Here is a 55,844-nt window from a genome sequence, read left to right on the forward strand (position 1 = left end):
CTGATTATTCAAGGGCTGGATGGCAACCTGCTGGTGCCGGTGCTGTTCTCCGAAGCGGTTAACCTGCATCCGCTGGTGATTATTCTGTCGGTGGTTATCTTTGGCGGGCTGTGGGGATTCTGGGGCGTATTCTTTGCCATCCCGCTGGCGACCTTAATCAAGGCGGTGGTGCACGCCTGGCCGGACGGACTGGTGGTAGAAGACGATAAGTAGCGCGACGGCTTGACGAACGAAAGTGCTAAAACGGACGCCGGGTCAGTGAAATGCCCCGGCGTCCCGCGTTCAATAAAACGTTAACCGTTTTCTTTCAGCCAGTTCAGCACCACGTCGTGGTGATTGCTGGTTTTGAAGTTATCAAACACGTGTTCAACTTTGCCATCTGTATCAATCAGGAAACTAATACGGTGAATACCGTCGTAGGTTTTCCCCATAAACGATTTTTCGCCCCAGATACCAAACTGCTCGCAGACCTGATGGTTTTCATCAGACAGCAGCGTGAAGTTCAGCAGCTCTTTTTCGGCGAAACGGGAGAGTTTTTCTGGTTTATCCGTACTGATGCCCAGTACCTCAACGCCCGCTTTCTTTAAGTCATCCATATTATCGCGCAGGCCGCAGGCCTGAACGGTACAGCCCGGGGTCATGGCTTTCGGGTAAAAATAAACCAGAACACGCTGTCCCTGGAAGTCGGTCAAATTTACTTCCTCGCCGTCCTGGTCTGGTAAGCTAAATTTCGGTGCAATATCACCGGCTTTCAGTGGATTCATTACTCAAACTCCATCCTGTTCATCATGCTGTGAATAATTAACGATGTTAATACTGCCTTGTGCGTTCAGTTCTGTACATAGGGCTTTGAACGCTTGTTCGATATTTGATGCATTTTGCGTAGCGGGACTGTGCGCCGATATCTGGATGAAGAGTTGGGCTGAATCGTCATCGCCGCCGATCTGGGTACGAGAAACCAGTTCGGCGATATTCATATTCCACGCGTCAAACAGGGCGGTGAAGCGCTCGATAATATGCGGCGAGTCCGGTACCTCAACCTGGACCCAGACGGTGTTTGGCATGGCCTGAGGCGGCCGAGCGGTTGTCCGTTTCATCACGATCAGCAGATCCAGCTCGGCACCTTTCAGCGGTAGGGTCGATTCAATCAGGTTAATCGCATTCCACGTACCAGAAAGCAGCATGATAAACGTAAATTCGTCACCGAGCATGGCCAGCCGGCTGTCTTCGATATTACAGCCGCAGCTGCTGACGTGGCGGGTGATCGTATTCACGATGCCGGGACGGTCAGCGCCCAAAGCGGTAATAACCAGATAGTGTTGTAATGAGGCGGTCAAACCTGTTCTTCCTTTAAAAAGGTGAGGTAACATTAGGAAAGCATAAAAAAAACCGGCATACAACATCCCTGAAGGCATCGGGTCTCTTGCTTTTATTACGGCACCAAACGTAACATTGAGAATCTTGTCGCACTTCTGCTCTGAGGATGGCCCATGTTCACGGGAAGTATTGTAGCGCTTGTCACGCCGATGGATGAAAACGGTAACGTCTGCCGGACAAGCCTGAAAAAACTGATTGATTACCATGTCGCCAGCGGAACCTCGGCGATCGTTTCGGTAGGGACTACCGGTGAGTCCGCGACGTTGAGCCATGAAGAGCATGGCGACGTTGTGATGATGACGCTTGAGCTGGCCGACGGGCGTATCCCGGTTATCGCGGGGACCGGTGCAAATGCAACCGCAGAGGCGATCAGCCTGACCCAGCGTTTCAACGACAGCGGAGTAGTTGGCTGCCTGACGGTAACCCCTTATTACAACCGCCCGACCCAGGAAGGCCTGTTCCAACACTTTAAAGCCATCGCAGAACACACCGACCTGCCGCAAATCCTGTATAATGTGCCGTCCCGTACCGGCTGCGATATGCTGCCGGAAACCGTCGGCCGCCTGGCGGAAGTAAAAAATATTATCGGTATTAAGGAAGCGACGGGGAACTTAAGTCGCGTTCATCAGATCAAAGAGCTGGTTTCAGACGACTTTATTCTGCTGAGCGGCGATGACGCGACCGGAATGGACTTTATGCAGCTGGGTGGTCATGGCGTGATTTCCGTCACCGCAAACGCTGCGGCGCGTGAAATGGCGGACATGTGCCGACTGGCTCTGGCGGGTCAATTTGCCGAAGCGCGGGCGATTAACCAGCGTCTGATGCCATTGCATACAAAATTATTTGTCGAACCCAACCCTATCCCCGTGAAATGGGCATGTAAGGCGTTGGGTCTTGTGGCGACCGATACGCTGCGCCTGCCGATGACGCCGATTACCGAAGAAGGTAAGAAGGCGGTAACCGCAGCGCTGAAGCATGCCGGTCTGCTGTAAAGTTTAGGGAGATTTGATGGCTTACTCAGTACAGAAGTCGCGCCTGGCGAAGGTTGCGGGTGTTTCATTGGTCCTGCTTCTCGCGGCCTGTAGTTCGGATTCGCGCTACAAGCGTCAGGTTAGCGGCGACGAGGTTTACCTGCAAGCTACGCCGCTCAGCGAGCTTCACGCGCCTGCGGGGATGATCCTGCCGGTTCAGGTTGGCGATTATAATATTCCGGTTGCGACCAGCGCCGGCGCGGTGGGTAAAGCTCTGGACATTCGTCCACCGGCCCAGCCTTTGGCCCTGGTAAACGGCGCACGCACTCAGTTTAATGGCGACACTTCGACGCTGATGGTGGAAAACAGCCGCAGCGGTTCGCTGTGGGCGCAGGTCACCAGCATCCTGCAGTCAAAAAACTACGTCATCACCAAACGTGACGATGCCAGCCAGACGCTGAACACCGACTGGGTGGAGTGGAGTCGCCTCGATGAAGACCAGCAGTACCGTGGTCGCTATCAAATCTCAGTTAAACCGCAGGGCTATCAGCAGGCGGTGGTGGTGAAGCTGGTTAACCTCGAGCAGGCCGGGAAACCGGTATCCGATCCGGCATCGCTGCAGCGCTACAGCACCTCTATGCTGAACGTCATTTCCGAAGGTCTGGACATGAACGCCACCAGCGCTCAGAACGCGGCGCAGAAAAACGCCGGCGCGACCTTCGACGTGCAGAGCGCTGCCGATGATACCGGTCTGCCGATGCTGGTTGTCCGCGCACCGTTTAACCTCGTGTGGCAACGTCTGCCGGGCGCGCTGGAAAAAGCGGGCATGAAGGTGACCGACAGCACGCGCTCTCAGGGCAGCATGGCGCTGACCTACAAGCCGCTGTCTGACAGCAGCTGGCAGGAGCTGGGTGCCCACGATCCGCAGCTGGTTTCAGGTGACTACAAACTGCAGGTCGGCGATCTTGATAACCGCAGCAGCCTGCAGTTCATCGACCCGAAAGGTCATACGCTGACCCAGTCGCAGAATGATGCGCTGGTTGCCGTATTCCAGGCCGCATTCGGTAAGTAATAAACAGGGCTGGAGCAATCCGGCCCTTTTTTCTGTATAGTGACGCAAACGTGTGCGTCGGCAGAAAAACGCAATTTTTATCGTCTATATCTTCACTGGAGTGACAAAGATGAACAAGCAAGCTGAGTTGTATCGTGGTAAAGCGAAAACCGTTTACAGCACCGAGAACCCGGACCTGCTGATACTCGAGTTCCGTAACGATACTTCAGCAGGGGATGGCGCGCGCATTGAACAGTTCGATCGTAAGGGGATGGTGAATAACAAGTTTAACCATTTCATTATGAGCAAGCTGGAAGAAGCCGGCATCCCGACCCAGATGGAAGCGCTACTTTCTGACACCGAGTGCCTGGTGAAAAAGCTGGAGATGGTTCCGGTTGAGTGCGTAGTCCGCAACCGTGCGGCCGGCTCTCTGGTTAAGCGTCTGGGCATCGAAGAAGGTATTGAGCTGAACCCGCCGCTGTTTGACCTGTTCCTGAAAAATGACGCGATGCACGACCCGATGGTCAACGAGTCCTACTGCGAAACGTTCGGCTGGGTGAATAAAAAGAACCTGGCCCGCATGCAGGAGCTGACCTTCAAAGCTAACGATGTGCTGAAAAAGCTGTTTGACGACGCGGGCCTGATCCTCGTCGACTTCAAGCTGGAGTTTGGCCTGTTTAAAGGCGAAGTGGTGCTGGGCGATGAGTTCTCGCCGGATGGCAGCCGCCTGTGGGATAAAAATACCCTCGATAAAATGGACAAAGACCGCTTCCGCCAGAGCCTCGGCGGCCTGATTGAAGCCTACGAAGAAGTGGCCCATCGCCTTGGCGTTAAGCTCGACTAAACCTCCCTTCGCCAGAAGGTAGCTCTACCTTCTGGCGCTCTTCTTGTTGTTTCCAGTGGTAATCCTGCGCCGAACCGCCTACGATCTCTCATATTCGACAACTTGATGGATTGAGGTGCCTATGCGCTGGCAAGGACGTCGCGAAAGCGACAATGTAGAAGATCGACGTAATGATTCCGGCTCGCCCCTGGGCGGAGGCGGCGGTGGCTTCCGTCTTCCCAGCGGGAAGGGCGGTATCGTCCTGCTGATTATCGTGCTGGTTGCGGGCTATTACGGCGTGGATTTGACCGGCATGCTGACCGGAGAGCCCGTTTCACAGCAGCAAACCACCACCCAACGCTCTGTCAGCCCGCAGGAAGAGCAGGCCGCGAAGTTTACCAAGGTGATTCTTGCGGATACCGAAGATACCTGGGGCGCTATCTTCCAAAAGATGGGCCGTCAGTACCCGCAGCCGAAGCTGGTGCTCTATCGCGGGGCGACGCGGACCGGTTGCGGTACCGGCCAGTCCGTTATGGGGCCGTTCTACTGCCCGGCTGATAGCACGGTCTACATCGATCTCTCGTTCTACGATGAGATGAAAAACAAGCTCGGCGCGGACGGCGATTTTGCTCAGGCCTACGTGATTGCTCACGAGGTCGGGCATCACGTGCAGAAGCTGCTGGGCATTGAATCCAAAGTGCGTCAGCTGCAGCAGCACGCGTCGCAGGCTGAAGTTAACCGCCTGTCGGTGAAAATGGAGCTGCAGGCCGACTGCTTTGCCGGCGTCTGGGGTCACAGCATGCAGAATCAGGACGTTATGGAAACCGGCGATCTGCAGGAAGCGCTGAATGCCGCAGAGGCCATTGGTGACGACCGTCTGCAGCAGCAAAGCCAGGGGCGCATCGTCCCGGACAGCTTTACCCACGGTACTTCGCAGCAGCGCTATACCTGGTTTAAGCGCGGTTTTGACAGCGGAGACCCGGCGCAGTGCAATACGTTTGGTAATGCGCTCTGATCGCCGCTGTAAATGGATGAATTACTTAACCTGACGGCCCGGATGGCGCAGCAGGGCATTCGTCGCCTGCTGGTGCTCAGCGGCGACGAAGCGTGGTGCCTGCAGCAGGCGCTGGCGCTGCGTGAACGGCTGGCCGGGGACGGTCTGTGGATCTCCCCCCAGCCGATGCCGGCGCCCTCGGGTTCTCCCGGCGCCCTGAAGTCTCTGCTCGGACGCGAATACCAGCACGCTTTCTTTGACGCCCGCAGCGGCTTCGACGTGGCGGCGTTTGCCGCTCTGTGCGGCACGCTGCGCGCCGGAAGCTGGCTGGTGCTGCTGACCCCTCCTTTTGCACGCTGGCCGACGCAGCCGGACGCGGACTCGCTGCGCTGGAGCGATGCGCCGGACCCCATCCCAACCCCCAACTTTGTGCAGCGCTTTTGCCGGCTGGCCGCAGCGGCTAAAGAGGCGCTGGTCTGGCGGCAGGGCGAGGCGCCGCGCCTGCCGGATGCCGCGCCTCGCCCTCTGTGGCATCCAGCCGATGGCCGGCCCCAGGCCGAACAGGCGGCCGTCCTTGCCGACCTGGCCGCTCTCCCTCCCGGCATTGCCGCGGTAACCGCCGAGCGCGGGCGGGGGAAATCGGCGCTGGCGGGAATGCTGATTCGACAGCTGGGAGGCGATGCGATCGTGACCGCCCCCGCGCGCGGCGCCACGGACGTTATCGCGGCGTTTGCCGGGGAGCATTTCCGTTTTATGGCCCCCGACGCGCTGCTGGCGTCCGAGGTTAACGCCTCGTGGCTGATCGTTGACGAAGCGGCCGCCATTCCCGGGCCGCTGCTGCGCCGGCTGGTGGCGCGCTTCCCGCGTACTCTGCTGACCACAACCGTACAGGGGTATGAAGGAACCGGTCGCGGTTTTTTGCTTAAATTTTGTTCTGGCTTCACGCAGCTGCGCCAGTTTAGCCTCTCTGCGCCCGTTCGCTGGGCGCCCGGCTGCCCGCTGGAGGCGCTGGTGAGCGAACTGCTGCTATTTGGTGATGAGTCCTTTATGCATCCACCGCAGGGCCAGGCGGTGCTGGAAACGGTACATCAGGCCAGCTGGCGGCTGCGGCCGTCCCTGCCGGAGGCGATGTATCAGCTCCTTTCCGGCGCACACTATCGTACGTCGCCGCTGGATTTACGCCGGATGATGGACGCTCCCGGGCAGCGGTTTATCTGCGCGCGTGCCGGGAGCCACGTTGCCGGAGCGCTGTGGCTGGTAGAGGAGGGCGCTCTTGCCCCCGCTCTCAGTCAGGCGGTGTGGGCGGGATACCGCCGCCCGCGCGGTAATCTGGTGGCCCAGTCGCTGGCGGCGCACGGCGGCACTCCGCTGGCCGCTACGCTGGTGGCGCGACGGATCGGCCGCATTGCCGTACATCCGTCGCGCCAGCGCGAAGGGTTAGGCCAGGCGCTGGTGGCGAAGGCCGTGGCCGAGGCGGATGGGCTTGACTACCTCTCGGTGAGCTTTGGCTATACCGCTGAGCTCTGGCGCTTCTGGCAGCGCTGCGGCTTTACGCTGGTGCGTCTCGGTACGCACCGTGAAGCGAGCAGCGGCTGCTATACGGCGATGGCGCTCTATCCGTTAACGCCTGCGGGCCACCGCTTACGCCAGCAGGAGCTGGCGCGGCTGCGGCGCGATGAGTATTGGCTGCGCGCATGGCGGGAAGAGGCGCTGCCGCTGCCGGTTGCCGAGGCTGCTATGCTGACGGAAGAGGACTGGATCGAGGCCGCCGGGTTTGCTTTTGCCCACCGCCCGCTGCTGGCGACGATTGGCTGCCTGAACCGCCTGCTGCTGCGGGTCGATCTGCCGCTTCCGGCTCTGCGCGCCCGCCTGCGACGACAGGATGAGGCCGAACTCTGCGCTTCTCTGCAGCTTGCCGGACGCAAAGCGCTGCTGGCAAGGTTACGCGAGGAGGTGGGGCAGGCGCTGTTCAGCCTGGATGCGGCCCGCGCCGATGAGCTGCGTCAGCGGGTTGAGCAACTGCAATTTTTTTAACTAACTCATTCAGTTAAATGTCATGGTCATATTTTATCTGCGGCGTAAACTGCCCGCGTAGACAAAGGAGAAAGCCATGAAACACGATCATTTTATTGTTCAAAGCCCTGTGACACCTGCTCAGCAGCTGCTGTTGCTGTTTCATGGCGTCGGTGATAATCCGGTTGCAATGGGGCAAATCGGCAGCCTGTTCGCGCCGCAGTTCCCGGATGCGTTAATCGTCAGTATCGGCGGCGCCGAGCCGTGCGGCCCGGCACCCGGCCGTCAGTGGTTCTCCGTGCAGGGGGTGACCGAGGACAACCGGCAGGCGCGTATTGACGCCATCATGCCGACCTTTATTGAGACGGTGCGCTACTGGCAGAAGCAAAGCGGCGTGCCTGCGCAGGCAACGGCGCTGATTGGCTTCTCGCAGGGGGCGATTATGTCGCTGGAAAGCATCAAGGCCGAACCGGGACTGGCTTCGCGGGTGATCGCCTTTAACGGGCGCTACGGCACGCTGCCGCAGTCGGCGACAACGGCGACCACCGTGCACCTGATCCACGGCGGCGAGGATCGGGTTATCGATCTGGCGTGGGCCGTCGCGGCGCAGGAGGCGCTGGTGCAGGCCGGTGGCGACGTGACGCTGGATATCGTTGAGGATTTGGGACACGCGATTGACGATCGCAGCATGCAGTTTGCGCTCGAGCGTCTGCGCTATACCGTACCGAAGCACTATTTCGACGAAGCGTTAAGCGGCAGCACGCCGAAAGATGACGATATTATCGAGCTGCTGTGATTGGGCGATAGCTGGCCCGGATAAGGCGTATGACGCCGTTATCCGGGAGATCCCCCGGCGAGGTGACGTTCACCGGGGAGACCGCGCGTCGAACCTACTTCTTCGACGAGTCGTTCTTCGGCCAGTCGTCGTCATCATCCCACTTATCGTTGCAATCACGATGGGGGGGAAGGTCCGGCTTGTTGGCGAGAAATTTTTTGTGGTCGACGCGATTAAGGTCCTTAATCACGTTAATCATGACGCCCACTAAAAAAACTAACACCAGGACCCACCAGTATTTACTTAGCCATTCCATGCTGCTTCCTCTTTTATACCCGTCATCGTTCAGGGTATCTGTCGATGTTGTCAGGCGACCAGCTGTTCCATGATCCGTTGATACATCCGCGCCAGCAGCTGCAGGTCGGCGGCGTTCACGCACTCGTTAATTTTGTGGATCGTGGCATTCACCGGCCCCAGCTCAACCACCTGTGCTCCCATGCGAGCGATAAACCGCCCGTCGGAGGTACCGCCGTTGGTCAACAGCTGCGGCTTGATCTCATTATAGTGCTCAATGGCATTCACCACCGCTTCAACCAGCTTACCGCGGCCGGTCAGGAACGGCTGGCCGGAGAGCCACCAGTCGAGGGTGTAGCGCAGCTGGTATTTTTCCAGCAGCTCTACAACCCGGGCTTTGATCATCTCGTCGGTCAGCTCGGTGCTGAAGCGGAAGTTGAACTGAACGAACATGTCGCCCGGAATCACGTTATTGCTGCCGGTTCCCGCCTTGACGTTGGCAATCTGCATGCTGGTCGGCGGGAAGAACTCGTTGCCTTTGTCCCATTCGATTCCCACCAGCTCGGTGAGCATCGGCGCGGCGCGGTGCACCGGATTATCCGCCAGATGGGGGTAGGCGACGTGGCCCTGCACGCCGTGGATGGTTAAATTGCAGGTTAGCGAGCCGCGGCGGCCGTTCTTCACCACGTCCCCGACCACTTCGGTGCTGGAGGGTTCGCCCACCAGGCAGTAATCGAGGCGCTCTTTGCGGGCCATCAGGGCTTCGACGACTTTCACCGTGCCGTTGTGGGCGCTGGCTTCTTCATCTGAGGTGATCAAAAAGGCCAGCCGACCTTTATGGTTCGGGTACTGGGCGACAAAACGCTCGGCGGCGACCACCATCGCGGCCAGCGAGCCTTTCATGTCCGCCGCACCGCGGCCAAACAGCATGCCGTCGCGAATAGTCGGTTCAAACGGTGGGTTAATCCACCGGTCAGCGTCGCCCGCCGGGACAACATCGGTATGACCGGCGAAGGCCAGGGTTTCGCCGCGTCCGCGCCAGGCCCAGAAATTTTGGGTATCGCCGAAATCCATCGGTTCAACGGTAAAACCAATCGCACGCAGACGTTCAATCATTAACGCCTGGCATCCCGCATCATCGGGGCTGAGGGAAGGGCGGCGAATAAGCTGCTGAGCCAGCTCAATGACCGGGCAAGACATAGACTATACCTCGTTAACAAGCTTCTTATAAGTGAGTTCACTGAAGCCCAGCAGCATAGGCTGACCGGGCGCGCAGAGCAATGGGCGTTTGATGATCGCCGGCATTTCGAGCATCAGCCCGGCGGCGGCATCGGCGTTATCGATGCGGGAGCGGACCGATTCATCCAGCTTACGCCACGTAGTGCCGCGGGTGTTGAGCAGGGCTTCCCAACCCAGTTCAGCAATAAACGTATCTAATAATTCACGCTCCAGCCCATCGACGCGATAATCATGGACGCGGTATTCAACCTGGTTAGCCTCCAGCCAGCGGCGGGCCTTTTTAACGGTGTCGCAGTTTTTTATCCCGTACATGGTCAGCATAATGAAACCTTTTTCATTGAATTAAGCGCGGAACGCAGATTTTTCCGAATATACTCACGCCGTACCCGGCGGCCTGTCCGTTAGCATCCTGAAACTTGAGTTATTTCGGGTATATATAAGCCGATAGGGAATAATACGTGAATCGCTTTAATAAATGTAATTTTTTGCCGGCAATATATAACCATGCTTATAGGTTGGTTAAATATTCATCTCTTGCGCAGGATTGTGACGACGCTCGCGCGCTGAAATTCTGGCCTCTTCCGCCGTAGACGGTCAATGCCTGAGGACGAGTCTGATATTGCAAAATATTGCTATGTATCACATTAAATTTACCCTGGCAGGGTCATAGTAGCTGCAAATCAGCGATAGCTATCCTGACAGTGGCCATCAAGCAATCAAAGCGATAGTGGCAAACAACTTCCCATAACCGATGAATTTACATAAAATCACCCATAATAATAAGAGAGGCTATTATGATTGAACATGAACTAGGGAACTGGAAAGATTTTATCGAAGGCATGCTTCGTAAATAAATTCCGCAATGTGAGCAGGGTATTCCAACTGCTAAAATAACGATGCAGTGGATCTGAACACATAAAAAAGGCGACGCTTCTGGTCGCCTTTTTTGTTATTCCAGCGCGACGATACGGCCTCGCGCCGGCCGCAGGTTATTGCGGGCGTTCTTTTAGCGGGAAGCGGCGCCGCACCAGCACAAAGAACAGCGGCACGAAGAAGATGGCGAGAACGGTGGCGGAGATCATGCCGCCCATCACCCCGGTGCCGACCGCATGTTGACTACCTGAACCTGCGCCGGTGCTGGTCGCCATCGGCAGCACGCCGAAAATAAAGGCCAGCGAGGTCATCAGAATCGGCCGCAGGCGCTGACGACAGGCTGAGAGCGTCGCAGCCAGTAAGTCTTCTCCTTTCTCATTGAGCTCATTGGCAAACTCGACGATCAGAATGGCGTTCTTCGCCGACAGGCCGATAACCGTCAGCAGCCCTACCTGGAAGTAAACATCGTTCTCAAGACCGCGCATCCAGGTTGCCAGCAGGGCGCCGATGACCCCCAGCGGCACCACCAGCATCACGGAGAACGGTACCGACCAGCTCTCATACAGCGCCGCCAGGCACAGGAAGACCACCAGCAGCGAGATGGCGTACAGCGCCGGGGCCTGGGCACCGGATAAGCGCTCCTGATACGACATCGCCGTCCACTCGAGGCCGAAGCCGTTCGGCAGCTGCTGCGCCAGCTCTTCCATAATCGTCATCGCCGTACCGGTACTGACGCCCGGCGCGGCTTCGCCGACGATTTCGACCGCCGAGTAGCCGTTATAGCGCTCCAGCCGCGGCGAGCCGGTTTCCCAGCGCGAGCTGGCAAACGCCGAGAAGGGCACCATCGTGCCGCTGCTGTTGCGCACGTACCACAGATTAATATCGTTCGGCAGCATGCGATATTTTGCCTCCGCCTGGACGTAGACTTTTTTCACCCGGCCGCGGTCCATAAAGTCGTTCACGTAGCTCGAACCCCAGGCGGTTTGCAGCGTATCGTTGATGTCATCAATCGATATGCCCAGCGCCTGCGCTTTGCGCTGATCGATATCAATCTGCAGCTGCGGGCTATCGTCAAGGCCGTTGTGGCGCACGCGGGTCAGCTGAGAATTGTTGGCGGCCAGCTCCAGCAGGGAGTCGCGGGCGGCCATCAGCGCATCGTGTCCGTTGCCGGCGTGGTCTTCGAGCTCCATATCGAAGCCGGCAGAGCTGCCCAGCCCGCTGATGGCCGGCGGGCTGCTGGCAAAGACGCGCGCCTCTTTAATTTTGTTAAACGCTTTAGTCGCCCGTTCGATAATGGCGAAGGCAGAACCGCTGGTGGGGTCCCTGTGGTCCCAATCCTTCAGGCGCACGAACATTCGCGCCACGTTCTGGCCGTTTCCGCCCGGGCCGGAGCCGATGGTGGCGAACACCGATTCGACGTTGGCCTTCTCGTTATTGAGGAAGTAGTCTTCGGCTTTCTGCACCACCTTCAGCGTCTGCTGCTGCGTAGCGCCGGCGGGAAGCTGCACCGAGGTGGTGAACATCCCGCGATCTTCCTGCGGCAGGAACGAGGTCGGTAGGTGCATAAACAGAAACACCATCCCCCCCAGCAGCAGGACGTAGATCATTATCCAGCGCAGCGAACGGTGCAGAATTTTACCGACCGAAGATTCGTAGCGGCTGGCGTTACGATCAAACATGCGGTTAAACCAGCCAAAGAAGCCTTTCTGCCCGTGCAGTTCGCCTTTATGAATTGGTTTGAGCAGGGTGGCGCACAGCGCCGGGGTGAGGATCATCGCCACCAGCACCGACAGCACCATCGCGGAAACAATGGTGATTGAGAACTGGCGGTAAATGGCGCCGGTGGTGCCGCCGAAGAAGGCCATCGGTATGAACACCGCCGACAGCACCATAGCGATGCCCACCAGCGCGCCCTGGATCTGCCCCATCGATTTGCGGGTCGCTTCCCGGGGCGAGAGCCCCTCCTCGCTCATGATACGTTCGACGTTCTCCACCACCACGATGGCGTCATCCACCAGCAGGCCGATCGCCAGCACCATAGCAAACATCGTCAGGGTGTTGATGCTGTAGCCGCAGGTATAGAGCACCGCGAAGGTGCCCATTAAAACGACCGGGACGGCAATGGTTGGGATCAGCGTGGCGCGGAAGTTTTGCAGGAACAGGTACATCACCAGGAATACCAGCGCGATCGCTTCAATCAGCGTTTTCACCACATCGGTAATCGATGCCTTAACGAACGAGGTGGTCTCGTAGGCGATTTTGTACTCCAGGCCATGCGGAAAATACTGCGAAAGCTCGTCCAGGCGGGTAATTACCCGTTCGGCTGTTGCCATTTCGTTGGCGCCGGAGGCGAGCTTAATGCCCAGCCCCGATGCCGCCTGGCGGTTATAGCGGCTGAGGTAATCGTATTTTTCGGCCCCCATCTCAACGCTGGCAACGTCACCGAGCGTTACTTCCGAGCCATCCTGATTAACGCGCAGCGTAATATCGCGGAACTGCTCCGGCGTCTGCAGCAGCGACTGGGCGTTGATGGTGGCGTTAAGCGCCTGCTTATCAACCGACGGCGTGCCGCCCAGCTGGCCTACGGCAATCTGGGCATTCTGCGATTCGATGGCGTCGGTGACGTCTTTCGCCGTCATCTGGTAGCTGTTGAGCTTCGCCGGATCGAGCCAGATACGCATTGAGTACTGGGAGCCATAGGCATCGATATCGCCGACGCCGTTGACGCGGCTTAGGGGGTCCTGGACGTTACTGGCGACGTAGTCGGCAATATCCTGCTTATCCATGCTGCCGTCGGTGGAGACGAAAGCGAGGGTCAGTATGTTGGTATCGCCGGTTTTACGCACCGTGACGCCCTGATTTTGCACCGCCTGCGGCAGTTTACGCATCGCCGACTGCAGCTGGTTTTGCACCTGCTGCACCGCTTCATCGGGGTCGGTTCCGGCGGTAAAGCTCAGGGTGACCGTCGCCTGGCCGGTGGCGCTGCTCTGCGATGACATGTACATCAGGTTATCGAGGCCGGTCATATTCTGCTCGATAACCTGGGTGACGGTATTCTCCAGCGTTTGCGCGGAGGCGCCGGGGTAGTTGGCGGTGATCCGCACGTTCGGCGGCGCCAGCTCGGGATATTGCTCAACGGGAAGTGATAAAATCGCGAGCGTTCCGGTCAGGCACAAAAGAATTGCCAGTACCCACGCAAAAATGGGGCGATCGATAAAGAAATTCGCCATCAGGATTAGGACCTCATTTTGTACATTTTTTGTTATTGCACAGCCTGTGACACTCTAGCGGTAAGCCTGCAGGCAATCGTGGAGAAATTAAGGAGATAGTGTAATTTATCGTGTGCCTTTTACGGCACGGTAAAGAAGTGTTCTGCCTCTTTACCCAAGGCCTGCTCATGGCGCTACCCTTTCGCAATTGATGCCGGAAGTAAACACGTTTTATCGCTTTTGCGCCCTGATTGATTATCGCCTGAATAAGTAAAACGTTATTTCATTTAAGTCAAAAAATTTGATCCAAAACGGATTATCGCCAGATAAGCGCTATCCTGGGCAAATGAACATTGTTTCCGTCCCACCTTGTCGGGTAATTAATAGCTATGCTAACCGCATGGTTATTTACCGGGAAGACGGAAGGATGCCATGAACCACTTTATTTTGAGCGATAGCCACAAATGCATCGGATGCCAGGCCTGCGAAGTGGCCTGCGTCATGGCGCATAACGATGAGCAGCACGTCCTGACCGCACGCCGCTTTTTGCCACGAATTGTCGTCATCAAAGGCGAGAAAAAATGTAACGCCATAACGTGTCACCATTGTGAAGGCGCGCCCTGCGCCCGCAGCTGTCCGAACGGTGCGATAAGCCGGGTTGACGGCAGCGTACAGGTGCGCCAGGAAAAATGTATCGGCTGTAAATCCTGCATGGTGGCCTGCCCGTTTGGGGTCATGCAAATCGTGCTTACGCCGCTGCCGGCGGGAAAAGTGAAGGCGACCGCGCACAAGTGCGATCTGTGCCGCGATCGCGAAGTGGGGCCGGCCTGCGTGCAAAACTGTCCGGCGCAGGCGCTGCAGCTGGCAGGGGAAGAGACGCTGCTCAGCCTGGCGAAACGACGACGCCTGCGGGCCGCCTGCTTGGACGCCCGGCCGTGGCATCGCCATTCCGCAGACCTCAGGCTGTCTGAACCTGGCGATAAGGTCGAGCAGATGGCGGCGACGCCGCCGCGCGCGGAAGCCGACAAGCTCGCGGCAGCGCAGCGTAAAACGCATTTCTCTGAAATCTATCTGCCGCTTCGCGCAGCCCAGGCGCAGCAGGAGGCGCGGCGCTGCCTGAAGTGCGGCGAGCACAGCATCTGCGAATGGACCTGCCCGCTGCACAACCACATCCCGCAGTGGATTGAACGGGTCAAGGCCGGCGATCTGACCGCCGCCGTTGAGCTTTCCCACCAGACCAACTGCCTGCCGGAAATCACCGGCCGCGTCTGCCCGCAGGATCGCCTGTGCGAGGGAGCCTGCACGCTGCGTGATGAACATGGCGCGGTCACTATCGGCAACATCGAACGCTATATTTCGGACCAGGCGCTGGCTGGCGGCTGGCGGCCGGATCTTTCGCAGGTCGTTGCCAGCGGGAAAAAGGTGGCGATTGTCGGCGCCGGCCCTGCCGGGCTCGCCTGCGCAGATCTGCTGGTGCGTAACGGCGTGCAGCCGGTGGTGTTTGACCGTCACCCGGAAATCGGCGGCCTGCTCACCTTCGGTATTCCCGCCTTTAAGCTGGATAAATCGCTGCTCTCCCGACGGCGGGAGATCTTTAGCGCAATGGGCGTGCGCTTTGAGCTGAACTGCGAGGTGGGCAAAGATCTTCCCCTCGACGCGCTGCTGGACGACTACGACGCGGTGTTTATCGGCGCCGGGACCTATCGCTCGATGAAAGCGGGTTTGCCGAATGAGGAGGCCCCCGGGGTGTACGACGCGCTGCCGTTTCTGATTGCCAATACTAAACAGGTGATGGGGCTGAGCGAGCTGGCGGCGGAGCCCTATATCGATACCCACGGACTGAATGTGGTGGTGCTGGGCGGCGGCGATACGGCGATGGACTGCGTGCGCACCGCGTTGCGTCACGGCGCGAAGCAGGTTACCTGCGCCTACCGCCGGGACGAAGCCAATATGCCGGGGTCGAAAAAAGAGGTCAAAAATGCCCGGGAAGAGGGGGCGGTATTTGAATTCAACGTTCAGCCTGTGACCCTGGAGCTGGATGCCAACGGGCGGGTCAACGGGGTGCGCTTCCTGCGAACCCGGCTCGGCGAACCGGACGCGCAGGGGCGCCGCACTCCGTCGCCGATTGCGGGCAGCGAATTCGTTATGCCGGCGGATGCGGTGATTATGGCCTTTGGTTTTCACCCGCACGGGATGCCGTGGCTGGAGTCCGCCGGCGTACAGCTGGACAGCCGCGGGCGGATCCGCGCTCACGTTGAAAGCCGCTACCGCTATCAGACCAGCCATCCGCAGATTTTTGCCGGCGGGGATGCGGTTCGCGGAGCCGACCTGGTGGTGACGGCGATGGCGGAGGGCCGCCATGCGGCGCAGGGGATCATCGATTTCCTCGGCCTAAAATCGATTCCTCCCTGCTAACGACAAAGCGGACTCCGCAGCGTAGTATGACAGCGTCATTCTCTGCTGCGGGGTCGTATGTCACTCAATATCAACGTCATTAAAGATAAAATCCTCTCCGAAAACTGGTTCGTTTTGCGCAATATGACCTACGAGCTGACGCGCGGCGACGGCAGCGTGGTTCGCCATAAGCGCGAGGTTTACGATCGCGGCAACGGCGCAACGGTTCTGCTCTACAACCGGCGTAAGCAAAGCGTGGTGCTGGTGCGCCAGTTCCGCGTCGCCACCTGGGTGAACGGTAACGAAGACGGGATGCTCATTGAGACCTGCGCCGGGCTGCTGGATAACGACGAGCCGGAAGCCTGCATTCGCAAAGAGGCGATCGAGGAGACCGGCTACGAGGTGGGAGAGGTTCGCAAGCTGTTCGAACTGTATATGTCCCCCGGCGGCGTCACCGAGCTTATCCATTTCTTTATCGCCGAATACAGCGATGCTCAGCGTAAAAACGGCGGCGGCGGGGTGGATGATGAAGAGATTGAGGTGCTGGAGCTGCCTTTCAGCGAGGCGCTTGCGATGGTGGCTGGCGGCGAGATTCGCGATGGGAAAGCGGTTATCCTGCTGCAATATTTGCACGCTTCGGGGCTGATGGCCGGGGATATCTGATAAATCCGATTGAGTAAAGGCGTATCGCTGGGGAAGATAGCGGCTGTTTTTCGCGCTATCTTCCGGGGTTGTACCACGCATGTTTTATCGGCTTATCTTGGTTCTGCTTTTCGGCCTGTTACCCACGTCGCTGGCGTGGGCGGCACCGGTGCAGCAGACTTTCAGCGACTGGCTGGTGACCTGTAATAATCAAAACTTCTGCGTAACCCGCAACGTCGGGCTGCACTATGGCCTGGTGATGACCCTCAGCCGCAGCGCCGGAGCGGCAACCGATGCCAGCCTGCGCATTGAGCTGGGCGGGGTCGGCAATCCGGTGGCGGCGCTGGCGCCGATCGGCCCTCGTCTTCTGCTTGATGGTAAACCGCTGGCGCTGGTGGATACGCGCTGGCAGGTTGCCGATAAGCTGCTCAAAACCGGCGATAGCGCCGCCATCGACGCTTTTCTCCAGCAGGTGCAGGAAGGGCAGGCGATTAGCCTGGTGGACGGCCTGCAGACCATTTCCTTGCAGGGCCTGAAGGCGGCGCTGCTGTTTATCGACAGCCGTCAGAAGCGGGTAGGCAGCGAAACGGCCTGGATTGGCAAAGGCGAAGAGCCGCCGCTCAGCGTCCCTCCGGCGCCAGCGCTGCGTACGGTGGCGAAAGTCGACGTATCGCAATCGCCGCTGAGCCGCGATGAGCTGAATGACCTGATGGACTATGGCAACGAGCGCATGAGCAACAGCTCATGCTCGCTGGACCCCTCCCTGCGTGAGGTGCGGGTCACCGCGCTAACCGATGAGAAGGTGCTGCTGATGTTCAGCTGTGAAGCGGGGGCTTACAACACCGTATGGCTGGCGTGGCTGGTTTCGCGCCAGCAGCCGTACGTCGCTCGTCCGCTGAGCCTGACGCTGCCTTTCCAGCCGCCCGGCGGCGCAGAGCGCGAAATTGAGCTGATGAATGCCAGCATCGACGAGCAGCGCCACGAGCTGGTAACCCTTGAGAAGGGGCGCGGCCCGGGGGATTGCGGCACCCAGACCCGCTGGCGTTATGACGGCCAGCGGTTTAGCCTGGTACGCTTTGCTCAGCAGCCGCAGTGCGATAACTGGCAGAGGCCAGACGCCTGGCCTACGCTGTGGATCACCCGTTAAGCAGCCCTTCAGCCGTGCTGACGATATTCTCGACGGTAAAGCCAAAGAACGGGAACAGTTTATCCGCCGGCGCCGATTCGCCGTAGCTTCTCATGCCGACAATGGCGCCCTTGAGGCCGACGTATTTATACCAGTAGTCGGCAATCCCGGCCTCAACGGCAATGCGGGCGCTGACGTCAGACGGCAGCACGGATTCCCGGTATGCCGCATCCTGGGCATCAAACACGTCGGTTGACGGCAGCGAAACCACCCGCACATTGACGCCTTTCGCCAGCAGCTTTTCCGCCGCCAGCGCGGTAATTTCTATCTCAGAGCCGGTGGCGATCAGGATCAGATCCGGCTTACCGCCGGCATCTTTCAGCACGTAACCCCCGCGCGCAATATCGTCCACCTGCTGCGGCGTGCGCGCCATCTGCGCCAGATTTTGTCGCGACAGGATCAGCGCGGTCGGGCCGCTCTGCCGCTCGATGGCCGCCCGCCAGGCGACCGCGGTTTCCACCTGGTCGCAGGGGCGCCAGGTGCTGAAGTTGGGCGTCAGCCGCAGGCTGGCCAGCTGCTCAACCGCCTGGTGCGTTGGGCCATCTTCCCCCAGACCAATGGAATCATGGGTGTAAACCATGATCTGCCTGGCCTTCATCAGCGCGGCCATGCGCGCCGCGTTGCGCGCGTATTCCACGAACATCAGGAAGGTCGAGGTGTAGGGGATGAATCCGCCGTGCAGGGCAATCCCGTTAGCGATGGCGGTCATACCAAACTCGCGCACCCCGTAGTGGATATAGTTGCCGGCCGGATCGTCTTTAATTGAGGTCGAGCCCGACCAGATGGTCAGGTTGCTGGGCGCCAGATCCGCCGAGCCGCCGAGCAGCTCCGGCAGCGCGGGCCCGTAGGCATTAAGCGCATTCTGTGAGGCCTTGCGGCTGGCGATTTTCTCCGGGCTGGCCTGCAGCTTCGCGATGTAGCCGCGGACGATCTCGGTCCAGCTTTCAGGCAGATCGCCGTTCATCCGGCGCGTAAGTTCGTCCGCCAGCTCGGGGTACGCCTGCCGATAGGCGGCGAATTTGTCGTTCCACGCGTGTTCGGCTTTTTCACCGTGCGGCCGGGCATCCCACTTGTCATAAATCTCTTTGGGGATCTCGAACGGGGGATATTTCCAGCCCAGCTTCTCGCGGGCTAAGGCCACCTCTTTTTCCCCGAGCGCCGCGCCGTGCGCCTCTTCGGAGCCGGCTTTATTGGGGGAGCCGAAGCCGATGACGGTGCGGCAGATAATCAGCGACGGCTTATCTTTGACGCTTTGCGCCTCGCGAATCGCCTGCTCAATCGCCTGCGGGTCGTGGCCGTCGATATCGCCGATCACGTGCCAGTGATAGGCCCTGAAGCGCTCGGCGGTATCGTCGGTGAACCAGCCCTCGGTTTTACCGTCGATAGAAATGCCGTTATGGTCATAGAACCCGATAAGCTTACCCAGCCCCAGGGTCCCCGCCAGCGAGCTGGCCTCATGAGAAATCCCCTCCATCAGGCAGCCATCGCCCATAAAAACATAGGTATGGTGATCGACTATCTCATGTCCCGGGCGGTTGAACTGCGCCGCCAGCGTACGTTCCGCAATCGCCATCCCGACCGCGTTCGCCAGGCCCTGGCCGAGCGGGCCGGTGGTGGTCTCGACGCCTGGAGTGTAGCCATGCTCCGGGTGGCCGGGCGTTTTAGAGTGCAGCTGGCGGAAGTTTTTTAACTCTTCCATCGGCAGGTCGTAGCCGGTCAGATGCAGCAGGCTATAGAGCAGCATTGAGGCGTGACCGTTGGACAGCACAAAGCGGTCGCGATCGTACCAGTGCGGATTCTCCGGGTTGTGCTGGAGGAAGTCATTCCACAGGACTTCGGCGATATCCGCCATGCCCATCGGGGCGCCGGGATGGCCGGAATTGGCTTTCTGTACTGCGTCCATGCTGAGGGCGCGAATCGCGTTGGCAAGTTCTCTTCGGGACATAATGTACTCCTGAAACAATATGTTGCATGAGTTTTTTGTGATGAATGGTAGCGGAAGCTATAGGGTGGATAACTAAAAAGCATAGCAGACAGGGCTATCATTGCCTGCGAAACTAGGTTACAAAAATGTTATAAATCGATAACAAATATACCTTTGTGATGACGAGAGTTTGGCGGTGTTCAAAGTTTGAAAAACCGTCAGGCGAGATACTAAGCTCACCTTGGGTGGACATCAGGAAAGTCATTGCCCGTCACCCCCTACGATCGATACGTGAAAGGAACAATAAAATGGATGAGCAGTTGAAACAAAGCGCCCTCGACTTCCATGAATTTCCCGTCCCTGGAAAAATTCAGGTCGTGCCGACCAAACCCCTCGCGACGCAGCGCGACCTCGCGCTGGCCTACTCGCCGGGCGTAGCAGCGCCTTGCCTGGAGATCGAAAAAGACCCTCTGGCCGCCTATAAATACACCGCGCGCGGCAACCTGGTTGCGGTCGTCTCCAACGGTACCGCGGTGCTCGGACTGGGCAATATCGGCGCTCTCGCCGGTAAGCCGGTGATGGAAGGCAAGGGCGTTTTATTTAAGAAGTTCGCCGGCATTGACGTGTTTGATATTGAAGTTGATGAGCTGGACCCGGATAAGTTTATCAACGTGGTGGCCGCGCTGGAGCCGACCTTTGGCGGCATCAACCTGGAAGATATTAAGGCGCCCGAGTGTTTCTACATCGAGCAGAAGCTGCGCGAGCGCATGAATATCCCGGTATTCCATGACGATCAGCACGGTACGGCCATTATCAGCACCGCCGCCATTCTCAATGGCCTGCGGGTGGTCGGGAAAAACCTCTCCGACGTGCGGATGGTGGTTTCCGGGGCGGGCGCCGCGGCTATCGCCTGTATGAACCTGCTGGTGGTGCTGGGAATGCAGAAACACAATATTGTGGTCTGCGACTCCAAGGGCGTGATCTATAAAGGCCGTGAGCCAAATATGGCGGAGACCAAAGCGGCTTACGCGGTGGACGACGACGGCAAGCGTACCCTCGATGACGTGATCGACGGGGCGGATATTTTCCTCGGCTGCTCCGGCCCGAAAGTCCTGACCGCTGAGATGGTGAAAAAGATGGCCCGCGCGCCGCTGATCCTCGCGCTGGCTAACCCGGAACCGGAAATTCTGCCGCCGCTGGCGAAGCAGGTCCGCGAAGACGCGATTATCTGTACCGGCCGTTCTGACTATCCGAACCAGGTAAACAACGTGCTGTGCTTCCCGTTTATCTTCCGCGGCGCGCTGGACGTCGGCGCCACGGCGATTAACGAAGAGATGAAGCTGGCGGCGGTGCATGCGATTGCTGAACTGGCGCACGCTGAGCAGAGCGAAGTGGTGGCTTCCGCCTACGGCGATCAGGATCTGAGCTTCGGGCCGGAATATATCATCCCGAAACCGTTCGATCCGCGGCTGATCGTTAAGATCGCGCCGGCGGTGGCGAAAGCGGCGATGGACTCCGGCGTGGCGACGCGCCCGATTGCCGACTTTGATGCCTACATCGAGAAACTCAGCGAGTTCGTTTACAAAACCAACCTGTTTATGAAGCCGATTTTCTCTCAGGCGCGCAAAGAGCCGAAGCGCGTGGTGCTGGCTGAAGGGGAGGAGACGCGCGTTCTGCACGCCACTCAGGAGCTGGTCTCTCTGGGGCTGGCGAAGCCGATTCTGGTGGGGCGCCCGAGCGTTATCGAAATGCGCATTCAGAAGCTGGGCCTGCAGATTAAAGCCGGCGTTGATTTTGAGATCGTCAATAATGAATCCGATCCGCGCTTCAAAGAGTACTGGAACGAATATTACCAGCTGATGAAACGCAGCGGCATCACCCAGGAGCAGGCGCAGCGGGCGGTCATCAGCAATACCACGGTGATTGGCGCGATCATGGTCCATCGCGGCGAGGCGGATGCGATGATCTGCGGCACCATCGGTGACTACCATGAGCACTACGCCGTGATTCAGCCGCTGTTTGGCTATCGCGACGGCGTGAACACGGCGGGGGCGATGAACGCGCTGCTGCTGCCGAGCGGTAACACCTTCATTGCCGATACGTACGTTAACCACGATCCGACGCCGGAGCAGCTGGCCGAGATCGCCCTGATGGCGGCGGAGAGCGTGCGCCGCTTCGGTATCGAACCGCGCGTTGCGCTGCTGTCGCACTCTAACTTCGGCTCCGCCAACTGCCCGTCAGCGAGCAAAATGCGCAAGACCCTCGAGCTGGTGAAGGCGAGCGCGCCGGATCTGATGATCGATGGCGAAATGCACGGCGATGCCGCGCTGGTCGAAAGTATTCGTCACGATCGGATGCCGGACAGCCCGCTGAAAGGGGCGGCCAACATTCTGGTGATGCCGAATATGGAAGCCGCGCGTATTAGCTACAACCTGCTGCGGGTTTCGAGCTCCGAAGGGGTAACCGTTGGGCCGGTGCTGATGGGGGTGGCAAAACCGGTGCATATTCTGACGCCGATTGCCTCCGTTCGCCGCATTGTCAATATGGTGGCGCTGGCGGTAGTGGAAGCACAAACTCAGCCGCTGTAATGAGCGCAGCCCCGGATGGCCGGGGCTGCGTTTAAATCCACTCTTTGACTTTGATGAAGTCACTCAGGGCAGCCTCCGGGCTGCCTTCTTGCGGCTGGTAGTCATACTCCCAGCGCACCAGCGGCGGCATCGACATCAGAATCGACTCCGTGCGCCCGCCGGTCTGCAGGCCAAACAGCGTCCCGCGATCCCACACCAGGTTGAACTCCACGTAGCGCCCGCGGCGATAGAGCTGAAACTGACGCTCCCGCTCGCCGTACGGCATCGCTTTACGCCGCTCAACGATCGGCAGATACGCATCGGTGTAGCCATTGCCAACGGCCTGCATAAAGCTGAAGCAGTGGTCAAAGTCCGGGGTATTTAAATCGTCAAAGAACAGGCCGCCAATGCCGCGCTGCTCGTTGCGGTGCCTGAGGAAGAAGTAGTCATCGCACCACTTTTTATAGCGCGGGTAGACCGCTTCGCCAAACGGCTGGCACAGGTCGCGCGCGGTGCGGTGCCAGTGGCGAGCGTCCTCTTCGAAACCGTAGTAGGGCGTCAGATCGAAACCGCCGCCAAACCACCATACCGGGTCCGCGCCGGGCTTTTCGGCGATGAAAAAGCGCACGTTGGCATGGCTGGTCGGCACGTACGGACTGCGCGGATGAACCACCAGCGAAACGCCCAGCGCTTCAAAGCTGCGGCCGGCCAGCTCCGGGCGATGAGCCGTGGCTGATGCCGGCATGGCGTCGCCGTGAACGTGAGAAAAGTTGACTCCGGCCTGCTCAAAGATAGCGCCTTCCCGCAGCACCCGGCTACGCCCGCCGCCGCCGCCTTCGCGCTGCCAGCTATCTTCGCTAAACGGCTGGCCGTCGAGGGCGCTGAGCTGCCGGCAGATAGCGTCCTGCAGCTGGAGGAGATAGCGTTTAACCTGTTGCACGTCGGGCTTCATTTACGTCTCTTTGAGTGGGCTTTTTGGTTATCGAACCAGTGGAAGTAGCTGATGATGCCTGAGGCAATGGCGCTGGCGATTTTCTGCCGAAACGCGGTGGTACCTAACAGCTTTTCCTCGCCCGGATTGGTAATAAATGAGGTCTCGACCAGCACCGACGGAATCGACGGCGACTTCAGCACGACGAAGGCCGCCTGTTCGGTGTTGCGGCTGTGCAGCTTATGCACCGGCTTAATATTTTTCAGGATATGTGAGCCCAGCGTCAGGCTATTTTTGATGGTATCCGTCTGGACCAGATCGAACAGCACCTGCTGTAACAGATGGTCTTTCGCCGTTGCCTTTTTCCCCGCGACCTCATCGGCTCGGTTTTCGCGATCGGAGAGGTATTTCGCCATCGCGCTACTGGCGCCGCGGTTGGAGAGGGCAAAAACGGACGCCCCGGCGGCGCTTGGGTTAGTGAAGCCGTCGGCGTGAATAGACATAAACAGATCGGCGCCGTGCTGGTGGGCAATTTCCACGCGGTCGTACAGCGGAATAAAGGTATCGCCAGTGCGCGTCAGGCGCGCGTCGATACCGTTGCTGCGCAGAATGCTGCGTACGGTTTTGGCAATCGCCAGCACGACGTGTTTCTCTTTGGAGCCGTTGTGGCCGATAGCGCCGGTATCAATACCGCCGTGTCCCGGATCGAGCATGACGACGCGCTTCGCGCCCGCTTTTTTCTTCGCCGGTTTACTGTGCCCGTTGGACGTCGTCAACGGCTGTTCTTTTGCGCTGGCCTGCGATGAAATCCCGCTAAGGGTGACGGCAGCCAGTCCTGCTTTCAGCACCTGGCGGCGCGAAGCAAGTATTTTTAATGGTTTAAAAGTGCTCATTCGGCCTGAATTACAAACAAGTGGTACCCAATGTTATATCGTATCGTGTTTTTCGTTACGACCTTTCGTAATAAGAATTGTTTTACTTTTCATTTCAATACGTGACAAGGTCATATTATGTCATTTTTTGAGGTTAATTTCGCCTGATATTGGCTATCGGGCGTAATCACGCCATAATCACTTTTTTTATGCCTAAAAGATGGGGAATACCATGGAGATACGCGTTTTTCGCCAGCAGGATTTTGAAGAGGTGATAACTCTCTGGGAGCGCTGCGAGCTTCTGCGCCCGTGGAATGACCCGGAAATGGACATCGAACGTAAGGTTAATCACGATGTCAGCTTATTTCTGGTCGCCGAGGTCAACGGTGAAGTCGTCGGCACGGTGATGGGCGGCTACGATGGCCATCGCGGTTCGGCTTACTATCTCGGCGTTCATCCGGAGTATCGCGGTCGCGGAATTGCCAATGCGCTGCTTAACCGGCTGGAAAAAAAGCTCACCGCCCGCGGCTGCCCGAAAATTAATATCATGATCCGCGAAGACAACGAGGTCGTACAGGGCATGTATGAACGGCTTGGTTACGAATATGCGGACGTGCTCAGCTTGGGTAAGCGTTTGATTGAAGATGAAGAATACTGAGCTAATCCCCGCCGATTTTGATGCGCACGGCCGGCTAAGGCTGCCGTTCCTCTTCTGGTGCATCCTGCTGCTACAGGCGCGGACCTGGGTGCTGTTTATTATGGCCGGGGCTTCGCGGCAGCAGGGCGACGTCCTGCTGAATCTGTTCTACCCCGATCACGACAATTTTTGGCTTGGGCTGCTGCCCGGAATACCGGCGGTTCTGGCGTTTATCGTCAGCGGCCAGCGGCAGCGCTTTCCCCGCTTCTGGCCGCTTATACGCTGGCTGCTGGCGCTCTCTCAGGCGCTGCTGCTTATCTGGCAGCCGCTGCTGTGGCTGGGCGGCGAGTCGCCTTCGACGCTGACCATCGGCCTGCTGGTGGCGGATATTTATGCGCTGTGGTGGCTGCTGAGCAGCCGTCGGCTGAGGGCCTGTTTCCAGGAAGAGCAGGTTTAACGGCACTTTTTGCCGATCCCGCACTCCAACAGGCGTCAAATTAACAGGAAAGGACGATCTCATGAAATCGCTACGTTTACTTCTTTGCGCGCTACCGCTGGCGTTAACCGGCTGCTCCACGATGAGCGCGGTCAACTGGTCCGGGGCCTTGCCTTGGAACTGGTTCGGCTCCTCGACGGAGGTGACCGAGCAGGGGGTCGGTAAGCTGACGGCCGCCACTCCGCTGAATGAACAGGCCATCAGCGACGCGCTCGGCGGCGGCTACCGCCTGCGCAGCGGTATGAAAAGCGCCAACGGCAATATCGTGCGCTACTTTGAGGCGCTGAAGGACGACAAGGTGGTGATGACGATTAACGGCGAGAATGGCACCATCAGCCGCATCGACGTGCGCGACAGCGAGATTAAAACCGAGAGCGGCGTGCAGGTAGGCACTCCGTTCAGCGAGCTGTACAGCAAAGCGTTCGGCAACTGTCAGAAGGCCAGCAGCGACAACGGCGCCGTGGTCGAATGTCAGGCGCAGGGGAGCCAGCATATTAGCTATGCCTTCACCGGCCACTGGAGCGGCCCGGAAGAGCTGATGCCTTCAGACGACACGCTGAAAAACTGGAAAATAGCGAAAATCACCTGGCGCCGCTAATTTGATCTGGAGGGACACGACGGTGGTAAAAAACGCGTACAATAGGCGCGTTTAAAGCGCCACAGCGTTGTGGTTGTCTCATTTCAGGAGGAGCGATGTCTCAGGTTCAGAGCGGCATTTTGCCGGAACATTGCCGTGCGGCGATTTGGATTGAAGCCAATGTTAAAGGGGACGTTAACGCCCTGCGTGAAGCCAGCAAAAACTTTATCGATAAATTAGCCACCTTTCAGGCGAAATTCCCGGACGCGCAGTTGGGGGCGGCAATTGCCTTTGGCAATAACGTCTGGCGCGAGCTGAGCGGCGGCGTGGGTGCCGAAGAGTTAAAAGACTTCCCCGTTTACGGTAAGGGCCTGGCGCCATCGACTCAGTACGATCTGCTGATTCATATCCTGTCTGCTCGTCATGAAGTGAATTTCTCCGTCGCCCAGGCGGCGATGGCGGCGTTTGGCGGCGTCGTTGACGTCAAAGAGGAAGTGCACGGCTTCCGCTGGATCGAAGAGCGCGACCTGAGCGGCTTTGTCGACGGTACCGAAAACCCGGCCGGCGAAGAGACGCGTCGCGAGGTCGCGATTATTAAAGAGGGCGTCGATGCGGGCGGGAGCTACGTCTTTGTTCAGCGCTGGGAGCACAACCTCAAGCAGCTAAACCGCATGAGCGTTCCGGATCAGGAGATGATGATTGGCCGGACCAAAGAGGCCAATGAGGAGATTGACGGCGACGATCGCCCGGAGACCTCGCATCTAAGCCGCGTTGACCTGAAAGAGGACGGCAAAGGGCTGAAGATTGTGCGCCAGAGCCTGCCGTACGGTACCGCCAGCGGCACGCACGGCCTCTATTTCTGCGCCTACTGCGCCCGTATCCATAACATTGAACAGCAGCTGCTGAGCATGTTTGGCGATACCGATGGCAAGCGCGACGCCATGCTGCGCTTTACCAAACCGGTGACCGGCGGCTATTACTTCGCGCCGTCCGTCGAGCGCATTCTGGCGCTGTAGGTCTTCCTGCGCCATCGCCCTCTCCCCCGCGGGGAGGGCGGCTATCGGCTCCTGCATCTCTTTAACTTTGCCGCCGGCTGCGGTTTTCAAACCCCTTATTCTCTTTTCTACTTCCAAATCGCCAAACGGTATATAAAACCGTTACTCCTTTGGTACTCGTTATAAATATTATGACCATATGAAAGTCATCAATCTTATAAGGGTGCGCAATGGCCGTTAAATCACTGAACAAAGGATACCTGGCGCTGGCTGCTTCTGTGCTGCTGGTTGCGCAGGCTCAGGCGACTGAATTGCTGAACAGTTCCTACGATGTTTCCCGCGAGCTGTTTGCCGCCCTTAACCCGCCGTTTGAACAGCAGTGGGCCAAAGATAATGCCGGCGATAAGCTAACGATTAAGCAGTCCCATGCCGGCTCGTCAAAGCAGGCGCTGGCGATCCTGCAGGGCCTGAAAGCCGACGTGGTGACCTATAACCAGGTGACGGACGTGCAGATCCTGCATGACAAAGGCAACCTCATCCCGGCCGACTGGCAAAGCCGCCTGCCGAATAACAGCTCGCCGTTCTACTCGACGATGGGCTTTTTGGTGCGCAAAGGTAACCCGAAAAATATCCATGACTGGAACGATCTCGTCCGTTCCGACGTGAAGCTTATCTTCCCGAACCCGAAAACGTCGGGCAACGCGCGCTACACCTATCTAGCCGCATGGGGCGCAGCGGATAAAGCCGACGGCGGCGACAAAGCCAAAACCGAGCAGTTCATGACCCAGTTCCTGAAGAATGTCGAAGTGTTTGATACCGGCGGCCGCGGCGCGACCACCACCTTTGCGGAACGCGGGCTGGGCGATGTGCTGATTAGCTTCGAATCGGAAGTGAACAATATCCGCAAGCAGTATGAAGCGCAGGGATTTGAGGTCGTGGTGCCGAAAACCAATATTCTTGCCGAATTCCCGGTGGCGTGGGTGGATAAAAACGTCAAAGCCAACGGTACGGAGAAGGCGGCAAAAGCCTACCTGAACTGGCTCTACGGCCCGCAGGCGCAGACGATCATCACCGACTACTACTATCGTGTGAACAACCCGCAGGTGATGGAAACGCTGAAGGATAAATTCCCGCAGACCGAACTGTTCCGCGTCGAGGATAAGTTTGGCTCCTGGCCGCAGGTGATGAAAACGCATTTTGCCAGCGGCGGTGAGCTGGACAAACTGTTGGCGGCGGGGCGTAAGTAATGTTTGCTGTTGCCTCTAAGCGCGTGCTGCCGGGCTTTACCCTGAGCCTCGGCACCAGCCTGCTGTTTGTCTGTTTAATTCTGCTGCTTCCTCTGAGCGCGCTGGTGATGCAGCTGGCGCAGATGAGCTGGGGACAGTACTGGGATGTTGTTACCAACCCGCAGGTGGTTGCCGCGTATAAGGTGACGCTGCTGTCGGCCTTTGTGGCCTCGATTTTTAACGGCGTGTTTGGCCTGCTGATGGCGTGGATCCTGACGCGCTACCGTTTTCCCGGCCGTACGCTGCTCGATGCGCTGATCGATCTGCCCTTTGCGCTGCCGACGGCGGTAGCGGGCCTGACCCTGGCGTCGCTGTTTTCGGTCAACGGCTTTTACGGCGAGTGGCTGGCGCAGTTTGATATCAAGGTTACCTATACCTGGCTGGGTATCGCGGTGGCGATGGCTTTTACCAGCATTCCGTTCGTGGTGCGTACCGTCCAGCCGGTGCTGGAAGAGCTGGGTCCTGAATATGAAGAGGCCGCGGAAACGCTGGGCGCCACGCGTCTGCAGAGCTTTCGAAAAGTGGTGCTTCCGGAGCTTTCTCCGGCGCTGCTGGCCGGCGTTGCTCTGTCATTTACCCGCAGCCTGGGCGAGTTCGGGGCGGTTATCTTTATCGCCGGAAATATCGCGTGGAAAACGGAAGTTACCTCGCTGATGATTTTTGTACGTCTGCAGGAGTTTGACTACCCGGCGGCGAGCGCGATTGCCTCGGTGATCCTGGCCGCCTCGCTGCTGCTGCTGTTTTCCATCAACACCCTGCAAAGTCGCTTTGGTCGACGTGTGGTAGGTCACTAATGGCGGAAGTTACTCAATTGAAGCGTTATGACACGCCCCGCGTCAACTGGGGTAAATGGTTTTTGATTGGCGCCGGGATGCTGGTTTCCGCCTTCATTCTTATCGTGCCGATGGTTTACATCTTCGTTCAGGCCTTTAGTAAAGGCCTGATGCCGGTCCTGCAAAACCTCGCCGATCCGGATATGCTGCACGCTATCTGGCTGACGGTGATGATTGCGCTGATTACGGTCCCGGTGAACCTGGTATTCGGTACGCTGCTGGCCTGGCTGGTGACGCGCTTTACTTTCCCTGGCCGCCAGCTTCTGCTGACGCTGCTGGATATTCCTTTTGCCGTCTCGCCGGTGGTGGCGGGGCTGGTCTATCTGCTGTTTTACGGCTCCAACGGCCCGCTTGGCGGCTGGCTGGATGAGCATAATCTGCAAATTATGTTTGCCTGGCCGGGTATGGTGCTGGCGACTATCTTCGTGACCTGTCCGTTTGTGGTGCGTGAGCTGGTGCCCGTAATGATGAGCCAGGGCAGCAACGAAGATGAGGCGGCGATTCTGCTCGGCGCGTCGGGCTGGCAGATGTTCCGTCGGGTGACGCTGCCCAATATTCGCTGGGCGCTGCTGTACGGCGTGGTGCTGACCAACGCGCGCGCCATCGGCGAGTTCGGCGCGGTGTCGGTGGTCTCCGGGTCAATTCGCGGCGAGACGTTATCGCTGCCGCTGCAAATTGAGTTGCTGGAGCAGGATTACAATACCGTGGGTTCATTTACCGCCGCAGCCCTGCTGACGTTAATGGCTATTTTGACCCTGTTTTTGAAGAGTTTGGTGCAATGGCGTTTGGCCAATCAGGAAAAACGCGCGCAGCTGGAGGGAAATCATGAGCATTGAGATTGCCAATATTAAGAAATCTTTTGGTCGCACCCTGGTGCTGAATGATATCTCGCTGGATATCCCTTCCGGACAGATGGTTGCGCTGCTGGGGCCGTCAGGCTCCGGGAAAACGACGCTGCTGCGCATTATTGCCGGCCTGGAGAATCAGTCCAGCGGTCATATCCGTTTTCACGGCACCGACGTGAGCCGCGTGCACGCGCGCGATCGCAAAGTGGGCTTTGTGTTCCAGCACTATGCGCTGTTCCGTCATATGACGGTATTCGACAATATCGCCTTTGGTCTGACGGTGCTGCCGCGCCGCGAACGGCCGAACGCCGCCGGGATCAAGGCCAAGGTGACGAAGCTGCTGGAAATGGTGCAGCTGGCGCATCTTGCCGATCGCTATCCGGCGCAGCTTTCCGGCGGTCAGAAACAGCGCGTGGCCCTTGCGCGTGCGCTGGCCGTTGAGCCGCAGATTCTGCTGCTTGATGAGCCCTTCGGCGCGCTGGATGCCCAGGTGCGTAAAGAGCTCCGCCGCTGGCTGCGTCAGCTGCATGAAGAGCTGAAGTTTACCAGCGTGTTTGTGACTCACGATCAGGAAGAGGCGATGGAAGTCGCCGATCGCGTGGTGGTCATGAGCCAGGGCAGTATCGAGCAGGCCGACGCCCCGGAACGGGTCTGGCGCGAACCCTCTACCCGCTTCGTGCTGGAGTTTATGGGCGAAGTTAACCGCCTGAAGGGCACCGTCCGCGGCGGACAGTTCCACGTTGGCGCCCACCGCTGGCCGTTGGGCTATACCCCAGCGTATCAGGGGCCGGTCGATCTGTTCCTGCGCCCGTGGGAGGTCGATATCAGCCGTCGAACCAGCCTTGATTCACCGCTGCCGGTACAGGTGCTGGAAGCCAGCCCGAAAGGGCACTACACCCAATTAGTCGTGCAGCCATTAGGGTGGTATGACGAGCCGCTGACCGTGGTCCTGGCGGGCGATGAGGCGCCGTATCGCGGCGAGCGCCTGTTCGTTGGCTTACAAAACGCGCGGCTGTATAACGGCAACGAGCGCATCGAGCCGCGTGAGGAGCTTGCTCTGGCAGAATCTGCCTGATAGCTTAAGCCTCAGTTTATCGTCGTACAGGCGACGGCAGGGATTGGGTAACCCGGATGCACTATCATCCGGAGACGTTTGCAGGCCGGGTAAACTAACGTCCCGGCCTTTTTATTGGGTAAAAACCGTGAATACATTAGAACAAACCATCGGCAATACTCCTCTGGTTAAACTGCAGCGCCTGGGGCCGGACAACGGCAGTGAAATCTGGGTCAAACTGGAAGGCAATAATCCGGCGGGTTCCGTTAAGGACCGCGCCGCGCTTTCGATGATCGTTGAGGCGGAAAAACGCGGCGAAATCGCGCCCGGCGACGTGCTGATTGAAGCGACCAGCGGCAATACCGGCATCGCGCTGGCGATGATTGCGGCGCTGAAAGGCTATCAGATGAAGCTGCTGATGCCCGACAATATGAGCCAGGAACGCCGCGCCGCCATGCGGGCATACGGCGCTGAGCTGATTTTGGTCACCAAAGAGCAGGGGATGGAGGGCGCGCGCGACCTCGCCGCTGAGATGGCGCAGCGTGGCGAAGGCAAGCTGCTGGATCAGTTCAATAATCCCGATAACCCCTACGCGCACTACACCACGACCGGGCCGGAAATTTGGCAGCAGACCGAGGGGCGCATCAGTCACTTCGTCTCCAGCATGGGAACGACCGGTACGATTACCGGCGTCTCACGCTTCCTGCGCGAACAGCATAAGCCGGTGAGTATCGTGGGCCTGCAGCCGGAGGAGGGGAGCAGCATCCCGGGTATCCGCCGCTGGCCGGCGGAGTATATGCCGGGCATTTTTAACGCCTCGCTGGTGGATGCGGTGCTGGATATTCATCAGCAGGATGCGGAAAACACCATGCGCATGCTGGCGATCCGCGAAGGCATTTTTTGCGGCGTAAGCTCCGGCGGGGCGGTAGCCGGAGCGCTGCGCATTGCCCGGGAAAACCCCGGTGCGGTGGTGGTGGCGATCGTTTGCGATCGCGGCGATCGCTATCTCTCCACCGGCGTGTTTGGCGAAGAGCACTTTGCCCAGGGCGCGGGTATCTAAGCCGGCGGCTGGTCCAGCAGGTCGGTGCCGTAAGAGTTGTCAACGGTACACAGCCAGCGTTCGTTCTGCAGCTGGAAAACATAGGTCGCGCGGCGCGTGACCCGTGTTGAGCCGCCTTCCGCGGCGGGGATATCCAGACGGGTTTCCATAATCACCAGCGCATTCCCCGCGCCTTCAATAATCTCCATTTTTCCTTGGGTGACGACCAGCCGATGTTGAAAATAGTCGGCAATCGCCACAAAAGCCTTGCGGATGTTCTCTTTGCCCCTGACCACCATTCCCGGCTTAATGACCAGCACGGCGTCTTCAGCGTAGAAAGCCATTAAGGTGGCGTAATCTTCCTGCGAGATAGCCCGGTCGCAGGCTTCGATGACGGCTTTTAGCTGCGGGTTTGACATGATACTTACTCCGGTTTTTGTGGGGACAGCGCGTGATGGAGATCGTTTGCCAGCCGGTCAATCTCATCAGGAGTGAGGGTGGCGAGCGAGAGCCGTAATCCATACGACGGCGCGCGAACGCCAAAGGGCTCTCCTTCGCGCACCAGCCAACCCGCGCGGGCTAAACGCAGCGCCAGCGGCTGGCTCGGCGCCGCTAGCGGAAGCCAAAAGTTCAGGCCATCGCCTGGGCCTGGGTTTTCGATACCGCGGCGGGTAAGGGCGCTGGCCAGCCTTTCGTTACGCTGGCGGTAAGCGCGACGGGTTGCCGTCAGGGAGGCGATAAACGCGCTATCATTCAGGCAGGCCAGTACCAAATCCTGCAGCAGGTGGCTGACCCACTGGCTACCCGAGTTGAGCCGCAGCCTCAGCGCCGCTGAGGTTGTGGGATCGCTGGCGACAACCGCCAGGCGTAAATCGGGTCCCAGCGCTTTTGACATCGAGCGGATCAGCGCCCAGCGCTGGGTTTGCGCAGGCAGAGGAGATCGCCACGGCGTGGATGACAGCAGCGCGAAATGATCGTCGAGGATCACCAGCACCTGCGGGTAGCGGGCCAGTATTTCGCGGATCGCTGCGGCCCGCGCTTCGCTAAGGCTGCAGCCGGTGGGATTATGCGCGCGTGGCGTAATAATCACCGCCCGGGCGCCTTGACGTAACGCCTCCTCCAGCGCGGCGGGCTGCATGCCTTCGCCATCAACCGGCGCCGGGCAGGCGTTAAAACCGGCATAGCGCAGCATATTGATGCTGCTGAGAAAGCAGGGGTCTTCCACCACCACCCGATCGCCGGGCAGCAGCAGCGCGCACAGTAGCCGCTCCAGCGCGTCAATCGCGCCGCTGGTGAGATTGATTTCACTCTCAACCCCGGCGTCTTTCTGCACCCGGTCCTGGGCCCAGCGGGCCAGCCTCGGGTCGACGGCCGCGCTGCCGTACAGGCGCGGAGCCGGGCTGAGGGTGCTGAGGTAGCGGTTGAGATCGGGGAGACGCTGAGGGTCGGGGTTGCCGCTGGAAATATCGTGCAGCGCGGTGCCCTGGGCGCTGCCTTCCAGCACCACTGGCGCGCTGGCGGCTTTGATTGCTGTACCGTTGCGTCCCTGGCTGACGGCCAGGCCGGAGGTCACCAGGCGCTTATAGGCGGCGGCAACGGTATTGCGGTTAACGGCGAGTCTGGCAGCCAGCTCGCGAACCGGAGGCAGCATGTCATCGGGCTGTAACGTCCCGCTCTGCACCAGATGACGGATGTTATCAAAGATATCATTGGCGGTTTTTCCGGCGAACATTATTGACCTATGACAAAATGAATTTTAGCATAAGACGAATGATAATCAGGGTATAACCCGCTGTCCAGCGGGAGGAGACAGGATGGGCCAGCAAGACGAAATACAATCGGTGCTCTTCAATGATAAAAGCCGGGCGCTGCAGGTCGATATCGTTGCTGTGCAGTCGCAGGTCGTTTATGGCAGCGTGGGCAACAGCATCGCGGTGCCGGCGATCGAGCAGCACGGCCTGCGGGTAATGGCGGTACCGACGGTGCTGTTCAGCAATACGCCGCACTACGATACGTTCTACGGCGGGGTGATCCCTGAAGAGTGGTTTGTTGGCTATCTGCGCGCGCTGGAAGAGCGCGATGCGTTACGCGAGCTGCGGGCGGTTACCGCAGGCTATATGGGTAGCGCGGTGCAGATTGAGCGGCTGGCGCAGTGGCTGCTGCGGATCCGCGAAAGCCATCCGCAGCTGTGTATTCTGGTCGATCCGGTGATTGGCGACGTTGATAGCGGCATTTACGTTAAGGCCGAAATCCCTCAGGCCTACCGTCGCCACCTGCTGCCGCTGGCCCAGGGGATCACGCCTAACCTTTTTGAGCTGGAAACGCTAAGCGGTATGTCCTGCCGCAGCCAGCAGGAGGCGGTTAACGCCGCGCGTAGCCTGCTGTCCGGGACGCTAAAATGGGTGGTGATCACCAGCGCGCCGGGCCTCGATAACGCCACGATCAATGTGCTGGTGGTGACGGCAGATTCGGTGGAGGTGGTCGTCCATCCGCGGGTAGAAACGGATCTGAAGGGAACGGGCGACCTTTTCTGCGCCGAGCTTATCAGCGGTTTAGTCTGCGGACTGGCGTTAGGTGAAGCGACGCGGGCAGCGGCGCAGCGGGTGCTGGCAGTGATGACCTGGACTGCGGAGCGCGGCAGCGATGAGCTGATTTTGCCGCCGGCGGGAAGAGGGTAGCTGCAGGCGCGGCGATGCTGAGATAAAAAAATGGCGCCAGGAGGCGCCATTTTTCTGCGGCAAGAATTACTTCTTGATGCGAATCACCGGGGTTTCACCCACGGTTACGCTACCGGACAGTTTGATCAGCTCTTTGATCTCGTCCATGTTGGAGATAACAACCGGAGTCAGGGTAGACTTGGCCTTCTCTTCCAGCAGCGGCAGGTCGAATTCGATAACCGGGTCACCGATTTTCACGCGCTGGCCTTCTTCGGCAATACGCTTGAAGCCTTCGCCTTTCAGCTCAACGGTATCAATACCGAAGTGAACGAACAGCTCAATGCCGCTATCGGATTCGATAGAGAACGCATGGTTGGTTTCAAAGATTTTACCGATGGTACCGTCTACCGGCGCAACCATTTTGTTGCCGGTAGGTTTGATGGCGATGCCATCACCCACAATTTTTTCTGCAAAAACCACATCCGGCACGTCTTCGATGTTAACGATCTCGCCAGAGAGCGGAGCAATAATCTCAATAGTTCCGGTGTCTTTTTTGTCATCAGAAACCAGAGATTTCAATTTATCGAACAAACCCATGATCTTCTCCTAAGCAGTAATTTGGGCCGCGCATCTTATGGATTAGCAGATTGTTTTTTCTTCAATGAACTTGTTAACCAGCGTCATTAACTCGTCCGTTGTCGGTTGAGCAAGAGCCTGCTCTGCTAATACTTTCGCATCTTCGAAGTTCGTGTTACGAATAATCTTCTTGATACGCGGGATGGAAATGGCGCTCATAGAGAATTCGTCCAGCCCCATACCCAGCAACAGAAGTGTAGCACGTTCATCGCCCGCAAGCTCACCACACATGCCAGTCCATTTACCTTCAGCGTGAGAAGCATCAATAACTTGCTTAATCAGCGTCAGGACGGATGGTGACATTGGCTGGTAAAGATGTGAAATCATATCATTACCACGGTCAACTGCCAGAGTATACTGCGTTAAATCATTGGTTCCGATGCTAAAGAAATCAACTTCTTTCGCTAAGTGACGCGCAATCGTGGCAGCGGCCGGTGTTTCAACCATCACGCCAACTTCGATTGTTTCGTCAAATGCTTTACCTTCGTCGCGCAGTTCCTGCTTGTAGATTTCAATCTCTTTCTTCAGTGCACGCACTTCTTCAACAGAGATGATCATCGGGAACATGATGCGCAGTTTGCCGAAAGCAGAGGCACGCAGGATGGCGCGAACCTGGTCACGCAGGATCTCTTTACGATCCATCGCGATACGCACGGCACGCCAGCCGAGGAACGGGTTCTCTTCTTTCGGGAAGTTCATGTACGGCAGCTCTTTGTCGCCACCGATATCCATGGTGCGAACGATAACAGCCTGAGAGCCGCACGCTTCAGCTACCGCTTTGTAGGCCGCGAACTGTTCTTCTTCAGTCGGCAGCGCGTCGCGGTCCATGAACAGGAATTCGGTACGGTACAGTCCTACGCCTTCCGCGCCGTTACGTTCAGCGCCGTCGATGTCGCGAACGGTACCGATGTTGGCACAGACTTCAACCTGATGGCCGTCGAGCGTAATGGCCGGCAGATCTTTCAGCTTCGCCAGCTCGGCTTTTTCTTCAGCAACCTGGGCCTGCAGATCGCGCAGCTCTTCAATTTGTTCGTTGCTCGGGTTAACCAGAACCTGATTGTTGACCGCGTCAAGAACCAGATAATCGCCGTTTTTCACCTGCGAGGTTACGCTACCGGTGCCCACAATTGCCGGCAGCTCAAGGGAGCGCGCCATGATGGAGGTGTGGGAAGTACGGCCGCCCGCGTCGGTGATAAAGCCCAGCACCTTGTTCAGGTTCAGCTGTGCGGTTTCCGACGGGGTGAGATCGGCGGCAACCAGAATGACTTCATCCTGAATCGCGCTCAGATCGATGATAGCCAGGCCGAGGATGTTACGCAGCAGGCGCTTACCAATATCGCGTACGTCAGCCGCACGCTCTTTCAGGTATTCATCATCCAGCTCTTCCAGAGCGATAGCCTGGCCTTCGATAATTTCATTGGCCGCCGCGTCGGCAGTCATGTGCTTATCTTTAATCAGGGCTATGATTTCCTGCTCAAGCTCCTCATCTTCCAGCAGCATGATGTGCCCTTCGAAGATGGCTTCTTTTTCTTCACCGAAAGTTTCACCAGCTTTGGTTTTTATGACCTCCAGCTGGGCGGAGGCCTTGGTGCGGCCACTCAGGAAACGTTCAATTTCCTGCTCAACCTTATCGGCAGAAATTTTCTTCCGGTCGATGACAATTTCGTCTTCTTTCAGCAGGAGAGCCTTACCGAAAGCGATACCCGGGGATGCTAAAATGCCTGAAATCATAACCCTACCTTACTTGTGACTGATATTAAAAAGAACCCGTGAACTTATTCGAGTTCAGCCATCAGTTTTACCAGATGCTCAACTGCTTTCTGCTCATCTTCGCCTTCAGCGGAGATGGTGACTACGGTACCCTGAGTCAGACCCAGAGTTTGCAGTTTGAACAGGCTTTTGGCGCTGGCGCTTTTGCCGTTGGAGGTAACAGTGATCTCAGAAGTAAAGCCTTTAGCTTCTTTAACAAACTGAGCAGCAGGGCGGGTGTGCAGACCGTTCGGAGCGGTAATGGTAACTTCTTGCTGGAACATTATATTTCCCCAACTTATAGGTTTAGTGTTGTGGACCTAAAGTCTAGCCTAACGGCAAGGCTTTAGCCTGTATTGTTAGCGCCGGCGTTACGTGTCTGGCTAAGGTGTCAGCAGCGGGTAATCGCTGCGCAGACCATCTGGCCGTTGACGTCTGGCACGTCATTAAACATTATGCCGCGAAAGGAAGACTTGAACCAAATCATAAAATCGATTCAGCTTATGGAAATCCAATTCTGAATAATTTCGCGCATCAAAATAAATGTGCTGGTTAAATACCAGACCCTACGCGGTGAATCAATGCCAGGAGGGGTAAAACTTTGACGTATGCCACAAAAAAGCACCTAAAAAGGTGCTTTTTTACACGATACCTACAAGCTGGCATCACTGTTGCAGTTCTTTCTCGGTGAAGAGATCGGCAAACAGCGCTGTGCTTAAATAACGCTCACCAGAAGACGGTAGGATAACCACTATATTCTTATTGGTAAAGGCCTCATCTTCCTGCAGCTTGAGGGCTGCGGCAACGGCGGCTCCGGAAGAGATACCGGCGAGGATACCTTCTTCGTCCATCAGGCGACGGGCGGTCGAGATAGCCTCTTCGTTGGTGATGGCCACAACTTTATCGACCAGCTTCAGATCGAGGTTGCCCGGAATAAAGCCGGCGCCGATACCCTGAATTTTGTGCGGGCCAGGCTTAAGCTCAACGCCAGCCAGCGCCTGAGCGATCACCGGTGAATCGGTCGGTTCCACCGCAACGGTAATCAGATCTTTTTTGCCCTTGGTGCCTTTAATGTAGCGACTCACGCCGGTCAGCGTACCGCCGGTGCCGACGCCGGAGATAAAGACGTCAACCTGACCATCGGTATCTTCCCAGATTTCCGGGCCGGTGGTCTTTTCATGAATTTCCGGGTTAGCCGGGTTGCTGAACTGCTGCAGCAGCAGATATTTTTCCGGGTCGCTGGCAACGATTTCTTCGGCTTTTTGAATCGCCCCTTTCATGCCTTTCGCGCCTTCGGTCAGTACCAGATTGGCACCCAGCGCTTTCAGCAGCTTACGTCGTTCGATGCTCATGGTTTCCGGCATGGTCAGCGTCAGCTTGTAGCCACGCGCTGCGGCGACGTAGGCGAGGGCGATACCGGTGTTGCCGCTGGTCGGTTCTACCAGCTCAACGCCAGCTTTCAATACTCCGCGTTTCTCAGCATCCCAAATCATATTGGCACCGATACGGCATTTGACGCTAAAGCTCGGGTTGCGAGATTCAACCTTTGCCAGGATGCGTCCGTTACCGATTCGGTTCAGTCGGACTAGCGGCGTATGACCGATAGTCAGGGAGTTATCTTCAAAAATCTTACTCATGGCCCGTCCTTAACTGTATGAAATTTGGGAGTACGGCTCCAGCATACCCGCTTAAAGAATATGCGGAAGTAAGGATTTAGCATATCTATATTCGTAAGGGAAATAATGGCAAGCCAGAAGGAATAAGGTGAGGCATAAGCCACCGCCCGATGGTGCTGAAAATGTGGGGTTTCGCAGTCCCGATTTTTGGCCCATCCATAGGCCTGCGCGCATCCGTCTGGGCTTATTTCCACATCGCATGTTTATCGCGATAGCAGTCGACCCACATCGCCGTTGCGCCGCAAATGGCCACCGGCAGGATAACCAGATTGAGGACCGGGATCATGGTGAACAGGCTGGTCAGCGCGCCAAACTGCATATTGGTGACTTTGCGCGTACGCAGCGCCTCGCGCATGGTTTTAAACGGAACCTTGTGGTTATCAAACGGGTAGTCGCAGTACTGAATGGCCAGCATCCACGCGCTGAACAGGAACCACAGCACCGGGGCAACGGTCTGGCCGATACCGGGAATGAAGTAAAGGATCAGCAGGATGATGGCGCGCGGCAGATACCAGGAAAACTTTTGCCATTCGCGTTTCATAATGCGCGGGACATCTTTCATGATGCCAAATACGCCGACGTCCGGAGGCGTTGCGCCGGTTAAGCGCGCTTCCAGCTGTTCCGCCAGCAGGCCGCTAAACGGGGCGGCAATCCAGTTGGCGATGGTTGAGAAAAAGTAGCCGAAGACCAGCAGAATCGAGATGACCATCACCGGCCAAAGCAGATAGTTTAGCCAGTTCAGCCATTCCGGCACGTGGCTCATCAGCGAGGGGATCCAGCTATCAAGGCGCGTGAACAGCCACCAGAAGGCGCCGCCCATCAGGATAATATTGACCAGTAAAGGCAAAAATACGTAACGACGAATTCCCGGCAGCCCGATCAGTTTCCAGCCCTGCGAAAAATAGTAAACGCCGCTACGCGGGGAAGTTGCGGATGATGAAACCATGGTCAGGCAATGCTCCTTTTTTGACATTCAGGCTGAATGCCCGCTTATTTTATCGGGTTGCCGGACAATAACCAGTTAGGAAATGTTCGAAAAAGCAGCAAAAAGCACGATTTAGTTCATCTTTATGTAGTGAAAGCGGTAGACCCACTTGCACTCGGCGTAATCGACAAATACTCTTAGTAAGTAAATGTTTGCCGTGGTGGCAAGGTGTTAGAACAACAGAGAATATAATGATGCAGGATTTGCGTCTGATATTAATCATTGTTGGCGCGATCGCCATAATCGCTTTACTGGTACACGGTTTCTGGACCAGCCGTAAAGAACGTTCCTCGATGTTTCGCGATCGCCCACTAAAACGTATGAAGTCTCGCGATGACGAAGAGTCTGAAAGCGATGGCTTTGATGACGATGTTGAAGGCGTAGGTGAGGTTCGCGTTCACCGGGTTAATCACGCCCCAAATGGCCACAATGGGGAGCAAGAGGCACCTCGTCAGACGCCACAACACCAGTATCAGCCGCCTTACGAACGTCAGGTGCAGCCGCCCGTGCGTGCGGAAGAGCCCGTTCGTCAGCCGCAGCCTGCTCATCACCACCAGCAGGCCCCGCAACCGCAAACCAGCGCGCCTCAGCGCCAGCCCGCGCCGCAGCAGCCTGTGCCGCATCAACCCCAGCCCGTAGCGCAGCCTCAGCAGGCGCCTCAGCAGCCGTTAGTTCAGAGCTCACCGCAGCAGCCTGCTCCGGTCCAGCCAGCCGCCGCCGCACCGTCTCAGCCAGCGCCTGAACCGGTTGTCGCCGAACCACCGCAGCCGGCCCCGCAGCCAAAAGAGCGCAAAGAGACGGTCATCGTGATGAACGTGTCAGCGCATCAAGGCTCGCAGATCAACGGTGAAGTGTTGATTAACAGCATCCAGCAGGCGGGCTTCAAATTTGGCGATATGAATATATTCCATCGTCATCTTAGCCCGGACGGCAGCGGCCAGGTCCTGTTCAGCCTGGCTAATATGGTGAAACCCGGTACCTTTAATCCGGACAGCATGGCGAATATGACGACGCCTGGGGTCACTATCTTTATGCAGGTGCCGTCCTTCGGCGATGAGCTGCAAAACTTTAAGCTGATGCTGCAATCTGCGCAGTACATCGCCGACGAAGTCGGTGGCGTGGTGCTGGACGATCAGCGTCGGATGATGACTCCGCAGAAAATGCGTGAATATCAAGACCGTATTCGTGAAGTGAAAGAGGCTAACGCCTGATTCACAGACCTGCGTTTCGTCTCCCAATCCTGAACCCCCGCCCGTCGGGGGTTTTTTATCATTGATGGTGCGATATGGAACCGATCGAACAAAAACTGACTGAACTGCGAACCACGCTTCGCCATCATGAATATCTGTACCACGTTATGGATACCCCTGAAGTGCCCGATGCGGAATACGACCGGCTGATGCGCGAACTGCGCGAGCTGGAAGCCCTGCATCCCGAGCTCATCGTCTCCGACTCGCCGACTCAACGCGTGGGGGCGGCTCCGCTGGCCTCCTTTAGCCAGGTTCGTCATGAAGTCCCGATGCTCTCGCTGGATAACGTTTTTGACGAAGAGAGCTTCCTGGCTTTTAACAAGCGCGTTCAGGACCGGCTGAAAAGCAGCGACGATCTGGTCTACTGCTGTGAGCTGAAGCTGGACGGGCTGGCCGTGAGTATTCTGTACGAAAACGGCGTGCTGGTGCAGGCCGCAACGCGCGGCGACGGCACCACCGGCGAGGATATTACCTCTAATGTGCGGACGATTCGCGCGATCCCGCTGAAGCTGCGCGGTGACAATATCCCTGCGCGTCTGGAAGTACGCGGCGAGGTGTTCCTGCCGCAGGCCGGGTTCGAAAAAATTAACGAAGAGGCGCGTCGCAGCGGCGGGAAAGTCTTCGCGAACCCGCGCAATGCGGCTGCCGGCTCCCTGCGTCAGCTCGATCCGCGGATTACGGCGAAGCGACCGCTTACTTTCTTCTGCTACGGCGTGGGTACGCTGGAAGGCGGCGAGCTGCCGGCGAGCCATTCCGGGCGTCTGCAGCAGTTTAAGGCCTGGGGATTGCCGGTTAGCGAGCGCGTAACGCTCTGCCGCACTCCAGAGGAAGTGCTTACTTACTATCGTAAGGTTGAGGAGGACCGCCCGACGTTAGGTTTCGATATCGACGGCGTGGTCATCAAAGTGGACTCCCTTGAGCTTCAGGAGCAGCTCGGCTTTGTCGCCCGCGCTCCGCGCTGGGCCGTCGCCTTTAAGTTCCCCGCTCAGGAGCAGATGACCTTCGTACGCGACGTTGAGTTCCAGGTCGGCCGTACCGGAGCAATCACTCCGGTGGCGCGCCTCGAGCCGGTCCATGTGGCCGGCGTGCTGGTGAGTAACGCCACGTTGCACAACGCCGATGAAATTGAACGACTGGGTCTACGAATTGGCGATAAGGTGGTGATCCGCCGCGCCGGAGACGTTATTCCTCAGGTGGTTAACGTTGTGCTGTCCGAACGCCCGGAGGATACGCGTGAAATCCTCTTCCCGACCCATTGTCCGGTGTGCCATTCGGACGTTGAGCGCGTTGAAGGCGAAGTGGTGACGCGCTGTACCGGCGGATTAATTTGCGGCGCGCAGCGTAAAGAGGCCTTAAAGCATTTTGTTTCCCGTCGCGCGTTAGATGTTGAGGGCATGGGCGAGAAGATCATCGACCAGCTGGTTGAGAAAGAGTATGTGCACACGCCGGCCGACCTGTTCCGCTTAAGCCCAGGTAAGCTCACCGGCCTTGAGCGTATGGGGCCAAAGTCGGCGCAAAACGTGGTCAATTCGTTAGAAAAATCGAAAGAGACGACCTTTGCCCGCTTCCTGTACGCGCTTGGCATTCGTGAGGTCGGCGAGGCAACGGCCGCAGGGCTGGCGGCGCATTTTGCAACGATTGAGGCGCTCGAGCAGGCATCAGTTGACGATCTGCAGAAGGTGCCTGATGTCGGCATTGTGGTGGCTACCCACGTGCGCAATTTCTTTGCTGAGGAGAGCAACCGCGAGGTTATCGCTCAGTTGCTCGCGGAGGGCGTCCGCTGGCCCGCGCCGGTGGTGGTCAATGCCGAAGAGATCGATAGCCCGTTTGCCGGCAAAACCGTAGTCCTGACCGGTAGCCTGAGCCTGCTGTCCCGTGATGATGCAAAAGCGCGGCTGGCGGCGCTGGGGGCGAAAGTGGCGGGCAGCGTGTCAAAGAAAACCGATCTGGTGATTGCCGGGGAAGCGGCGGGGTCGAAGCTGGCTAAAGCGCAGGAGCTGGGGATTGCGGTGATCGATGAAGCCGAAATGCTGCGGCTGTTGGGAGATTAACGTGGATAAGGAACGGCTTATCGAGATTGCCAATACGGAAATGCCGTTTGGCAAATATAAAGGTCGTCGTTTGATTGACGTGCCTGAAGAGTATTTGCTGTGGTTTGCCCGTAAGGAGCAGTTTCCCGCCGGGCATCTTGGCGAGCTGATGGCGTTAACCTTATTGATTAAAACCGAAGGGCTGACCCAGCTGGTTCAGCCCCTCAAGCAGCCGCGTTAAGCCTCTGGCGCGCTGGCGTTTTCACGCGCCAGCCGCTCTTCCGCCTGTCGTTTATAGCGTCGTGCCAGCACGGCGCACACCATCAGCTGGATCTGATGGAAAATCATCAGCGGCAGCACCATGATCCCCAGAATCGAGGTCGGAAAGAGAATATTGGCCATCGGGATCCCGTTTGCCAGGCTCTTTTTCGATCCGCAGAAGACAATGGTAATTTCATCCGCTTTATTGAAGCCGCATTTGCGCGCCACAAAGATGTTAATGGCGATAACGATGGCCAGCAGCACGATGCTGACGGCGACGATGAAAAGCAGCGAGCCTGGACCGACTTTATGCCAGATACCGTTCACCACCGCCTCACTAAACGCCGAGTAGACGACCAGCAGGATAGAGGTCTGATCGGTTTTTGAAATCCATTTTTTATGCCGCGCCACCCATGCGCCGATCCACGGACGGGACAGATGACCGAGGACGAACGGCAGCAGAAGCTGCAGCATAATCTTGCCGACCTGCTCCAGGCTGCCGCCGGCGCCGTGCAGATTCATCAGTAGCCCGACCAGCAGCGGTGAAATGAAAATTCCCAGCAGGCTCGATGCCGAGGCTGAACATACGGCCGCCGCTACGTTTCCGCCAGCCAGCGAAGTGAAAGCGATCGCTGACTGCACGGTAGCGGGCAGAATGCAGAGATAAATAAAGCCGGTATAGAGCGCAGGATCGACGTTTATCGGCGCCCACCACGCAAACAGCACCCCCAAAACGGGGAAGACGATAAAGGTGCTGCACATCACCCACAGATGCAAACGCCAGTGGCCGCCGCCGGAGATAATCGCCTCGCGGGAGAGCTTTGCGCCGTGCATAAAGAACAGCAGGGCAATGGCCGCGGTGGTGAGGTGCTCAAAGAAGGGGACAAATTCGCCGCGCGCCGGGAAAAAGGAGGCCAGCAGGACGACGGTAACCAGGGTAAGGGTAAATGGGTCAAGAATGCGGAAAAATTTCATAATCGCTCCTGAAAATCGATTTCGCTATTGTGCTTTTTTTAGTTTGAGAAATAAAATTGATTTATTGCATCTATTCATGAATAAAAAAGATGAATTATTCGCTGCGTCAGTTAAAGGTATTTGTCACCGTCGCCAGGGCGAGAAGCTTCAGCCGGGCAGGGGAGATGATTGGGCTCAGCCAGTCGGCGGTGAGCCATAGCGTCAAGGAGCTGGAGCATCAGACCGGCGTGCGGCTGCTGGACAGAACCACCCGGGAGGTGGTGCTGACGGAGGCGGGGCATCAGCTGGCGGGTCGGCTTGAGCGGCTGCTGGACGAGCTGAACAGTACGCTGCGCGACGCCGGACGCGTGGGTCAGCAGCTGACGGGAACCGTGCGGGTTGCCGCCAGCCAGACGATTTCCGCCCATCTGATCCCCCAGTGTATTGCGCACAGCAATCAGCGCTACCCGGAGATTGATTTTGTGCTGCACGATCGCCCTCAGCAGTGGGTTCTGGAGAGTATTCGCCAGGGTGAGGTAGATTTTGGCATTGTTATCGATCCCGGCGCCGCGACGGATTTGCAGTGTGAGACGGTCCTGTCGGAGCCGTTTTTACTTTTATGTCGGGAGGATCATCCTTTTGCCGAAAGGGCATCGGTGAGCTGGCAGGATCTTCACCGGCAGCGGCTGGTATTGCAGGATTACGCCTCCGGCAGCCGGCCGCTGATTGATGCCGCGCTGGCGCGCTTTGGCATTGATGCCAATATTGTGCAGGAGATTGGGCATCCGGCTACGCTGTTTCCGATGGTGGAGTCAGGTATTGGCATCAGTATTCTACCGGCGCTGGCGCTACCGCTGCCTCAAGGCAGCCATTTGCGGGTCAAGCGGCTAACCCCGGTTGTTGAGCGTCAGCTGATGCTGGCGCAGCGTAAGAAACGCTCGCTCTCAACCGCCGCGCAGGCGCTGTGGGAAGTGGTGCGTGAAGAGGGGAATACGCTGACCGCGGGCAGAGCTGACGATCCGCTGTATCAGCGGTGAGGCGTGAGTCCGTGGAGACGGGCGTGGTATTCAGAAACGAAAAAGCGGGTGTGAAGGATATGAGTGGTGGGTCGTGCAGGATATCACTCGTCTCATCCTGAGACTCGCCCAGCGGGTCGCCGCAGGCGGCGATGCAAAATCGTTCCCGACGATTTTGTCGAACCTGCGGCAGGTTCTCATCCTGCACGGTTAAGCATGGTGTGCAGAAACGAAAAAAGCGCCTAAAGGCGCTTTTTTCTGAATATGGTGGGTCGTGCAGGATTCGAACCTGCGACCAATTGATTAAAAGTCAACTGCTCTACCAACTGAGCTAACGACCCGAAGTGGTGGGTGATGACGGGATCGAACCGCCGACCCCCTCCTTGTAAGGGAGGTGCTCTCCCAGCTGAGCTAATCACCCACTTCGGTACTTCACATTTTTAACAAGAAATCCAGCTGGCGAGAAAGTGGTGGGTGATGACGGGATCGAACCGCCGACCCCCTCCTTGTAAGGGAGGTGCTCTCCCAGCTGAGCTAATCACCCACTTCTCAATTTCTTGCTACACGGCGGAGACTACTTAAAGTAGTTGGTGGGTGATGACGGGTTCGAACCGCCGACCCCCTCCTTGTAAGGGAGGTGCTCTCCCAGCTGAGCTAATCACCCCCGCTGTGTGGAGTCGCATTATAGGGAGAGTTGAAAATGAGTCAACGCCTTTTCTAAATAATTTGTTTGTTCGTCGTAAAATTAAACAAAACGATCGCGAAAGCATCCGCAGCGCATGATTTATAAACAAAAATGGCAAAGCGTGACGTTCAGACGGGAACTCCATTGAGGAATCAGCCTACGGTGTTAGAATATTGAGCCATAAATACCAACAGACTCTGCCGGTTGTCGGCATCTTTATTAAACGTAAGGCCATTTCATGAAAATCAAAACTCGCTTCGCGCCCAGCCCGACAGGCTATCTGCACGTTGGCGGCGCGCGTACTGCTCTCTACTCCTGGCTTTTTGCCCGCAATAACAACGGTGAGTTTGTACTGCGTATTGAAGACACCGATCTTGAGCGCTCCACGCCGGAAGCAATTGAAGCCATTATGGATGGGATGAACTGGCTGAATCTGGAATGGGACGAAGGTCCGTATTTCCAGACTAAACGTTTTGACCGTTACAACGCCGTTATTGATGAAATGCTGGTAGCGGGCACGGCCTATAAATGCTACTGCTCTAAAGAGCGTCTGGACGCTCTGCGCGAAGAGCAGATGGCAAATGGCGAAAAACCTCGCTATGACGGGCGCTGTCGCCATGGTCACGAACACCATGCGGATAACGAACCGTGCGTGGTGCGTTTTGCCAACCCGCAGGACGGTTCCGTCATCTTTGACGATCAGATCCGCGGACCGATTGAATTCAGTAATCAGGAGCTGGACGATCTGATCATCCGCCGCACCGACGGCTCCCCGACCTATAACTTCTGCGTTGTCGTGGATGACTGGGATATGGAGATCACGCACGTGATCCGTGGTGAAGACCATATCAACAATACCCCGCGCCAGATCAATATCCTTAAGGCATTGAACGCGCCGGTACCGGTATATGCGCACGTTTCGATGATCAATGGCGATGACGGCAAAAAGCTCTCCAAGCGTCATGGCGCGGTGAGCGTGATGCAGTACCGCGACGATGGCTACCTGCCTGAAGCGCTGTTGAACTATCTGGTACGTCTGGGCTGGTCCAGCGGCGATCAGGAGATCTTCTCTCGTGAAGAGATGATTAAGCTCTTCTCCCTCGGCGCGGTCAGCAAATCCGCCAGCGCGTTTAACACCGAGAAGCTGCAGTGGCTGAATCATCACTACATTAACTCTCTGGCACCGGAGTATGTGGCAACGCATCTGCAATGGCATATCGAGCAGGAAAATATCGATACCCGTAACGGCCCGCAGCTGGCTGAACTGGTGAAGCTGCTCGGCGAGCGTTGCAAAACGCTGAAGGAGATGGCGGCGAGCTGCCGTTACTTCTATGAAGAGTTCGACGAGTTTGACGCCGACGCGGCGAAAAAACATCTGCGCCCGGTTGCGCGTCAGCCTCTGGAAGTCGTGCGCGATAAGCTGGCTGCGGTGACCGACTGGACGGCAGAGAACGTTCATCACGCTATTCAGGCAACGGCGGACGAGCTGGAAGTCGGGATGGGTAAAGTCGGGATGCCGCTGCGCGTTGCGGTTACCGGCGCTGGACAATCCCCGGCTCTCGACGTGACTGTTCATGCGATTGGTAAATCCCGCAGCGTAGAACGCATCAACAAAGCGCTGGCATTTATTGCTGAACGCGAAAGCCAGCAGTCCTGAGCATCATAAGCTACGCATAACGGCAGGTATATTCCTGCCGTTTTTTTACTCTTTCGACCGCTCGCCGCTAATTCCCAGACGCGATAAAAATCCGCTGATGCCTTCTCTTGCAAGAAAGTCCCGCAAATGCTGCTGTTCTTCTGGCGTCATCAGATGGAGCGTCTCGGCAATTTGTCGCCAGATAGCCCCTGCATCATTAATAAAATAGTGGCCAGGCGGTTCAGCCAGCTGATAATCGGCAATCAGATGCCGCAGCGCGGGAATATTTGCCAGAAAATCGAGAACCGTCCTGTCGATAACGATGAGACGGGCACGCCCACCTTTGACGCCGGGAATAGCCTCCGTACGCCATTTTTGCTCTCTGACCCAGCGGTTAATCGTTTGTCTGGCGAGGCCAAGACATTCCGCAAGCTCTGCCGGGGTCATCTTATCTTTTAATTTCATCATCATGTTACTAGTCGCGAATATCCAGGCGATGGAGTAAGCCGGTAATACCTTCACGCAGCAGAAGTGACATCAGCTTTTTCTGTTCGCCGGGGGTCATCTCTTTGCTGAGCGTAAGAAGCAGCGGCTCAAGGTCGTTTTCTACGGTGGCATAAGGGGAAGGCGTTTCCGCCACGCGCTGGGCGCTGCGAATAAAATCGCGCACCTGCTCGTTTACGTGCACGAGGCGAGCTTTGCCTCCCTGCACGCCGGGTCGGGGGGATGTTTGCCATCCTTCTTTGCGTACCCACTTATTGATCGTCTGCCGGCTGAAGCCAGTGAGATGGGCGATTTCTTCAGGTGTCATTCGTTCCTTGAGCATACTATTTCCTGAATAAAAATGTGGGAATTAGTTGTTCATGTTATAGCATCCTTTTACATGAAAGAGTGACATGTTTAACTTCTCCCTGCGATAAGCTTCGCAATGTCAGCTATTTGCCTGCTTTTTCAGCGATCAAATTAAGAGGGGTGATTTTGCCGTTGACACCTGACGAAGGAATTCATATTATGCGGCCCGTCAACACGACACGTTTTATGTTACGGGGCTATAGCTCAGCTGGGAGAGCGCTTGCATGGCATGCAAGAGGTCAGCGGTTCGATCCCGCTTAGCTCCACCAAATCCTGTCCCCATCAGGTTTGGTTTTAAAACGTTCTGTTGGGGCTATAGCTCAGCTGGGAGAGCGCTTGCATGGCATGCAAGAGGTCAGCGGTTCGATCCCGCTTAGCTCCACCAAATATCGAAACCCTCGCTACGGCGGGGGTTTTTTGTTTTCCTCCTGCCAACGTAAAGCACTCTGTGCTTACGTCAGAAAATCTCCTGCTATTAGAGTGAAATGTAATTTAAGATTTTTCCCTGGCTTATTACCTTGCCTGCCATAATTAACCAACATAGTATTTGTATATTAAATATAATTCCGGCGCGGGAGCTTTAATTAACAATAATGACAGGCAAATTTAACATTAACATCAGAAGATCTTTACTCGCGTTGATCGTTTGTTTAATTACAATTCCATTAGCCAGATTTATTTCACCTCAGGCAATGATTGACGGTAACCAAATATTTCTCGCCTGGTTACCGCTAAGTATGATGTACGCGGTTATCTTTATTTTTGGCCGCTATGCGATTGGCCCGCTGATTATCGCCTTTGCTATCACCAACGCCTGGATAATCCCGCTGACGGTACCGCAGGCGGCAATCTTATTATTCTGCCAGCTGTTCTCGGTGCTGGCCTCATGCGCCATTGTCCGCATGCTGCTTGGTAAAGCGTGGCGCAGCGGGTTAACGGCGAAGCGGATGGGCATCAGAATCTTTTGGGGCGGATTTTTTGCTCCCGTGCTCATGAAAGTTACCATGTATCTGGCGGGGGTGTTTTTTTCTTTCCCTCTGGTTATATCGAGCTATTTCAAAGATATGCCGGCAATTTATACCATTATAGATATTCAGAGTTTGATTTGCGCTGCATTAATTTTTACCACCTTCTTTTATTATCCTTTGCGGATGATTATCAATCCGCGTTTTGCCCGCACATTCTGGCTCCATCATTGTCAACCGTGGCTTACGCGCGAGCGTCGGATATTTACGCTGTACTGGTTCATAGCGCTCGTGGCAATATTACTGGTGCTCTGTGCACCTTATAACTCTGTTTTTATTGCCGGTTATTTGGTACCACTTATTTTCATCCTTTATTTTATTGGTATTAGCCGGCTGGGCCATGCGCTGATTCGTATTTCATGGTCCGTTTCAGCATTTTTACTGGTCGCGTATAATCAAAATTTCCTGCAGGGCGTAAAGACAGAATACGCATTATCATTTGTTCTCTCGGTACTCATCTCATTCACCATCTGCTTGTTTTATATGCTGGATATCTACGCTCAGAACGAGCGAATCAAGCTCAGATGGCGAGATCAGGCGCAGGAGGACCCGCTGACCGGGCTGCCTAATCTTCGCGCGCTGGAGTGTCATTTACGCCGCAATCCCGAAGTAGCCATCAGCAGCCTGCGAATTGATAACCTGGATTTCCTCAGCCGCCATTACGGCATGATGATGCGCGTGCACTGCAAGCGGCAAATTGCCGCTAAGGTACAGCCGCTACTGGGGCCGGGAGATAAAATATTTCAGCTACCCGGTAGCGAGCTGCTGCTGGTGCTGTGCGGGCCGGAACCCGAGGCGCGGCTAGGCCACATCGTGGCGATTCTTAACCACAAGAAATTTATCTGGAATAACCAGGCGCTGGATCTGGAGTTTGGCGCATCGTGGGGCAGGCATCACGGCGTCGAGGCCGAGCTTCATCCGATGCTGGGCCAGCTGAGCTGGCTTTCGGAGCAGGCCGGCGCCACGCAGCGGGTGCTGGCGCTGGATGCGGCGCAGGAGCAGGTTTCCGATCAAACCAGCGAACAGGTGCGTATGCTGACCCGGATCAAGCAGGCGCTCAATAAACGCGATCTCGTGCTGTATGCCCAGCCGATCCGGAACGCGGCGGGGGAGGGCTATTATGAAGTGCTTACGCGGATGCAGTGCGGAGAAACCGTCATTACGCCGGAGCGGTTTATTCCGCTCATCGTACAGTTCAACCTGAGCCAGCGTTTCGACATGCTGGTGCTGGAAACGTTGTTCAGCACGCTACACCGGCATCCGGGCCAGCACTTCTCCGTTAATCTGCTGCCCTACACCCTGATGCAGCGCGATAGCGCGGCGCAGATTATTGCTTTGTTCAGGCGCTACCAGCTCCAGGGCGAAGCGATTACCATCGAAATTACCGAAGAGCAGGCATTCTGCGATGAGCAAACCAGCCTGCACAACATCCAGCAGCTGCGGGATTTTGGCTGCGCCATTGCTATCGATGACTTCGGTACCGGCTATGCGAACTATGAGCGACTGAAAAGGCTCCAGGCGGATATCGTGAAGATTGACGGCTGCTTCGTGCGCGACGTGGAGACCGATCCTCTGGATGCGATCATTATTAAATCCATTATCGAGATGGCGAGGGTGAAAAATCTGACGGTTGTGGCGGAGTACGTGGAAACGGAAGAGCAGAAGGCGCGGCTGCTGGCGCTCGGCGTCGACTATTTGCAGGGCTACCTGATCGGCAAGCCTCGGCCGCTTCAGGAATTACAGGCGTAAAAAAGCCGGGACCAGCCCGGCTTTTGCACAACCTTAAGAAATTACAGTACCAGCGCGGCGATAGACGCTGAGAGCACGCTCACCAGGGTCGAGCCGTAAACCAGCTTCAGGCCAAAGCGGGAAACAACGTTACCCTGCTCTTCGTTCAGGCCTTTAATCGCCCCGGCAATAATCCCGATTGAGGAGAAGTTGGCGAAGGAGACCAGGAAGATGGAGATAATGCCTTCCGCGCGCGGAGAGAGCGTGCTGGCAATTTTCTGCAGATCCATCATTGCGACAAATTCGTTTGAAACCAGCTTGGTGGCCATAATACTGCCGACCTGCAGCGCTTCACCAGCCGGCACGCCCATCACCCATGCAATCGGGTAGAAGATGTAGCCGAGGATGCCCTGGAAGGAGATGCTGTAACCGAACCAACCGGTAACGGTCGCGAACAGGGCGTTCAGCGCAGAGATCAGCGCGATGAAGCCAATCAGCATCGCGGCAACGATAATCGCTACTTTAAAGCCTGCCAGGATGTACTCACCCAGCATTTCAAAGAAGCTCTGGCCTTCATGCAGATTCGACATCTGCAGATTTTCTTCGCTTTCATCAACGCGGTACGGGTTAATCAGCGACAGTACGATAAAGGTGCTGAACATATTAAGCACCAGCGCCGCAACGACATATTTCGGCTGCAGCATCGTCATGTACGCGCCGACGATAGACATGGAAACGGTGGACATCGCGGTAGCCGCCATGGTGTACATGCGGTTACGCGACATTTTGCCGAGGATATCTTTATACGCGATAAAGTTTTCCGACTGGCCCAGAATCAGCGAGCTGACTGCGTTGAATGATTCCAGTTTACCCATGCCGTTAATTTTGGACAGCACGGTACCGATCGCGCGAATGACGATAGGCAGGATGCGGATATGCTGCAAAATACCGATTAGCGCGGAAATGAAGACGATTGGGCACAAAACCTTGAGGAAGAAGAAGGCGAGGCCTTTATCGTTCATATTGCCGAAGACGAAGTTGGTCCCTTCGTTAGCAAAGCCGAGAAGTTTTTCGAACATCTCGGAGAATCCTTTCACGAAGCCCAGACCGATATCGGAGTTCAGGAAGAACCAGGCCAGCAAGACTTCAATGACTAGCAATTGAATAACATAACGAATACGAATCTGCTTACGGTTGTGGCTGACCAAAAGGGCCAAAATAGCCACCACGACGATCGCGAGGATAAAGTGCAGGACGCGGTCCATATTTGCTCCAAATATGAGGCAGGTTAAATTTCTGTGCACATTCTATGTAACAAGCCCAAAGAAAACGAGATCAAATCCACACTATTGCAAGGAACTGTGACTAATCACCAAAATAGTGATCAAACATACATTTTTGTTATGTTGCGTAAAGGTTTTAAAAGTTGCTTAGTTGTACTAATCTGATGACCAGGCGAGATGTACTTCCATCACTGCCACCTTTTCGTTGTTAGCCGCTATCGTTCCCCCCTATCAAAGCAATAATTATCGCCGTTATAAATGAACTTGATAATCATTCGCATTTTGGTAGCATCAAACATAGCAAAGGCTATATTTCTGAGGCAGAAAATGACAAGCAGTCGCGTTGAGAATAGCAGCGGTCGCGCAGCGCGCAAGATGAAGCTCGCTTTGATGGGGCCTGCCTTTATTGCTGCCATCGGGTATATCGATCCCGGTAACTTTGCGACCAATATCCAGGCGGGCGCCAGTTTTGGCTACAAGCTGCTGTGGGTGGTGGTGTGGGCAAACCTGATGGCGATGCTGATTCAGGTTCTGTCGGCAAAGCTGGGAATTGCGACGGGTAAAAATCTCGCGGAGCAGATTCGCGATCACTATCCGCGCCCGGTGGTGTGGTTCTATTGGGTGCAGGCGGAAATTATCGCCATGGCGACGGACCTGGCCGAGTTTATTGGCGCGGCGATCGGCTTTAAGCTGCTTCTTGGCGTCTCTTTACTACAGGGCGCGGTGTTGACCGGTATCGCCACGTTTCTGATTTTGATGCTGCAGCGTCGCGGGCAAAAGCCGCTGGAGAAAGTGATTGGTGGGCTGCTGCTGTTTGTTGCCGGGGCCTACATCGCGGAGCTGATTTTCTCTCAGCCGGCGCTGGCGCCGCTGGCAAAAGGGATGATTATCCCGAGCCTGCCGAACGGGGAAGCGGTGTTCCTGGCGGCCGGGGTTCTGGGGGCAACCATTATGCCTCACGTTATCTATTTGCACTCGTCGCTGACCCAGAATCTGCATGACGGTTCGCGCAAAGAGCGCTATAACGCAACCCGCTGGGATGTGGCGATTGCGATGACGATTGCCGGCTTTGTCAATCTGGCGATGATGGCCACCGCCGCCGCCGCGTTTCACTTTAACGGCCATACCGGCGTCGCCGATCTTGATGCCGCCTACCTGACGCTGGAGCCGCTGCTGAGCCACGCCGCAGCAACTATATTCGGCCTCAGCCTGGTGGCTGCCGGGCTGTCGTCGACGGTTGTCGGCACGCTGGCGGGTCAGGTGGTGATGCAGGGGTTTATTCGTTTTCATATCCCACTGTGGTTTCGCCGGGCGATCACCATGCTGCCGTCGTTCATCGTCATTATGATGGGGCTCGATCCGACCCGCATCCTGGTGATGAGTCAGGTACTGCTGAGCTTTGGTATTGCGCTGGCGCTGGTGCCGCTGCTGATCTTTACCAGCAATCCGAAGCTGATGGGCGATCTGGTTAATAGCGCATGGATTAAGCGAACCGGCTGGGTCATCGTGGCGATTGTGGTTCTGCTGAACGGCTGGCTGCTGGTGGGGACGGCGTTCGGCTTATAAGTCGATAATAAATTGGGGAGCCTTGCGGCTCCCCAATTTGATTAAACTGATTGAAGGACATTTAGTGATGGCCGTGGCCGGGTCCACGACCTCCCGGTCCCCGTCCCCAGCCGCCGCGACGGTCGTCGCGATCGTTCCAGCCCTCGCGATAGCCGCGTTCGTAGGCTTTGCGCTTATCCCAGCCGCGGTGACGGCCGTTGTCATGATGCCGCCAGCGGTTATCACGCCATTCGTAGTTACGACGCCAGTAATCACGGTCGCGCCAGCCGCCACCGTCCCAGTAATTACCGTAGTTGTCGCGATCGCCTATTTGTAATTTTACAGATGGCAGCAGGGTGATTTCACCAGCGTTAGCAACTAACGGCGCTGAGGCCAGTAGCACTGCAGCCAGTATCAGTGACCTGAACATACTCTTCTCCTTCACGATCGAGCCTTGCGGCTTGTTAACGTGATAGTACGGAGCCGTTAAGCCCCGCAGCATTGGATGAACTCCTAAATCGCGGATAAGAGCACTTTTTGCTAAAGTAAGTTTTTGTTTACGCCGCAAGAATCGCGTCAATTTTCGCGCACTCTTCCGGGCTGAAGTGACGGTTGGCGAGCATCCCGACGGCATCATCAAGCTGGGCCGTTTTGCTGGCGCCGATCAGCACCGAAGTCACTTTTTCCCCGCGCAGCACCCAGGCCAGCGCCATCTGCGATAGCTTCTGTCCGCGAGCCTGCGCCAGGGCGTCCAGCCGGCGGACTTTCTCCAGTTTTTCCGCCGTCAGCTGATCCGCCTGCAGGAAGCGGCTGCCGCTGGCTGCCCGGGAATCAGCCGGGATGCCGTGTAAATAGCGGTCGGTCAGCTGGCCGCCGGCCAGCGGTGAAAACGCAATGCTTCCGACTCCCTGCGTCTGCAGGAAATCCAGCAGCCCATCTTCAACCCAGCGTTCGAACATGGAGTATTTGGGCTGATGAATAATGCACGGCGTGCCGAGGTCGTTGAGGATGCCCACCGCCTCCGTCGCCTGGGCGAGAGGGTAGTTCGATAGCCCGACGTAAAGCGCTTTACCCTGACGCACGATATGGTCCAGCGCGCGCATGGTTTCCAGCAGCGGAGTCTCGGGATCGGGGCGGTGATGATAGAAGATATCGACGTATTCCAGCCCCATCCGTTTCAGGCTCTGATCGAGACTGGCAATCAGATATTTGCGCGAACCCCAGTCGCCGTAAGGCCCGTCCCACATGGTGTAGCCGGCTTTGCTGGAGATAATCAGCTCATCGCGATAGGGTAAAAAATCCTCCCGCAGGATGCGGCCGAAGTTGTTCTCGGCGGAACCCGGCGGCGGCCCGTAGTTGTTGGCCAGATCGAAGTGCGTAATGCCGAGGTCGAAGGCGTGGCGCAGCAGCTGGCGGCTGGTTTCTACCCGCGTTTCGTCACCAAAGTTATGCCAAAGGCCGAGAGAAACTGCCGGCAGCTTTAGTCCGCTATGACCGCATCGGCGGTACTCCATTGTCTGATATCGCGTCGCATTTGCCTGGTAAACCATACTTCCTCCGCAGATAAAACAGCTTGTGTATACGTTTACACTAAAGAATGTTCAACGCGGAGTACACACCCCAGAGTCGTAAATTTTGCTTTCCACCTCATATATTCAACACAATCTGGACAGTTCGATCGCTTATTCAATACTCAAATTACCTGCACGGGATGAGGAGTATGGCTATGCAACCGACTTACACTATTGGCGATTATCTGCTGGATCGCCTTGTAGATTGCGGCATAGACCGCTTGTTTGGCGTACCGGGAGATTACAACCTACAGTTCCTCGATCGTGTTATCGCGCATGAAGCGCTGGGATGGGTCGGCTGTGCCAACGAGCTGAATGCCGCCTATGCGGCCGACGGCTATGCGCGTATTAAAGGCGCCGGCGCGCTGCTGACGACCTACGGCGTTGGCGAGCTGAGCGCGCTTAACG

Annotated in this window: 51 protein-coding genes, 6 tRNA genes, 1 other RNA gene and 1 pseudogene (2 of these 59 cut by a window edge); 32 read left to right on the forward strand and 27 right to left on the reverse strand. The window is 56.9% G+C overall.

Features of this window, described 5'->3' with window-relative positions:
- Positions 1-213, forward strand: partial view of an AI-2E family transporter gene (locus tag GO007_RS12505; protein WP_095100360.1) — the 3' end only. Its footprint begins 855 nt before the window's first position; only the last 213 of its 1,068 coding nucleotides appear in the window; the start codon falls outside the window, past its left edge; the stop codon is at positions 211-213.
- A gap of 80 nt (positions 214-293) precedes the next feature.
- On the opposite strand, the gene bcp is transcribed toward GO007_RS12505, so the two are convergent.
- Positions 294-764 (reverse strand): thioredoxin-dependent thiol peroxidase, encoded by a 471-nt coding sequence (bcp, locus tag GO007_RS12510; protein ID WP_041146681.1) that lies wholly within the window; start codon positions 762-764, stop codon positions 294-296.
- Between the two features lie 3 nt (positions 765-767).
- Positions 768-1,337: a glycine cleavage system transcriptional repressor gene (locus GO007_RS12515; RefSeq protein WP_189339873.1), complete on the reverse strand. Its 570-nt coding sequence runs from the start codon at positions 1,335-1,337 to the stop codon at positions 768-770.
- A gap of 153 nt (positions 1,338-1,490) precedes the next feature.
- On the opposite strand from GO007_RS12515, the gene dapA reads away from it, so the two are divergent.
- The 6 genes from dapA to ypfH all read left to right on the forward strand — a co-directional run bounded on the left by dapA (position 1,491) and on the right by ypfH (position 8,025).
- Complete coding sequence (gene dapA / locus GO007_RS12520; protein WP_095100364.1) at positions 1,491-2,369, forward strand: 4-hydroxy-tetrahydrodipicolinate synthase; 879 nt, start codon at positions 1,491-1,493, stop codon at positions 2,367-2,369.
- A 16-nt stretch (positions 2,370-2,385) separates the two neighbouring features.
- Positions 2,386-3,420: an outer membrane protein assembly factor BamC gene (gene bamC, locus GO007_RS12525; protein WP_095100366.1), complete on the forward strand. Its 1,035-nt coding sequence runs from the start codon at positions 2,386-2,388 to the stop codon at positions 3,418-3,420.
- Between the two features lie 109 nt (positions 3,421-3,529).
- Positions 3,530-4,243 (forward strand): phosphoribosylaminoimidazolesuccinocarboxamide synthase, encoded by a 714-nt coding sequence (gene purC / locus GO007_RS12530; protein ID WP_095100368.1) that lies wholly within the window; start codon positions 3,530-3,532, stop codon positions 4,241-4,243.
- A 121-nt stretch (positions 4,244-4,364) separates the two neighbouring features.
- Positions 4,365-5,237 carry a KPN_02809 family neutral zinc metallopeptidase gene (gene ypfJ, locus GO007_RS12535; RefSeq protein ID WP_095100370.1) on the forward strand — a complete coding sequence of 291 codons (873 nt, stop codon included), beginning with the start codon at positions 4,365-4,367 and terminating at the stop codon, positions 5,235-5,237.
- 12 nt (positions 5,238-5,249) lie between these two features.
- Positions 5,250-7,250, forward strand: a complete 2,001-nt coding sequence (locus GO007_RS12540; protein ID WP_095100373.1) for a tRNA(Met) cytidine acetyltransferase TmcA — start codon at positions 5,250-5,252, stop codon at positions 7,248-7,250.
- 76 nt (positions 7,251-7,326) lie between these two features.
- Positions 7,327-8,025 (forward strand): esterase, encoded by a 699-nt coding sequence (gene ypfH, locus GO007_RS12545; RefSeq protein WP_095100374.1) that lies wholly within the window; start codon positions 7,327-7,329, stop codon positions 8,023-8,025.
- Positions 8,026-8,119: 94 nt separating this feature from the next.
- On the opposite strand, the gene GO007_RS12550 is transcribed toward ypfH, so the two are convergent.
- From GO007_RS12550 to GO007_RS12560, 3 genes are read right to left on the reverse strand one after another with little or no spacing between them, the layout of a single operon-like run.
- Positions 8,120-8,320, reverse strand: coding sequence for a YpfN family protein (locus GO007_RS12550; protein ID WP_095100377.1), 201 nt, complete (start codon positions 8,318-8,320; stop codon positions 8,120-8,122).
- Positions 8,321-8,370: 50 nt separating this feature from the next.
- Positions 8,371-9,498 (reverse strand): succinyl-diaminopimelate desuccinylase, encoded by a 1,128-nt coding sequence (dapE, locus tag GO007_RS12555; RefSeq protein WP_095100379.1) that lies wholly within the window; start codon positions 9,496-9,498, stop codon positions 8,371-8,373.
- 3 nt (positions 9,499-9,501) lie between these two features.
- The gene (locus GO007_RS12560) at positions 9,502-9,858 is read right to left on the reverse strand and encodes an ArsC family reductase (protein WP_095100380.1); all 357 of its coding nucleotides are present in this window, start codon (positions 9,856-9,858) and stop codon (positions 9,502-9,504) included.
- Positions 9,859-10,331: 473 nt separating this feature from the next.
- Here GO007_RS12560 and ypfM point away from each other — a divergent pair, with 473 nt between their 5' ends.
- The gene (gene ypfM, locus GO007_RS12565; protein ID WP_100181659.1) at positions 10,332-10,391 is read left to right on the forward strand and encodes a protein YpfM; all 60 of its coding nucleotides are present in this window, start codon (positions 10,332-10,334) and stop codon (positions 10,389-10,391) included.
- Between the two features lie 135 nt (positions 10,392-10,526).
- On the opposite strand, the gene acrD is transcribed toward ypfM, so the two are convergent.
- A complete protein-coding gene (acrD, locus tag GO007_RS12570; RefSeq protein ID WP_095100382.1) occupies positions 10,527-13,640 on the reverse strand; it encodes a multidrug efflux RND transporter permease AcrD in 3,114 nt (1,037 codons plus the stop codon).
- A gap of 411 nt (positions 13,641-14,051) precedes the next feature.
- Between acrD and aegA the strand changes: the two genes are divergently transcribed.
- From aegA to GO007_RS12585, 3 genes and pseudogenes are all read left to right on the forward strand, one after another.
- The gene (gene aegA, locus GO007_RS12575; protein WP_095100384.1) at positions 14,052-16,034 is read left to right on the forward strand and encodes a formate-dependent uric acid utilization protein AegA; all 1,983 of its coding nucleotides are present in this window, start codon (positions 14,052-14,054) and stop codon (positions 16,032-16,034) included.
- A gap of 57 nt (positions 16,035-16,091) precedes the next feature.
- Positions 16,092-16,689 (forward strand): annotated as a pseudogene (gene nudK, locus GO007_RS12580) (GDP-mannose pyrophosphatase NudK).
- A 66-nt stretch (positions 16,690-16,755) separates the two neighbouring features.
- Positions 16,756-17,802 (forward strand): DUF1176 domain-containing protein, encoded by a 1,047-nt coding sequence (locus GO007_RS12585; protein ID WP_095100387.1) that lies wholly within the window; start codon positions 16,756-16,758, stop codon positions 17,800-17,802.
- Here the strand turns inward: GO007_RS12585 and tkt are convergent.
- Complete coding sequence (gene tkt, locus GO007_RS12590; protein ID WP_095100390.1) at positions 17,792-19,786, reverse strand: transketolase; 1,995 nt, start codon at positions 19,784-19,786, stop codon at positions 17,792-17,794. The genes GO007_RS12585 and tkt overlap by 11 nt on opposite strands.
- 287 nt (positions 19,787-20,073) lie before the next feature.
- On the opposite strand from tkt, the gene maeB reads away from it, so the two are divergent.
- A complete protein-coding gene (maeB, locus tag GO007_RS12595) occupies positions 20,074-22,353 on the forward strand; it encodes an NADP-dependent oxaloacetate-decarboxylating malate dehydrogenase (RefSeq protein ID WP_095100392.1) in 2,280 nt (759 codons plus the stop codon).
- A gap of 31 nt (positions 22,354-22,384) precedes the next feature.
- Here maeB and hemF read toward each other — a convergent pair whose 3' ends face one another.
- Both hemF and amiA read right to left on the reverse strand, forming a co-directional pair.
- Positions 22,385-23,284: an oxygen-dependent coproporphyrinogen oxidase gene (hemF, locus tag GO007_RS12600; RefSeq protein ID WP_095100394.1), complete on the reverse strand. Its 900-nt coding sequence runs from the start codon at positions 23,282-23,284 to the stop codon at positions 22,385-22,387.
- Positions 23,281-24,156 (reverse strand): N-acetylmuramoyl-L-alanine amidase AmiA, encoded by an 876-nt coding sequence (gene amiA / locus GO007_RS12605; RefSeq protein WP_095100396.1) that lies wholly within the window; start codon positions 24,154-24,156, stop codon positions 23,281-23,283. The genes hemF and amiA overlap by 4 nt, the downstream gene beginning before the upstream one ends.
- Positions 24,157-24,367: 211 nt before the next feature.
- Here amiA and GO007_RS12610 point away from each other — a divergent pair, with 211 nt between their 5' ends.
- The 9 genes from GO007_RS12610 to cysM all read left to right on the forward strand — a co-directional run bounded on the left by GO007_RS12610 (position 24,368) and on the right by cysM (position 31,918).
- A complete protein-coding gene (locus GO007_RS12610) occupies positions 24,368-24,793 on the forward strand; it encodes a GNAT family acetyltransferase (RefSeq protein ID WP_041146662.1) in 426 nt (141 codons plus the stop codon).
- A complete protein-coding gene (locus GO007_RS12615; protein ID WP_095100398.1) occupies positions 24,780-25,229 on the forward strand; it encodes a DUF2919 domain-containing protein in 450 nt (149 codons plus the stop codon). Before GO007_RS12610 ends, GO007_RS12615 begins: the two co-directional genes overlap by 14 nt.
- 61 nt (positions 25,230-25,290) lie before the next feature.
- Positions 25,291-25,866, forward strand: coding sequence for an RpoE-regulated lipoprotein (locus GO007_RS12620; protein WP_095100400.1), 576 nt, complete (start codon positions 25,291-25,293; stop codon positions 25,864-25,866).
- A 95-nt stretch (positions 25,867-25,961) separates the two neighbouring features.
- Positions 25,962-26,861, forward strand: a complete 900-nt coding sequence (locus tag GO007_RS12625) for a Dyp-type peroxidase (protein ID WP_095100402.1) — start codon at positions 25,962-25,964, stop codon at positions 26,859-26,861.
- Between the two features lie 209 nt (positions 26,862-27,070).
- Positions 27,071-28,087, forward strand: coding sequence for a sulfate ABC transporter substrate-binding protein (locus tag GO007_RS12630; RefSeq protein WP_095100404.1), 1,017 nt, complete (start codon positions 27,071-27,073; stop codon positions 28,085-28,087).
- On the forward strand, positions 28,087-28,920 hold the full coding sequence (gene cysT / locus GO007_RS12635) for a sulfate/thiosulfate ABC transporter permease CysT (RefSeq protein ID WP_095100406.1): 834 nt from the start codon (positions 28,087-28,089) through the stop codon (positions 28,918-28,920). The genes GO007_RS12630 and cysT overlap by 1 nt, the downstream gene beginning before the upstream one ends.
- Positions 28,920-29,795 (forward strand): sulfate/thiosulfate ABC transporter permease CysW, encoded by an 876-nt coding sequence (gene cysW / locus GO007_RS12640; protein ID WP_095100408.1) that lies wholly within the window; start codon positions 28,920-28,922, stop codon positions 29,793-29,795. Before cysT ends, cysW begins: the two co-directional genes overlap by 1 nt.
- Positions 29,785-30,879, forward strand: a complete 1,095-nt coding sequence (gene cysA / locus GO007_RS12645) for a sulfate/thiosulfate ABC transporter ATP-binding protein CysA (RefSeq protein ID WP_095100410.1) — start codon at positions 29,785-29,787, stop codon at positions 30,877-30,879. Before cysW ends, cysA begins: the two co-directional genes overlap by 11 nt.
- 127 nt (positions 30,880-31,006) lie before the next feature.
- Positions 31,007-31,918 (forward strand): cysteine synthase CysM, encoded by a 912-nt coding sequence (gene cysM, locus GO007_RS12650; RefSeq protein ID WP_076947704.1) that lies wholly within the window; start codon positions 31,007-31,009, stop codon positions 31,916-31,918.
- On the opposite strand, the gene GO007_RS12655 is transcribed toward cysM, so the two are convergent.
- Both GO007_RS12655 and ptsJ read right to left on the reverse strand, forming a co-directional pair.
- Positions 31,915-32,316 (reverse strand): YybH family protein, encoded by a 402-nt coding sequence (locus GO007_RS12655; RefSeq protein WP_095100412.1) that lies wholly within the window; start codon positions 32,314-32,316, stop codon positions 31,915-31,917. The two genes, cysM and GO007_RS12655, sit on opposite strands and share 4 nt — an antisense overlap.
- Positions 32,317-32,321: 5 nt before the next feature.
- Positions 32,322-33,629 carry a MocR-like B6 salvage transcription factor PtsJ gene (gene ptsJ / locus GO007_RS12660; protein ID WP_095100414.1) on the reverse strand — a complete coding sequence of 436 codons (1,308 nt, stop codon included), beginning with the start codon at positions 33,627-33,629 and terminating at the stop codon, positions 32,322-32,324.
- A gap of 82 nt (positions 33,630-33,711) precedes the next feature.
- On the opposite strand from ptsJ, the gene pdxK reads away from it, so the two are divergent.
- The gene (pdxK, locus tag GO007_RS12665) at positions 33,712-34,575 is read left to right on the forward strand and encodes a pyridoxine/pyridoxal/pyridoxamine kinase (RefSeq protein WP_095100416.1); all 864 of its coding nucleotides are present in this window, start codon (positions 33,712-33,714) and stop codon (positions 34,573-34,575) included.
- A 66-nt stretch (positions 34,576-34,641) separates the two neighbouring features.
- Here the strand turns inward: pdxK and crr are convergent, their stop codons facing one another.
- From crr to cysZ, 5 genes are all read right to left on the reverse strand, one after another.
- A complete protein-coding gene (gene crr / locus GO007_RS12670; RefSeq protein WP_041146650.1) occupies positions 34,642-35,151 on the reverse strand; it encodes a PTS glucose transporter subunit IIA in 510 nt (169 codons plus the stop codon).
- Positions 35,152-35,193: 42 nt separating this feature from the next.
- Positions 35,194-36,921: a phosphoenolpyruvate-protein phosphotransferase PtsI gene (gene ptsI, locus GO007_RS12675; protein WP_095100418.1), complete on the reverse strand. Its 1,728-nt coding sequence runs from the start codon at positions 36,919-36,921 to the stop codon at positions 35,194-35,196.
- A gap of 44 nt (positions 36,922-36,965) precedes the next feature.
- Positions 36,966-37,223 (reverse strand): phosphocarrier protein Hpr, encoded by a 258-nt coding sequence (ptsH, locus tag GO007_RS12680; RefSeq protein ID WP_000487600.1) that lies wholly within the window; start codon positions 37,221-37,223, stop codon positions 36,966-36,968.
- A gap of 381 nt (positions 37,224-37,604) precedes the next feature.
- Positions 37,605-38,576: a cysteine synthase A gene (gene cysK, locus GO007_RS12685; RefSeq protein WP_095100420.1), complete on the reverse strand. Its 972-nt coding sequence runs from the start codon at positions 38,574-38,576 to the stop codon at positions 37,605-37,607.
- Positions 38,577-38,799: 223 nt separating this feature from the next.
- Positions 38,800-39,561 (reverse strand): sulfate transporter CysZ, encoded by a 762-nt coding sequence (gene cysZ / locus GO007_RS12690; protein WP_095100422.1) that lies wholly within the window; start codon positions 39,559-39,561, stop codon positions 38,800-38,802.
- 230 nt (positions 39,562-39,791) lie between these two features.
- Between cysZ and zipA the strand changes: the two genes are divergently transcribed.
- From zipA to GO007_RS12705, 3 genes are all read left to right on the forward strand, one after another.
- Positions 39,792-40,811, forward strand: a complete 1,020-nt coding sequence (gene zipA / locus GO007_RS12695; RefSeq protein WP_189339860.1) for a cell division protein ZipA — start codon at positions 39,792-39,794, stop codon at positions 40,809-40,811.
- 74 nt (positions 40,812-40,885) lie between these two features.
- Positions 40,886-42,901: an NAD-dependent DNA ligase LigA gene (gene ligA, locus GO007_RS12700; RefSeq protein WP_095100424.1), complete on the forward strand. Its 2,016-nt coding sequence runs from the start codon at positions 40,886-40,888 to the stop codon at positions 42,899-42,901.
- A gap of 1 nt (position 42,902) precedes the next feature.
- Positions 42,903-43,121: a DUF3820 family protein gene (locus GO007_RS12705; RefSeq protein ID WP_041147715.1), complete on the forward strand. Its 219-nt coding sequence runs from the start codon at positions 42,903-42,905 to the stop codon at positions 43,119-43,121.
- On the opposite strand, the gene GO007_RS12710 is transcribed toward GO007_RS12705, so the two are convergent.
- The gene (locus tag GO007_RS12710) at positions 43,118-44,116 is read right to left on the reverse strand and encodes a bile acid:sodium symporter family protein (protein ID WP_095100426.1); all 999 of its coding nucleotides are present in this window, start codon (positions 44,114-44,116) and stop codon (positions 43,118-43,120) included. The genes GO007_RS12705 and GO007_RS12710 overlap by 4 nt on opposite strands.
- Before the next feature lie 89 nt (positions 44,117-44,205).
- Between GO007_RS12710 and GO007_RS12715 the strand changes: the two genes are divergently transcribed.
- Complete coding sequence (locus tag GO007_RS12715; RefSeq protein ID WP_095100428.1) at positions 44,206-45,132, forward strand: LysR family transcriptional regulator; 927 nt, start codon at positions 44,206-44,208, stop codon at positions 45,130-45,132.
- Between the two features lie 64 nt (positions 45,133-45,196).
- On the opposite strand, the gene GO007_RS12720 is transcribed toward GO007_RS12715, so the two are convergent.
- The 5 genes from GO007_RS12720 to GO007_RS12740 all read right to left on the reverse strand — a co-directional run bounded on the left by GO007_RS12720 (position 45,197) and on the right by GO007_RS12740 (position 45,775).
- Positions 45,197-45,333, reverse strand: a non-coding RNA gene (locus GO007_RS12720) — RtT sRNA.
- A gap of 43 nt (positions 45,334-45,376) precedes the next feature.
- Positions 45,377-45,452, reverse strand: a tRNA-Lys gene (locus GO007_RS12725).
- A gap of 4 nt (positions 45,453-45,456) precedes the next feature.
- Positions 45,457-45,532, reverse strand: a tRNA-Val gene (locus GO007_RS12730).
- A gap of 47 nt (positions 45,533-45,579) precedes the next feature.
- Positions 45,580-45,655 (reverse strand) — tRNA-Val (locus tag GO007_RS12735).
- A 44-nt stretch (positions 45,656-45,699) separates the two neighbouring features.
- Positions 45,700-45,775 (reverse strand) — tRNA-Val (locus GO007_RS12740).
- A gap of 259 nt (positions 45,776-46,034) precedes the next feature.
- Between GO007_RS12740 and gltX the strand changes: the two genes are divergently transcribed.
- Positions 46,035-47,453, forward strand: coding sequence for a glutamate--tRNA ligase (gene gltX, locus GO007_RS12745; protein WP_095100430.1), 1,419 nt, complete (start codon positions 46,035-46,037; stop codon positions 47,451-47,453).
- A 45-nt stretch (positions 47,454-47,498) separates the two neighbouring features.
- Here gltX and GO007_RS12750 read toward each other — a convergent pair whose 3' ends face one another.
- Both GO007_RS12750 and GO007_RS12755 read right to left on the reverse strand, forming a co-directional pair.
- The gene (locus tag GO007_RS12750; protein WP_095101331.1) at positions 47,499-47,900 is read right to left on the reverse strand and encodes a YfeC-like transcriptional regulator; all 402 of its coding nucleotides are present in this window, start codon (positions 47,898-47,900) and stop codon (positions 47,499-47,501) included.
- A 7-nt stretch (positions 47,901-47,907) separates the two neighbouring features.
- Positions 47,908-48,258 (reverse strand): YfeC-like transcriptional regulator, encoded by a 351-nt coding sequence (locus tag GO007_RS12755; protein WP_095100432.1) that lies wholly within the window; start codon positions 48,256-48,258, stop codon positions 47,908-47,910.
- Between the two features lie 219 nt (positions 48,259-48,477).
- Here GO007_RS12755 and GO007_RS12760 point away from each other — a divergent pair.
- The 3 genes from GO007_RS12760 (at position 48,478) to GO007_RS12770 (ending at position 51,058) form a co-directional block, all read left to right on the forward strand.
- Positions 48,478-48,553, forward strand: a tRNA-Ala gene (locus tag GO007_RS12760).
- 40 nt (positions 48,554-48,593) lie between these two features.
- Positions 48,594-48,669 (forward strand) — tRNA-Ala (locus tag GO007_RS12765).
- 208 nt (positions 48,670-48,877) lie between these two features.
- On the forward strand, positions 48,878-51,058 hold the full coding sequence (locus tag GO007_RS12770) for a sensor domain-containing phosphodiesterase (RefSeq protein WP_095100434.1): 2,181 nt from the start codon (positions 48,878-48,880) through the stop codon (positions 51,056-51,058).
- A 41-nt stretch (positions 51,059-51,099) separates the two neighbouring features.
- Here the strand turns inward: GO007_RS12770 and nupC are convergent, their stop codons facing one another.
- Complete coding sequence (gene nupC, locus GO007_RS12775) at positions 51,100-52,302, reverse strand: nucleoside permease NupC (protein ID WP_095100436.1); 1,203 nt, start codon at positions 52,300-52,302, stop codon at positions 51,100-51,102.
- Positions 52,303-52,647: 345 nt separating this feature from the next.
- Between nupC and GO007_RS12780 the strand changes: the two genes are divergently transcribed.
- The gene (locus GO007_RS12780; protein ID WP_095100438.1) at positions 52,648-53,886 is read left to right on the forward strand and encodes an Nramp family divalent metal transporter; all 1,239 of its coding nucleotides are present in this window, start codon (positions 52,648-52,650) and stop codon (positions 53,884-53,886) included.
- Positions 53,887-53,947: 61 nt separating this feature from the next.
- Here GO007_RS12780 and GO007_RS12785 read toward each other — a convergent pair whose 3' ends face one another.
- Both GO007_RS12785 and mgrA read right to left on the reverse strand, forming a co-directional pair.
- Positions 53,948-54,295 carry a DUF2502 domain-containing protein gene (locus tag GO007_RS12785; protein ID WP_095100440.1) on the reverse strand — a complete coding sequence of 116 codons (348 nt, stop codon included), beginning with the start codon at positions 54,293-54,295 and terminating at the stop codon, positions 53,948-53,950.
- A 127-nt stretch (positions 54,296-54,422) separates the two neighbouring features.
- Positions 54,423-55,415, reverse strand: coding sequence for an L-glyceraldehyde 3-phosphate reductase (mgrA, locus tag GO007_RS12790; protein WP_095100442.1), 993 nt, complete (start codon positions 55,413-55,415; stop codon positions 54,423-54,425).
- A 176-nt stretch (positions 55,416-55,591) separates the two neighbouring features.
- Here mgrA and GO007_RS12795 point away from each other — a divergent pair, with 176 nt between their 5' ends.
- Positions 55,592-55,844, forward strand: partial view of an alpha-keto acid decarboxylase family protein gene (locus GO007_RS12795; protein WP_095100444.1) — the 5' end (the start) only. 1,409 nt of this gene lie beyond the right edge of the window; only the first 253 of its 1,662 coding nucleotides appear in the window; its start codon is at positions 55,592-55,594; its stop codon lies off the right edge, out of view.

Source organism: Klebsiella sp. 10-1, from assembly GCF_009758445.1.
GTDB lineage: Bacteria > Pseudomonadota > Gammaproteobacteria > Enterobacterales > Enterobacteriaceae > Klebsiella > Klebsiella scottii.

What these genes read in the sequence shown, in the direction of transcription:
- GO007_RS12585 (WP_095100387.1), top strand. Translation starts at nt 16,756, where the DNA reads ATGTTTTATCGGCTTATCTTGGTTCTGCTTTTCGGCCTGTTACCCACG.
- GO007_RS12780 (WP_095100438.1), top strand. Translation starts at nt 52,648, where the DNA reads ATGACAAGCAGTCGCGTTGAGAATAGCAGCGGTCGCGCAGCGCGCAAG.
- nupC (WP_095100436.1), bottom strand. Translation starts at nt 52,302, where the DNA reads ATGGACCGCGTCCTGCACTTTATCCTCGCGATCGTCGTGGTGGCTATT.
- GO007_RS12655 (WP_095100412.1), bottom strand. Translation starts at nt 32,316, where the DNA reads ATGTCAAACCCGCAGCTAAAAGCCGTCATCGAAGCCTGCGACCGGGCT.
- cysT (WP_095100406.1), top strand. Translation starts at nt 28,087, where the DNA reads ATGTTTGCTGTTGCCTCTAAGCGCGTGCTGCCGGGCTTTACCCTGAGC.
- cysW (WP_095100408.1), top strand. Translation starts at nt 28,920, where the DNA reads ATGGCGGAAGTTACTCAATTGAAGCGTTATGACACGCCCCGCGTCAAC.
- GO007_RS12750 (WP_095101331.1), bottom strand. Translation starts at nt 47,900, where the DNA reads ATGATGAAATTAAAAGATAAGATGACCCCGGCAGAGCTTGCGGAATGT.
- hemF (WP_095100394.1), bottom strand. Translation starts at nt 23,284, where the DNA reads ATGAAGCCCGACGTGCAACAGGTTAAACGCTATCTCCTCCAGCTGCAG.
- ypfH (WP_095100374.1), top strand. Translation starts at nt 7,327, where the DNA reads ATGAAACACGATCATTTTATTGTTCAAAGCCCTGTGACACCTGCTCAG.
- GO007_RS12610 (WP_041146662.1), top strand. Translation starts at nt 24,368, where the DNA reads ATGGAGATACGCGTTTTTCGCCAGCAGGATTTTGAAGAGGTGATAACT.
- GO007_RS12630 (WP_095100404.1), top strand. Translation starts at nt 27,071, where the DNA reads ATGGCCGTTAAATCACTGAACAAAGGATACCTGGCGCTGGCTGCTTCT.
- GO007_RS12770 (WP_095100434.1), top strand. Translation starts at nt 48,878, where the DNA reads ATGACAGGCAAATTTAACATTAACATCAGAAGATCTTTACTCGCGTTG.
- amiA (WP_095100396.1), bottom strand. Translation starts at nt 24,156, where the DNA reads ATGAGCACTTTTAAACCATTAAAAATACTTGCTTCGCGCCGCCAGGTG.
- ligA (WP_095100424.1), top strand. Translation starts at nt 40,886, where the DNA reads ATGGAACCGATCGAACAAAAACTGACTGAACTGCGAACCACGCTTCGC.
- cysA (WP_095100410.1), top strand. Translation starts at nt 29,785, where the DNA reads ATGAGCATTGAGATTGCCAATATTAAGAAATCTTTTGGTCGCACCCTG.
- GO007_RS12615 (WP_095100398.1), top strand. Translation starts at nt 24,780, where the DNA reads ATGAAGAATACTGAGCTAATCCCCGCCGATTTTGATGCGCACGGCCGG.
- GO007_RS12560 (WP_095100380.1), bottom strand. Translation starts at nt 9,858, where the DNA reads ATGCTGACCATGTACGGGATAAAAAACTGCGACACCGTTAAAAAGGCC.
- GO007_RS12785 (WP_095100440.1), bottom strand. Translation starts at nt 54,295, where the DNA reads ATGTTCAGGTCACTGATACTGGCTGCAGTGCTACTGGCCTCAGCGCCG.
- GO007_RS12540 (WP_095100373.1), top strand. Translation starts at nt 5,250, where the DNA reads ATGGATGAATTACTTAACCTGACGGCCCGGATGGCGCAGCAGGGCATT.
- bamC (WP_095100366.1), top strand. Translation starts at nt 2,386, where the DNA reads ATGGCTTACTCAGTACAGAAGTCGCGCCTGGCGAAGGTTGCGGGTGTT.
- dapE (WP_095100379.1), bottom strand. Translation starts at nt 9,498, where the DNA reads ATGTCTTGCCCGGTCATTGAGCTGGCTCAGCAGCTTATTCGCCGCCCT.
- crr (WP_041146650.1), bottom strand. Translation starts at nt 35,151, where the DNA reads ATGGGTTTGTTCGATAAATTGAAATCTCTGGTTTCTGATGACAAAAAA.
- aegA (WP_095100384.1), top strand. Translation starts at nt 14,052, where the DNA reads ATGAACCACTTTATTTTGAGCGATAGCCACAAATGCATCGGATGCCAG.
- acrD (WP_095100382.1), bottom strand. Translation starts at nt 13,640, where the DNA reads ATGGCGAATTTCTTTATCGATCGCCCCATTTTTGCGTGGGTACTGGCA.
- cysK (WP_095100420.1), bottom strand. Translation starts at nt 38,576, where the DNA reads ATGAGTAAGATTTTTGAAGATAACTCCCTGACTATCGGTCATACGCCG.
- ypfJ (WP_095100370.1), top strand. Translation starts at nt 4,365, where the DNA reads ATGCGCTGGCAAGGACGTCGCGAAAGCGACAATGTAGAAGATCGACGT.
- cysZ (WP_095100422.1), bottom strand. Translation starts at nt 39,561, where the DNA reads ATGGTTTCATCATCCGCAACTTCCCCGCGTAGCGGCGTTTACTATTTT.
- GO007_RS12715 (WP_095100428.1), top strand. Translation starts at nt 44,206, where the DNA reads ATGAATTATTCGCTGCGTCAGTTAAAGGTATTTGTCACCGTCGCCAGG.
- ptsI (WP_095100418.1), bottom strand. Translation starts at nt 36,921, where the DNA reads ATGATTTCAGGCATTTTAGCATCCCCGGGTATCGCTTTCGGTAAGGCT.
- GO007_RS12710 (WP_095100426.1), bottom strand. Translation starts at nt 44,116, where the DNA reads ATGAAATTTTTCCGCATTCTTGACCCATTTACCCTTACCCTGGTTACC.
- bcp (WP_041146681.1), bottom strand. Translation starts at nt 764, where the DNA reads ATGAATCCACTGAAAGCCGGTGATATTGCACCGAAATTTAGCTTACCA.
- maeB (WP_095100392.1), top strand. Translation starts at nt 20,074, where the DNA reads ATGGATGAGCAGTTGAAACAAAGCGCCCTCGACTTCCATGAATTTCCC.
- ptsH (WP_000487600.1), bottom strand. Translation starts at nt 37,223, where the DNA reads ATGTTCCAGCAAGAAGTTACCATTACCGCTCCGAACGGTCTGCACACC.
- ptsJ (WP_095100414.1), bottom strand. Translation starts at nt 33,629, where the DNA reads ATGTTCGCCGGAAAAACCGCCAATGATATCTTTGATAACATCCGTCAT.
- dapA (WP_095100364.1), top strand. Translation starts at nt 1,491, where the DNA reads ATGTTCACGGGAAGTATTGTAGCGCTTGTCACGCCGATGGATGAAAAC.
- GO007_RS12625 (WP_095100402.1), top strand. Translation starts at nt 25,962, where the DNA reads ATGTCTCAGGTTCAGAGCGGCATTTTGCCGGAACATTGCCGTGCGGCG.
- GO007_RS12620 (WP_095100400.1), top strand. Translation starts at nt 25,291, where the DNA reads ATGAAATCGCTACGTTTACTTCTTTGCGCGCTACCGCTGGCGTTAACC.
- GO007_RS12550 (WP_095100377.1), bottom strand. Translation starts at nt 8,320, where the DNA reads ATGGAATGGCTAAGTAAATACTGGTGGGTCCTGGTGTTAGTTTTTTTA.
- GO007_RS12755 (WP_095100432.1), bottom strand. Translation starts at nt 48,258, where the DNA reads ATGCTCAAGGAACGAATGACACCTGAAGAAATCGCCCATCTCACTGGC.
- mgrA (WP_095100442.1), bottom strand. Translation starts at nt 55,415, where the DNA reads ATGGTTTACCAGGCAAATGCGACGCGATATCAGACAATGGAGTACCGC.
- zipA (WP_189339860.1), top strand. Translation starts at nt 39,792, where the DNA reads ATGATGCAGGATTTGCGTCTGATATTAATCATTGTTGGCGCGATCGCC.
- tkt (WP_095100390.1), bottom strand. Translation starts at nt 19,786, where the DNA reads ATGTCCCGAAGAGAACTTGCCAACGCGATTCGCGCCCTCAGCATGGAC.
- purC (WP_095100368.1), top strand. Translation starts at nt 3,530, where the DNA reads ATGAACAAGCAAGCTGAGTTGTATCGTGGTAAAGCGAAAACCGTTTAC.
- pdxK (WP_095100416.1), top strand. Translation starts at nt 33,712, where the DNA reads ATGGGCCAGCAAGACGAAATACAATCGGTGCTCTTCAATGATAAAAGC.
- gltX (WP_095100430.1), top strand. Translation starts at nt 46,035, where the DNA reads ATGAAAATCAAAACTCGCTTCGCGCCCAGCCCGACAGGCTATCTGCAC.